The organism is Mesorhizobium sp. WSM4906 (genome assembly GCF_029674625.1).
Lineage (GTDB): Bacteria > Pseudomonadota > Alphaproteobacteria > Rhizobiales > Rhizobiaceae > Mesorhizobium.
Map to the genome: position 1 here is coordinate 1 of NZ_CP121355.1, position 56483 is coordinate 56483.

The window sequence follows — 56483 nt, forward strand, 5'->3', positions numbered from 1 at the left end:
ATGGCGGCATCCAGCGACGCTGAACAGAAGTTCGAGCGGGTCAAGGCCCAATTGAAGGCGCGTCTGGGAGCCGAGGTCTATTCGAGCTGGTTTGGCCGCATGAAGGTTGCCGAGGCGTCACGCGGCATTGTCCGTATCTCCGTGCCCACGGCCTTCCTGCGGTCGTGGATCAACGGCCACTATCTCGACCTCATCGCCGAACTCTGGAGGCATGAGGATTCCGACGTTCTCAAGATCGAGATCGTCGTGCGGACCGCCACGCGGCAGGGCCGCAACAATGTCGAGCCGGAGATCGCGCCGGCGCGCAAGATGACCAAGCAGACGCAGACGGCGCTTGCCGCCGGCACCGCGAGCGCCGGCCGGGTGGAACGGGCGCCAGCGCCTCGCCAAGGCGTGCCGGCGGAGACCGAGTTCCGCCACAACGTGCTGGGGTCGCCGCTCGACCCGCGCTACACTTTCGCTTCCTTCATCGAAGGGCCCTCGAACCGGGTGGCGTTCGCGGCGGCCAAGGCGGTGGCGGAATCGCAGTCGAGCGCGGTGCGCTTCAACCCGCTCTTCCTTCATGCGACCGTCGGATTGGGCAAGACGCACCTGTTGCAGGCGATCGCGGCGGAATCGCTGCGCCACAACCCGAAATCGCGCGTGGTCTATCTGACGGCGGAATATTTCATGTGGCGCTTCGCCACCGCGATCCGCGACAACAATGCACTCACCCTCAAGGAGCAACTGCGCGATATCGATCTTCTGATCATCGACGACATGCAGTTCCTGCAGGGCAAGTCGATCCAGCATGAATTCTGCCATCTCATCAACATGCTGCTCGACAGCGCCAAGCAGGTGGTGGTCGCCGCCGACCGGCCGCCGTCGGAACTGGAATCGCTGGAGCCGCGCGTGCGGTCGCGCCTCAATGGCGGCGTGGCGCTCGAAATGTCGGCGCCGGATTTCGCCATGCGCCTCGGCATGCTGAAGCTGCGCCTTGCCACAGCCAAGATAGACGATGCCTCGCTCGACATCTCGGACGAGATTCTCGATCACGTCGCCCGTACGGTGACCGGCAGCGGACGCGAACTCGAAGGCGCCTTCAACCAACTTCTCTTCCGCCAGTCCTTCGAGCCGCAGATCACCCTCGACCGCATCGACGAGATCCTCGGCCACATCTACCGTTCGGGCGAGCCGAAGCGGGTGCGCATCGAGGACATCCAGCGCATCGTGGCGCGCCACTACAACGTGTCGAAGACGGAGCTGCTCTCCAACCGGCGCACGCGTACCATCGTCAAGCCGCGGCAGGTGGCGATGTACCTGTCGAAGGTGATGACGCCGCGCTCGCTGCCGGAGATCGGACGGCGTTTTGGCGGCCGCGACCACACGACGGTGCTGCATGCCGTGCGCAAGATCGAGGACCTTTCCGGTGCCGACAACACGCTGGCGCAGGAGCTCGAACTGCTCAGAAGGCTGATCAACGAGCAGGCCTGAGCGCTTCACCGGCTTTATCCCCAGAAAGCCCGCGCAACCGGCCGGAACCGGTGCCGCGGGCTTGCGTTTGCAGGGTTTTTACTGTCAGCTTACATAGATTCTGAGCTTTTCGGAGCTTTCGCGGGACGCCGCTCCCTGGTGACCCGCTCATTCATTGAAGCGAGCCTGTTTCGTCATGCGTGTTATCCTGGAACGGTCCAACCTCCTGAAGTCCCTCAATCACGTTCATCGCGTGGTGGAGCGGCGCAACACCATACCGATCCTGTCGAATGTGCTGCTCAGCGCCGAAGGCGCCAGCCTCGAAATGAAAGCGACCGACCTCGACCTCGAAGTGACGGAAGCCACGCCCGCCAAGGTCGAGCGCGGCGGCGCGACGACGGTCCCGGCGCACCTGCTCTACGACATCGTGCGCAAGCTCGCCGACGGCGCCGAGGTGATGCTGAAGACCGACGAGGACGGCAATGCCATGACGGTGACGTCGGGTCGGTCCAGCTTCCGCCTGCAGTGCCTGCCGCAGTCGGACTTCCCGGAGCTTTCGGCCGGTTCCTTCTCGCACATCTTCCGGCTCGATTCGGTGGCGCTCAAGGGCCTGATCGAGAAGACCCAGTTCGCCATTTCGACCGAAGAGACGCGCTACTATCTCAACGGCATCTTCCTGCACACGCATGAAGCGGGCGGCAAGCTGAAGCTGCGCTCGGTCGCGACCGACGGGCACCGCCTGGCGCGCGCCGAGATCGACGCGCCGGCAGGCTCCGAAGGCATGCCCGGCATCATCATCCCGCGCAAGACTGTGAGCGAGCTGCAAAAGCTGGTCGACGATCCGGATGTGGCGGTGACGACGGAGCTGTCGGATACCAAGATCCGCTTCACCATCGGTAGCGTCATCCTGACCTCGAAGCTGATCGACGGCACCTTCCCCGACTATCAGCGTGTCATCCCGACCGGCAACGACAAGAAGCTGATCATCGACCGTCAGAGCTTTGCCGCCGCCGTCGACCGCGTCTCGACCATTTCGTCCGAGCGCGGCCGGGCGGTGAAAATGTCGATCAACGACGGCCAGCTCACGCTTGCCGTCAACAATCCGGATTCGGGCAGCGCCACGGAGGAGCTGGCGGCCGACTATTCGTCGGACCCGATCGAGATCGGCTTCAACGCCAAGTACCTGCTCGATGTCGCGGCCCAGCTCACCGGCTCGGAAGCGAAGTTCATGCTGGCGGATGCCGGGTCCCCGACGCTGATCCACGACATGGCCGACGAGACCGCGCTCTATGTGCTGATGCCTATGCGGGTGTAGCCGCATCCGGTTTTTGCGCCGGCTGGCGATGGAGCGATGATTGCGGCGGCTTGCACGGGCGGTTAGCAGTTGCCGGAACAGAGCCACATAAGTAAGCTTACGCTTACCAATTTTCGCAACTACGCGGGACTTTCGCTCGAGCTCGGCCCCGGCGCCGTGGTGCTGTCGGGCGACAACGGTGCCGGCAAGACCAATCTGCTCGAAGCCATCTCGCTGCTGACGCCGGGACGCGGGCTCCGCCGTGCGCCCTATGCCGACGTGGCGCGCGAAGGTGGCGATGGCGGCTTTGCCTTGCATGCCCGGGTCGAGGGACCGGAAGGCCAGGTCGAAATCGGCACCGGCATTTCCGGCGGCGACGCCGCTGGAGAAGGCGGCAGACGCGTTCGCATCAACGGCGCGCCGGCAAAGTCGGCGGAGGATATGCTGGAATGGCTGAGGGTCATCTGGCTGACACCGGCGATGGACGGGTTGTTTCCAGGACCGGCCGCGGACCGTCGCCGCTTTCTCGACCGGCTTGTGCTGGCGATCGACCCCAGCCACGGCCAGCGGGCGCTGGATTATGAAAAGGCGATGCGCGGCCGTAACCGTTTGCTTACGGAAGGTTCCCGCGACAGCGGTTGGTTCGACGCGATCGAGACGCAGATGGCCGAAACCGGGGTGGCGATCGCGGCGGCGCGGGCGGAACTGGTGCGGCTGCTTGCCGCGATGATCGAAAAGCTGCCCGGCAGCGGCCCGTTTCCGCAGGCCGACATAAGCCTCTCCGGCGACTTGGAGACCGAAATCGCCGTCGCGCCGGCGGTCGACGTCGAGGAGCGGTTCCTGGCGATGCTCGCCAATGGCCGCGAGCGCGACCGCGCCGCCGGCCGTACGCTCGACGGACCGCATCGCTCGGACCTCGTGGTCCGGCACAGACCGAAGTCGATGCCGGCCGAATTGTGCTCGACCGGCGAGCAGAAGGCGCTGCTAGTCGGCATCGTGCTGTCACATGCAAGGCTGACCGGCGAGATGTCGGGACTGACGCCGATTCTGCTGCTCGACGAGATCGCCGCGCATCTCGACGGCGGGCGGCGCGCTGCGCTGTTTTCCATCCTCGAGGAGTTGAACTGTCAGGCCTTCATGACCGGCACCGACGCGGCGCTGTTTTCCAGCCTCGCCGGGCGGGCGCAATTCCTGACGGTCGATCACGGCAGCGTCGGGCCGACCGGACCTTGAAGAACCCAACGGGCGTCGGCGCCGGCCCTTCGGGACAAGGCTTCGCCTTGCCCGTATTTGCACCGCGGGACAAGGCTTCGCCTTGCCCGTATCTGCCCTTCGGGACAAGGCTTCGCCTTGCCCGTATATGCCCTGCAGGACAAGGCTTCGCCTTGCCCGTACATGACAAGGCTTTGCACCAGCTATAAGGTCCGGCCATGACCAATGCCGCCCTGACCGACGAAGAACTCGAACGCTACGCCCGCCACATCGTGCTGCCCGAAATCGGCGGCGCCGGCCAGCAGAAGCTGAAGCGGGCGCGAGTGCTGGTGATCGGCGCCGGCGGACTGGGGGCGCCAGTGCTCGAATATCTTGCCGCAGCCGGTGTCGGCACGCTTGGCATCGTCGACGACGACACGGTCTCGCTTTCCAACCTGCAGCGGCAGGTGATCCATGATACCGACACGATCGGCATGGCAAAGACCGACAGCGCCTCGGCCGCGATCATGCGCATCAACCCCAATGTCGCGGTGGAACCGCATCGCCTCAGGCTGACGGCTGAAAACGCCCCTGCCCTCGTCGCGCGCTACGATGTCGTCGTCGACGGTTCCGACAATTTCGAGACACGCTATGCGCTCGCCGATGCGTGCGCCCTGGAAAAGAAACCGCTGGTCACCGCCGCCGTCGGCCGCTTTGACGGCTCGGTGACGGTGCTGAAGCCGTACGAAACGGGCGCCGACGGCAAGCGCAATCCAAGTTACCGCGACCTTTTCCCGGAAGCGCCACCCGAAGGGCTGGTGCCATCCTGCGCCGTTGCCGGCATCGTCGGCGCGCTGACGGGCGTCGTCGGCACGCTGGAGGCGATGGAAGCGATAAAGCTGATCGCCGGGATCGGCGAACCATTGGTCGGCCGGCTGCTGCTTTACGACGGCCTCACCGCCCGCTTCGACACAGTCCGCTACAAAGCGGCCTGAACCGATGGACCAGCCCGCCGCTCTCCTCGTCACCGAGCTTCCGCCGGATTTTGCGTCGTGGGGCGAATTGCTGGCGCTGATCCTGCGCGCCTTCGCCTATATGGACGGCGTGATCGACCCGCCATCCTCGGCGCATCTGCTGACGCCGGAAGGCCTCAGGCGCAAGGCGGGGCAGGAGACGGCGTTCCTGGCCGTGGAGGACGGCCAGATCGTCGGGTGCGTGTTCGCGCTGGAGCGGGCGAAGGATTTCTATGTCGGCAAGCTTGCCGTCGAGCCCAGCCTTCAAGGGCGGGGCATAGGTGGACGGCTGATGCAGGCCGTGGAGGATCTTGCCCGCCGGCACGGCAAATACGTCATCGAGCTGCAGACCCGCATCGAGTTCATCGCAAACCACGCGGCATTCGCCCGGCTCGGCTTTCGCGAGACCGGGCGCACGGCGCATGCGGGATACGACAGGCCAACCTCGATCACCATGCGCAAGGTGCTGTCTTGAGCCTCGCTCTCAGCCCCGAGGAACAGGCAATAGCCGCCGGCAAGGACGGCGCGGGGACGGCGATGCGCATCGTCGCCGAGAGCGCGCGGCTGCTCGGGGCGCAGCGGCTGATCCCAATCGCTTCGGCGCATATCGACGGGGCGCTCTATCACGGCGATTCCGGCACGCTGTTCGCCGAGCGGCTGGTCGAAGGCGGCGCCAGGGTCGCGGTGCGCTCGACGCTCAATGTCGGAGTGCTCGACCTGATGGGCTGCTCGCGCATTCGCCTGGAGGAGCCGCAGCGCGGCATGGCGCGACGGATGATGGACGCCTATCGCAAGCTCGGCTGCGAGCAGAGCTGGACCTGCGCGCCCTATCAGGCCGGACACAGACCGGCGCAGGGCAGCGATGTCGCATGGGGCGAGTCCAATGCGGTGGCGTTTTGCAACTCGGTGCTGGGCGCCCGCACGAACCGCTACGGCGACTTCCTCGACATTGCCTGCGCCATCACCGGCCGGGCGCCGGACTATGGCCTGCACAGGCCGGAGAACCGCAGGGCGCGGCTGGTGTTCGACGTCTCCGGCCTTTCCCCTTCCTTCCTCGCTTCCGAGATCGCCTGGCCGGTGCTGGGCAGCCTCTACGGCCGCGAGGTCGGCAATGCAATCGGCGTCGTCGCCGGTATCGCCAATCACCCCGGCGAGGACGCGCTGAAAGCCTTCGGCGCCGCGGCCGCGTCATCCGGCGCGGTCGGGCTGTTCCACATTGCGGGCGTCACGCCCGAGGCGCCTGATGTCGGAGCCATTCTGGTCGAACCGAAGCCGGACGCGATTATCCGCGTCACGTCCGAGATGGTGGCGAAGGCGCGCGCCGGCCTGTCGACCGCCGCGGCAGCCAGGACGATCGACGCGGTCGCGATCGGCAGCCCGCACCTGTCGGATGCCGAGTTCGCCATGCTGGAGCGGCTGATCGCCGGAAGACGGCTCGCCGTGCCGATCTACGCCTGCACCGGCCGGCATGTTCTCGCCTCGCTGGAACAGGACGGGCGACGGAAGCGGCTCGAAGCAAGCGGGGTCGTCATCGTCGCCGACACTTGCGTGGTGGTGACGCCGATCATGCCGGAGCTGGCCGGCGGCGTGCTGATGACCAATTCGGGCAAGTTCGCGCACTACGCTCCGGGCAACACCGGCTATGCGGTGCTCTATGCCTCGCTCGCCGATTGCGTCGAAAGCGCGATCGCCGGCATGCCGCGCTTCACGGATATCGCCGCATGAGCGCCGCTGCCGAAATCCTGGTGCCGGGCAAGGCCGGCGAAGGCGAAGCGCTGGTGCTGACGGCGCCGATCAGCTTCTGGGGCGGTGTCGACCCGAAGACCGGCCGCATCGCCGATGTCCGCCACCCGCAGCATGGCGAGGTGATTTCCGGCCGCGTGCTGTTCCTACCGGGCACGATCGGCTCGTCATCCGCTTCGGCGGTGCTGATGGAACTGGTCCACAATGGCCGCGCGCCGGCGGCCCTGGTGCTGCACGAGCCGGACGCCATTCTTCTGCTCGGCCTGATCGTCGCGCGGGAAATGGGCTGGGCGACGCCGATGGCGGTGCGGCTCGGACGTGGTTTGTTCGACACCTATCGCGGAACCACGGTGAAAGTCGCCGGAGACGGCGCCGTTACCGTCGCCGCCTGATCAGCCGCGACGACTTAAAGCACACGTCGCGCTGAAATGGATTTCAGGCGACGCGCATTAAGCCTTTGTCTTCACGCATGTCGTTTTCCCAAAACCGCTGGACACTTTTGGGCAACATGCGTCAGGTCCTTAGCGGCAGCACGCGGTCCGGCGGGCGGTGGCCGTCGAAGAAGGCGCGGATGTTGATGATCACCTTCTCGCCCATGTCTATGCGGCCTTCGAGCGTGGCCGAGCCCATATGCGGCAGAAGAACGACCTTGCCCCTGGTTGCGAGTTTCAGGAGCTTGCTGTTCAGCGCCGGCTCATGCTCGTAGACGTCGAGGCCGGCGCCGGCGATCTTGCCGTCCTGGATCAGCTTGACCAGCGATTCCTCGTCGATGATGTCACCGCGCGCGGTGTTGACGATGTAGGCCGAGGGCTGCATCAGCGCCAGGCGCCGGGCGGACAAGAGATGGAAGGTCGCCGGCGTCGACGGGCAGTTGACCGAGATGATGTCCATGCGGGCGAGCATCTGGTCGAGGCTTTCCCAATAGGTCGCTTCCAGCTCTTCCTCGACCGCAGGCAGCACGCGGTGGCGATTGTGGTAGTGGATGGACAGGCCGAAGGCCTTGGCGCGCCTAGCAACCGCCGTGCCGATGCGGCCCATGCCGACAATGCCGAGGCGTTTGCCCCAGATGCGGCGGCCGAGCATCCAGGTCGGCGACCAGCCGGCCCATTTCTTCTCGCCGGTGAGCACATTGGCGCCTTCGGCCAGTCGCCGCGGCACGGCAAGCATCAGCGCCATGGTCATGTCGGCGGTGTCTTCGGTAAGCACATTCGGCGTGTTGGTGACGGTGATGCCTTTCTTGGCCGCCGCGGCGACATCGATCTTGTCGACGCCGTTGCCGAAATTGGCGATCAGCTTGAGGTTCTCGCCGGCCTGGGCGATCAACGCGGCATCGATATGGTCGGTGATGGTCGGGACCAGCACGTCGGCTTCCTTCACCGCCGCGACCAGTTCCGGCTGGGTCATCGGCCGGTCCTCGACATTGAGGCGCGCGTCGAACAGCTCGCGCATGCGGGTTTCGACCGGATCGGGCAGCTTGCGCGTGATGACGACGAGGGGCCGTTTTTTGCCTGCCATTGTATCCCCGAAGCTTCCTCGAAACCGATCTCGTTGAGACCTCTTTAACCAAGACCGGCGAAACTTGTAGCCGATCGCGGTATCAGCCCACTCCTGTAACAAGCGGTGCCGCCGAAGACAAAGAAAAAGGGGCGCTCATCCCGACGGACGGGCGCCGAAAGGAATGAAAGTGTCTGGTTTCGCGTCGCTTCGCCTGGCTTTCAGCGCAGCTGTTCTCGGCGCCCTGCTTGGTGCTCCGCAGGCATCCGCGCAGAGCGCGGCGGCACCGGCGCAAACGGTGACGCTCGGGCCAAGCGGCCTGCCGCTGCCGCGCTTCGTCAGCCTCAAGCCAGCGCGCGTCAACTCGCGCGTTGGCCCCGGCGCCAACTATTCCGTCAACTGGATGTACATGAAGGCCGGGCTGCCGATGGAAGTCATCCAGGAATTCGACACCTGGCGCCGCGTGCGCGATGCCGACGGCTCGGAGGGCTGGATCAACCAGTCGCTGCTGTCGGGCCGCCGCACGGCGATCGTCGCCCCCTGGCAGCGCGGCAAGGGCGGGCGAATCAATCTGCTCGACGATCCCAACAAGGACGCCAACGTCATCGCCATCATCGAGCCGGGGGTGATAGGCTCGATCAAGAAATGCGACGGTCAATGGTGCGAAATGACCTTTGACGGCCATACCGGCTGGATGGCCCAGTCGCAGGTCTGGGGCGCCTATCCGGGCGAGAAGTTCAAGAATTGACTATTTTGTCTCGACCATGATCTTGTCCGAACCGTAGGTCAGCGCAGCAAAAACCGGTTTCCACTTTTCGCTGATGCGGTCCTTCGGTTCGGGATCATGGTCTAGATCAGGATGACGTTTCGTTGAGTCGCCATCCTGATCTAACTCTTTGTTGGAGCATGGTCTTCTCCGAAAACCGGTTCCCACTTTTCGGGACCATGGTCTAGCGCCCGATGCGGCCGAGATGCGTGTCCTGAAAGCCGGTGGACAGTTTCAGGCCGTAGCCCAGGGCACGGTCGATGGCGATGTGGGCGATCCAGATGAGCGCTACCGCAGTTGCGATGGGACCGGCAAACAGCACGCCCGCAAGCACCAGCACGAGCGGAGCTATCAGGATGTGCAGGGCGTTATAGGCGACGGCGCCGACCCGCGGCCCGGCGAGATAGCCCAGCATCGACAGGTCCGGCGCCAGGATGAGCAGCGCAAACAGCCACCAGGACACGCCCGTCATTGCGTAGACGACGATTGCCGCCACTGCGGCCGCGACCCATTCCAGGCGGATCGCGAGATCGACGGGCCGCATCGCCAGGGATCAATCAACGCGCTTTGGGCGCAGCCTCACGACGATGTCGACATTGGCGATCTCCATGCCTTCCGGAGGCTCCGGCAGGTTGGATACGCTCACCGGGCCGCTGGCGATGTCGAAGATCCGGTTCTCGCCTTCGACATAGAAGTGATGGTGATCCGAGGTGTTGGTGTCGAAATAGGTTTTGGACCCCTCGACCGCGAGGATGCGCAACAGCCCGGCCTCGGTGAACTGGTGCAGCGCATTGTAGACGGTCGCCAGCGAAACCGGCACGCCGGCGGCGATCGCCTCTTCATGCAGTTCCTCGGCCGAGAGATGACGGTCGCCCTTGGCGAAAAGCAGATCGGCCAGCGCAATGCGCTGGCGCGTCGGCCTCAGGCCGGCTTCGCGAACCCGCTTGTCCACAGCGACACTTTCCTTCCGGCAGTCCGAATCCATCTATCCCGTCGAAGCTTGTGGCTCAGCCCCATAGACAGGTCCAGAATGGCAAAAAGACGTCATCGCCAAAAACTGGACACCTCCCGACATATATTCTGTCGTCCAAATGCGATCAATAGCGCGCATTGACCCAGGCAGGCGCACGGGTTAAGCGCAAACGCCGGTTTCCGGCCACAAACAGAGTGTGTTAGGAAACCAACGACCGAGGGCGCCCTGCCGCCCGGAACGAAAACGGGGACGGAAGTTTATGGCGGGTCAAAAGTCCAGCTACGATTACGAGGAACTGCTTGCCTGCGCCCGCGGCGAGCTGTTCGGACCGGGAAACGCCCAGCTGCCCTACCCGCCGATGCTGATGTTCGACCGGATCACCGAGATCAGCGAGACCGGCGGCGCCTTCGACAAGGGTTTCATCCGCGCCGAATTCGACATCAAGCCGGATCTTTGGTTTTTCGCCTGCCATTTCATCGGCAATCCGATCATGCCGGGCTGCCTCGGCCTCGACGCCATGTGGCAATTGACCGGCTTCTATCTCGGCTGGCTCGGCGAGCCCGGCAAGGGCATGGCGCTGTCGACCGGCGAGGTGAAGTTCAAGGGCATGGTGACGCCGTCGGTCAAGAAGGTCGAATATGGCGTCGACTTCAAGCGCGTGATGCGCGGCCGCCTCGTGCTCGGCATCGCCGATGGCTGGCTCAAGGCGGATGGCGAACCCATATACGCGGCAACGGATCTGAAGGTCGGCCTGTCCAAGCAGTCGGCCGCCTGATCGCCATCGCCACGGAGCCTCGCGCGTCCGCCGGATGCGCAAGGACACCGCGGCAGTTTATTTTGCGTATGATCAAAGGCGAAAACCAGCTAGGTTTTTCGCCAAAATACGCCGGAAGGAGTTGCGAATGAGACGTGTCGTAGTGACAGGCCTCGGCATTGTGTCGTCGATCGGCAACAATGCCAATGAGGTGCAGGCCTCGCTTTACGATGCCAAGTCCGGCATCAGCTTTTCCAATTCTTTCGCAGAGCATGGCTTCCGCTGCCAGGTGTGGGGCGCGCCGACGCTCGACCCGTCGGCAATGATCGACCGCCGCGCCATGCGTTTCCTGAGCCAAGGTGCAGCCTGGAACCATGTCGCCATGGATCAGGCGATCGCGGACGCCGGGCTCGGCGAAAGCGACATCACCAACGAGCGGACCGGCATCGTCATGGGCTCGGGCGGACCGTCGACCAGGACCATCGTGGAAGCCGCCGAAACCACGCTCAAGAACGGCAGCCCGAAGCGCATCGGCCCGTTCGCGGTGCCGAAGGCGATGTCGTCGACCGCTTCGGCCACTCTTGCCACCTGGTTCAAGATCCATGGCGTCAACTACTCGATCTCCTCGGCCTGCTCGACCTCGGCGCACTGCATTGGCAATGCGTATGAGCTGATCCAGTGGGGCAAGCAGGACATGATGTTCGCCGGCGGCCACGAGGATCTCGACTGGACGATGTCGGACCTGTTCGACGCCATGGGCGCCATGTCGTCGAAATTCAACGACAAGGCATCGACCGCTTCCCGCGCGTATGACGTCAACCGCGACGGCTTCGTCATCGCCGGCGGCGCGGGCGTGCTGGTGCTGGAAGAGCTGGAGCACGCCAAGGCGCGCGGCGCCAAGATCTATGCCGAGGTCGTCGGCTACGGCGCGACTTCCGACGGCTACGACATGGTTGCTCCTTCGGGAGAAGGCGCGGTGCGCTGCATGCGGCAGGCGCTTGCCACGATCACGACGCCGGTCGACTACATCAACACGCACGGCACCTCGACGCCGGTCGGCGATTCCAAGGAAATGGGCGCCATCCGCGAGGTGTTCGGCGACAAGATGCCTTACATCACCTCGACCAAGTCCCTCACCGGCCATTCGCTCGGTGCCGCCGGTGTCCAGGAATCGATCTACTCGATCCTGATGTTGCAGGGCGGCTTCATCGGCGAGAGCGCCCATATCGAGGAGCTCGATCCGGAATTCGAGGGCATGCCGATCGTGCGCAAGCGCATCGACAACGCCAAGATCGATACCGTTTTGTCCAATTCCTTCGGCTTCGGTGGCACCAACGCAACGCTGATTTTCCAGCGCTATTCCGCATAAGGATTGCCTGACATGGACGGGCTGATGAAGGGCAAGCGCGGGCTTGTCATGGGTGTCGCCAACGATCATTCGATCGCCTGGGGCATCGCCAGGAAATTGTCCGAGCACGGAGCGGAGCTTGCCTTCACCTACCAGGGCGATGCCTTCGGGCGGCGGGTCAAGCCGCTTGCCGAAAAGCTCGGCGCTCCGCTGGTCGTGCCTTGCGACGTCGAGGACAGCGCCTCCGTCACCGCCACCTTCAACACGCTTCGCGAGGCCTGGGGCGGGCTGGATTTCGTCGTCCACGCCATCGGCTTCTCCGACAAGAACGAACTCAAAGGCCTCTACGCCGACACCAGCCGCGACAACTTCGTCCGCACCATGGTGATCTCGTGCTATTCCTTCACCGAGATCGCCCGCAATGCCGCCGCGCTGATGGCGAACGGCGGCTCGATGATCACGCTGACCTATGCCGGGTCGGTGCGGGTCATGCCCAACTACAACGTCATGGGCGTCGCCAAGGCCGGCCTCGAGGCAAGCGTGCGCTATCTCGCCAACGACTACGGCCCGCGCGGCATCCGCGTGAACGGCATCTCGGCAGGACCGGTGCGGACGCTCGCCGGTTCCGGCGTGTCCGACGCGCGCCATATGTTCTCCTATCAGCAGCGCAATTCGCCGCTACGCCGCACGGTGACCATCGACGAGGTCGGCGGCTCGGCGCTCTACCTGCTGTCGGATCTGTCTTCGGGCGTCACCGGCGAAATCCACTATGTCGATTCCGGCTACCACATCGTGTCCATGCCGGCGCTCGCGGAACTGAAGCAGAACGACGGCGGCCGCGAATAATTCGCTAACGCAAAAACTTCCAGTAAAATTGGATGCATTGGCGGAAACCCATTTTAAGGAGGTATCCGCTAAAAGGCCCTGCAGTTCAGGGACCTTGCATGTCTACAGTCAGCAACCCGAAGCGAACACCGCTGTTCCGGCTTATCACCATCGCCAGCTCGGGCATGGGCAGTTTCATCCTCGGGCTCTGGGGACTGCGTTTCGGCTTCGGCGACGGCCTGGCCGGCATGACGGCGGAGACGATGGCGGGTATCATCGCCGCGCTGTGCGCCCTTTCCGCCGGTGGCGCCGCCCTGTCCTTCTTCGCGGGCGTCGATGAATCGGCCGACTACGTCTTCAAGGAAACGCATTTCGACAAGATGACCGGCCTGCTGTCGCGCCCGGCCATCGTCGGCAAGGTCGCCGCGGCCGCGTCGGAAACGATCGAGACCGGCGAACCGGTCTACCTGATCGATATCGACATCGACCGCTTCAAGCAGATCAACGATGCCATCGGCTACAGCCATGGCGACGAGCTGATCCGCGCCTTCACCAAAAGACTGAAGGAGAGCATGCCGGAGGATGCCGTAATCGGGCGGCTCGGCGCCGGCGAATTCGCCGTGCTCTTGCCAGACCGCGAAATCCGTGGATCTCTCGAACGGTTCCTCGAAAAGCTCATCAACCAGATGATGGAGCCCTACCAGCTCCAGACACACCTGCAGTCCGTCAGCATGTCCATCGGTATCGTGGCGATGCCGAAGGACGGTGTCGACCCGGTTCTCATCCTTCGCCGCTCGAACCTGGCGCTGCAGAATGCGCGCGCAAGCGGCGTCGGCAACTGGTCGGTCTTCCACGCCGATATGGGACGGGTGGCGGACCACCGGCAATGGATCGAATCCGAGCTGAAGACCGCCTTCGACCGCGGCGACTTCAGCCTCCACTATCAGCCGCAATTCGACATGCCGACCGGCCGCGTGGTCGGTTACGAGGCGCTGATCCGCTGGAAGCACCCGGAACGCGGCATGATCCCGCCGATGGAGTTCATTCCGATCGCCGAGGAGACCGGCATGATCAATCCGATCGGCGAATGGGTGCTGCGCAAGGCCTGCAGCGACGCTCAATATCTGCCGGAGGATTGCTTCGTCGCCGTCAACATCTCGCCGGTCCAGTTCATGACCAAGGACTTTGTCGGCATCGTGCGCGAGACCATGGCATCGACCGGCATCAAGCCGTCGCGGCTCGAGCTCGAAGTCACCGAGACGGCGATGATGCAGGACCGCGACCGTGCGGCCGTCATCCTGCAGCAGCTCGCCGACATGGGTATCTCGGTGGCCGTCGACGATTTCGGCACCGGTTATTCCAATCTGAGCTACCTGATCGACTTCTCGTTCGGCAAGCTCAAGATCGACCGCTCCTTCGTCAGCCGCATCGACACCGATTCCAGTTCGGGTGCAGTCGTGTCGACCATCGTCGGACTGTCGCGGGCGCTCGGCGTCGGCATCATCGCCGAAGGCGTCGAGACCGAGAACCAGGCAACGCTGCTGAGGGCCGCCGGCTGCGAGGTGGCACAGGGCTTTCTGTACGGCCGGCCGGCGCCGCTCAAGATCGAGCTCGGCCAGGCACGGCCCGTCTTTAGCACGCGCGAGCCGGCACGCATCGTCAGCCTGCAGTAGCGCGCGCATCGCGTTGGAGCCGTCCACCGTTTCACGGAAGCGCTGAACCGCTCCAACTATTTGTTTTTAAGCGATTCCGGACGGAAAACCGCTGCGCACTTTTCCTGGAATTGCTCTTACCGTCGCGCTGAAAACACCTTGAACATGCCATCGCTCGCGACCTCGGCGTGGCTGGAGAAGGTGGCCGCCAGCACCTGCTCGTAAGGAAGCTGGCGATTGGCGACCATGAACAGGCGGCCACCTGGTTTCAGCGCCTTCGACGCCGCACGGATCATGCCGGCGCCGATGCCCGGCTCCGCCGCCCGGCCGGTGTGGAAAGGCGGGTTCATGACGATCGCGTCGTAGCGTCGCTCGACCGTTTCGGTCAGCAGATCGGTCCAGAAGAAACGTGGCTCGACGGCACCGCGGACATTGATTCTTGCCGCTTCCAGGGCTTCGAAATCCGCTTCGTAGAGATCGAGAGCGGAGAGCCCCGTCGAGCGTTCCGCCACTTTCGCCGCCAGGTAGCCCCAGCCAGCGCAGAAATCGGCGGCGTTGCCCGCAAGACCCTGCGGCAGGCTATCCAGCAGAAGCTTCGACCCCGCGTCGACGCGATCGAAGGAGAACATGCCCGGCGCGGTGCGAAAGCGGCCTTCCACAACCAGATCGGGGTTGGAGACGCGAAGCGCCTCGGCCGCCTCCGCGCCGGCCCGGCGGAACCAGAAGGCGACGCCGTGATGTTTCGGCAGGTGCGCTTCGAGCGGGACCAGCCCATCGATGCGTTTGCGCAGGCTGTCGACGCCGTCCTCCTTGCCGCCCGCGACGACGATCAGCCCGCCCGGCGACACGCGCTCGATCGCCTCGGCGATGCGCAGCTCGTTCTGGCCGCGATGCCGGCCGCAGAGCACCAGGGCGGCGTCAAAGGCAGAACCTTCCGCCCGCGGCGTGACCGTGTAGCCTGACGCCTGCAGGGCGCGGAAATGCGGCCGGAAGCCTTGCACGAGATGCAGCGCCGCATCGAAGCCGTCGGGCAGCCGGAAGCCCGGCTCCGCGCCCAGGAACAGGACGCGGGCCTGTTTCTGCGGCAGAGGCAGCGCCTCGGCCTCGAAGGGATGAAACAGGGTCTTCAGCGGCTCGGCGGCCATCGCCTTCAAACTCTCAAACAAAAACGGGCGCGACCTCGCGGCGCGCCCGTCCTGATTGTCAGGTCCAGCCGATCAGGCGGCGTCTTCCTCGCCTTCCGGCTTCTTCTTCTCCTGAACGATTTCCTTGCCGGTCGCCTGGTCGACGACCTTCATCGACAGGCGGACCTTGCCGCGCTCGTCGAAGCCCATCAGCTTGACCCAAACCTTGTCGCCTTCCTTGACGACGTCGGAGGTCTTGGCAACGCGCTCATTGGCGAGCTGCGAGATGTGGACGAGGCCGTCGCGCGGGCCGAAGAAGTTGACGAAGGCGCCGAAGTCGGCCGTCTTGACGACCGTGCCTTCGTAGATCTCGCCGACTTCCGGCTCGGCAACGATGGTGTGGATCCACTTGCGCGCCGCCTCGATCTCCTTGGCGTTCGCCGAAGCGATCTTGACCGTGCCGTCGTCCTCGATGTTGATCTTGGCGCCGGTCTTCTCGACGATCTCGCGGATCACCTTGCCGCCCGAGCCGATGACGTCGCGGATCTTGTCGGTCGGGATGTGCATGACCTCGATGCGCGGCGCGAACTCGCCTAGCTCGGCGCGCGAAGAAGAGATCGCATGCGCCATCTCGCCGAGGATGTGCAGGCGGCCGTCCTTGGCCTGGCCGAGCGCGATGCCCATGATCTCCTCGGTGATGCCATCGATCTTGATGTCCATCTGCAGCGAGGTGACGCCATTGGCGGTGCCGGCGACCTTGAAGTCCATGTCGCCGAGGTGGTCCTCGTCGCCGAGGATGTCGGAGAGCACCGCGAAGCGCTCGCCTTCCTTGATCAGGCCCATGGCGATGCCGGCGACGGGCTTGGCGATCGGCACGCCGGCATCCATCAGCGCCAGCGAGGTGCCGCAGACGGTCGCCATCGAGGACGAGCCGTTGGACTCGGTGATCTCGGAGACGACGCGCAACGTGTAGGGGAACTGGTCGGCGGAGGGCAGCATCGGGCGGATGGCGCGCCACGCCAGCTTGCCGTGGCCGATCTCGCGACGGCCCGGCGAGCCCATGCGGCCCGTTTCACCGACCGAATAGGGCGGGAAGTTGTAGTGGAGGAGGAACTTCTCCTTGTACATGCCGGTGAGCGAGTCGACATACTGCTCGTCCTCGCCGGTGCCGAGCGTGGCCACGACCAGCGCCTGGGTCTCGCCGCGGGTGAACAGCGCCGAACCATGGGTACGCGGCAGGACGCCGACCTCGGAGACGATCTTGCGGACGGTCTTCAGGTCACGGCCGTCGATGCGCGAGCCGGTATCAAGGATGTTCCAGCGCACGACCTTGGCCTGGAGCTCCTTGAAGACGGTGCCGATCTGCTCGGAGGCGTACTTGGCCTCCTCGCCCTCAGCCGGAGCGAACGCCGCCTTGACCTTCGCCTTGACGGCGTCGACGGCGGCGTAACGCGACTGCTTGTCGGTGATCTTGTAAGCCTCGCGCAGCTCGTCGCCGACGATCTTCAGCATCTCGGCTTCGAGCTCGGAATAGTCCGGAGCGGTGAAGTCGCGCGGCTCCTTGGCGGCGACCTCGGCCAGCTTGATGATCGCGTCGATCACCGGCTGGAAGCTCCTGTGGCCGAACATGACGGCGCCGAGCATCAGGTCTTCCGAGAGCTCCTTGGCCTCGGATTCGACCATCAGCACGGCGTCGGCCGTGCCGGCGACGACGAGGTCGAGCTTCGATTCCTCCATCTCGTCGATATGCGGGTTGAGCACGTATTCGCCGTTGATATAGCCGACGCGTGCGCCGCCGATCGGGCCCATGAAGGGGACACCGGAGAGCGTGAGCGCGGCCGAGGTGGCGACGATCGACAGGATGTCCGGATCGTTCTCGAGGTCATGCTGGACGACGGTGACGACGATCTGGGTGTCGTTCTTGTAGCCGTCGGCGAAGAGCGGACGGATCGGGCGGTCGATCAGGCGGGAAACCAGCGTTTCCTTCTCGCTCGGACGGCCCTCGCGCTTGAAATAGCCGCCCGGGATCTTGCCGGCGGCATAGGTCTTTTCCTGGTAGTTGACGGTGAGCGGGAAGAAATCGAGGCCGGGCTTCGGCTCCTTCATCGAAACGACGGTGGCAAGCACCACGGTTTCGCCATAGGTGGCGAGCACCGCGCCGTCAGCCTGGCGGGCGATCTTGCCGGTTTCCAGGATGAGCGGACGGCCGCCCCACTCGATTTCCACTTTGTGCTGATTGAACATATCTTGTCCTTCATATGCGGAAAGGGCCGCGCCGTCTCGACGGTCGCATCCCTTCCCTGGCTTCCTTCGGGCAGCCACGGGCAAGACAACGGGAAGCTCGATAAGTCCGGCCACACGAGCCGAGCGAGCGTCCTGCAATCCTGCCCCATGACCGTCCACGGGCGGTTCCGAATGGCCCTCTGCACTTCCGGAACCGGTCAGGCCGACCGGTCGGCCAGCCTTGCGCGTGACGTCGAAAACCCCTGTTTCCGAGACGCGCCTCGCGCGAATTTCCCGGAGCGTATTCGCTCCATTTCAGCATCGAAACACCGGACCATCCGATGCGCCAATGCGCGACCGGCGGACCCTCCGGAGAGAGCCCGCCGGTCAATTCGTCAACGACGCAGACCGAGCTTGTCGATCAACGTCTGATAGCGCGCGTCGTCCTTGCGCTTGAGGTAGTCAAGCAGGCTGCGGCGCTGGGAAACGAGAGCAAGCAGGCCACGGCGGGAATGGTTATCCTTCTTGTGGTCCTTGAAGTGCTCCGTCAGGTTCTTGATGCGCTCGGAAAGGATGGCAACCTGGACTTCCGGAGATCCGGTATCGCCCTTCGCGGTCGCGAATTCAGTCATCAGTTCCTTCTTGCGCTCGGCAGTAATCGACATCGTGTTTTTCCTTATCTGTTCGAGGAAACGGGACGCCCACAGCCGGGATGTCGTCCAGCAGGGGCCGGTGCAAGCAACGCGTCAGGGCGCGAAGCTGCGGCGCATATAGTGCAATTCCGGGCAAAACACCAGCCCAATTGTCAAGCCGGCTTGTCGCAGGTTCTTGCCGAAAAAACATAGGGTTCAGCCGCTACAGCCACTTCTTCCACTTGAAGAAGACAACGAGCCCGACAGCGACGATCAACATGAACACCAGTGCTGCCGGGTAGCCGTAGTAAGCCTTCAGCTCCGGCATGTTCCAGGGCGAGCTTTCGGGCTCGAAGTTCATGCCCCAGACGCCAACGAGGAAAGTGAGCGGCATGAAGATGACCGACACGATCGTCAGATAGGAAATGACATCGTTGGTGCGCGCCTGGGTCAGCGACAGGTGCATCTCGATCAGGCCGGTCAGCATGTCGCGCTGGTTCTCGACCAGCTCGATCAGCCGCAGCGAATGGTCGAGCGTGTCGTTGAAGAAGATCTTGGTCTCGGCCTTCACGAAGGGCACGTCGTTGCGGATCAGCGTCGCCAGCGCATCGCGCATCGGCCACAGCACGCCCTTCAGCACGTTGGCGTCGCGCCGCAACTCATGCAACTGCCGCATCTGATGCTTGTGCGGCGTGTTCAGCATCTGATCCTCGATGCCGTCGACCAATTCGCTGGCCGTTTCGATCGGCGGGAAATAGCTGTCGACGATGGCATCGATCAGCGCATAGGCAAGGTAGTCGGCGCCGCGCGAGCGCAGGCGATTGGGCATGGCTGCCGCGACACGCTTGCGCACGGGGTCGAACGGATCGCCCTCACGTTCCTGGAAGGTGACGACGAAGTTCCTGCCGAAGAACACCGCGATCTGCTCGTAGCGATGGGCGGTGACATCGTCGATCATGCGCATGACGACGAAGGCGTGATCCTCGAAGAAATCCACCTTGGGCCGCTGGCCGGTGTTGACGACATCCTCCAGCGCCAGCGGGTGCAGATTGAAAATCCGCCCGATCTCCTCGATCAGCTGGATGTTGGCGAGGCCGGTGCAGTCCAGCCAGACGACCGGCCAGCGGTCGCAATGGGTATTGAGCTCGTCGATGCTGGCATTGTCGATGGTCTTGAATTTCTCGGGCGAGATCAGCGTCAGCCGAAGCTCTGCGCCGCGCCGCCGGATCGGCGATGAGCGTGCCCGGCGACGCCCCGACCGGCGGTCGGCGGATGTTCAGCGGCGCCCGTTTCCTGACGGTATCAGCCTTTGCCATGAGCTCCTCGGGCGCGAAATCGAAACCGAAACTACTCTACGCAATTCCAGGCCGAGAACCGTACGCACTTTTCCTGGAATTGATCCAGCCGAGCGCCGTCAACCGGCAAAGACCCGCTTGGGCTTGAACATGCCCTGCTCGATGGCGCCGATGGCGACGAGCTTGCCGCGCGCTGTGGCGCATGCCTCGTCGGCCTCGACCGGCGCATCGCGGCCGCGAATGACGACGGGATTGCCGAGGCGGATCTTGGTCGCCGCGTCGTCGCTGACGGCGACCTGCGGCAGGCAATCGAGCGCGACAGCGGTATCGACCAGCAACGCGTCGATGGCGCTGAAATCGATCGGCGCCCCGGCCTCGTCGTCCTGGCCTTCATCAGTTTTGCCGCCGAAGCGCGCCGCTTCGAGCTCGGCGACGGTGACGAAATCCTCCGCCGTGAACGGCTCGACCTCGACGCGGCGCAATTCGGCTATATGGCCGAAGCAGCCCAGATCGCGGCCCATGTCGCGCGCCAGCGAGCGTACGTAAGTGCCCTTGCCGCATTCGACCTCGAAGACGCTGCGGTCGCCACCATGCTCGACGAGATCGAGACGTCCGATCTCGATCTCGCGCGCAGGGATATCGACCGTCTCGCCGTCTCGGGCCAGGTCGTAGGCGCGTTCGCCGGCGATCTTGATGGCCGAGAATTGCGGCGGCGTCTGCATGATGACACCCGTGTATTTCGGCAGCAGCGCTCTCACCTCGGCCTCGTCCGGGCGCTGGCCGGAACTGTTCGTCACCGGGCCTTCGAGGTCGTCGGTCGAGCGTTCCTCGCCCCAGGCAACGGTGAAGCGGTAGACCTTGGCGCCGTCCTGAACGTAAGGCACGGTCTTCGTCGCTTCGCCGAGCGCGATCGGCAACATGCCGGAGGCCAGCGGATCGAGCGTGCCGGCATGGCCGGCCTTCTCCGCCTGGAACAGCCATTTGATCTTCGAGACCGCCTCGGTCGAGCCCATGCCGACCGGCTTATCCAGCACCACCCAGCCGGAAACCGGCCGGCCTCTCTTCTTGCCGCGACGCGCCACTTAGCCCTCGTCCTCGTCATTGTTCTCATTCTGGTCGTCGAGGTCGCGCGCGATTTCGGGCGACTTCAGCAACTCGTTGATCCTGGCGAAATTGTCGAAGGAAGTATCGAGCCGGAAGCGGATCTCCGGCATGTACTTCATCTGCCGCAGCGCGCCGGTGATGCGGCCGCGGATGAATTTCGCATGCTTGTTGAGGGCGCCCACCACGGAATCGGCGTCGCCGACGCCCAGCGGTGAAACGAAGGCAGTAGCGATTTTGAGGTCGGGCGACATGCGCACCTCGGAGACCGAGACGACGGTGTTCTCGATCACCGGATCGATGATCTCGCCGCGCTGCAAGGTCTCGGAGAGGGCATGGCGCACCTGCTCGCCGACGCGCAGCATGCGCTGGGAGGGGCCTGATGTTGTTGGACGGGACATTTTCTTCAATCCTGAAATCGTGAAGCGCGGGATGGGACCACGCCACATGTCTCAAATACGAATAAGGTCTGGGCGGCAGCCTTTCGGCCGCCGCCCGGGTCATTCCGGCTAGTATATCCGAATTTAGAGCGTCCTGCTCACCATCTCGACGCGGAAGCACTCGATGACGTCGCCGACACGCATGTCCTCGTAGTTCTGGAAGGCCATGCCGCATTCCTGGCCGACCGGCACTTCCGGAACCTCGTCCTTGAAGCGCTTAAGTGTCTTCAACGTGCCTTCGTGGACGACGACGTTGTCGCGGACCAGGCGGACGCCCGCGCCACGCTCGACCTTGCCTTCGGTGACGCGGCAGCCGGCGATCTTGCCGACCTTCGAGATGTCGAAGATCTCGAGGATCTCGGCATTGCCGATGAAGGTCTCGCGCCGCTCCGGCGAGAGCATGCCCGAGAGCGCCGCCTTCACATCGTCGACCAGGTTGTAGATGATCGAGTAGTAGCGGATCTCGATGCCCGCGGCGGTCGCCGCGGCACGCGCCTGCGCATTGGCTCGGACGTTGAAGCCGATGATCGCGGCACCCGAGGTTTCGGCCAGCGACACGTCGCTTTCGGTGATGCCGCCAGCGCCGGCGTGCACGATGCGCGCGCGCACCTCGTCGTTGCCGAGCTTTTCGAGCGCGGCATTGATCGCCTCGATCGAACCCTGCACGTCGCCCTTGATGACCAGCGGGAATTCCTTAAGCCCGCTCGTCTGCAACTGCGACATCATCTGCTCGAGCGAGCCGCGCTGGCCAGCGTGCTTGGCCACCGCCTTCTCGCGCGCCAGGCGCTGACGGTACTCGGTGATTTCACGCGCGCGCGCCTCGTTGTTGACAACGGCGAAGCGGTCGCCCGCCTGCGGCGTGCCCTGCAGGCCGAGCACCTCGACCGGCATCGCCGGCGGCGCCTCCGGTACATGCTCGCCGCGATCGTTGACGAGCGCGCGGACACGGCCCCATTCGTTGCCGGCGACGAGAATATCGCCCGGCATCAGCGTGCCGGTCTGCACCAGAACGGTGGCGACCGGACCACGGCCCTTGTCGAGCTTGGCCTCGATGACCGCGCCTTCTGCGGTGCGGTCGGGGTTGGCCTTGAGGTCGAGGATTTCGGCCTGCAGCAGGATCGCCTCGAGCAGCTTGTCGATGTTGGTGCCCTTGGTCGCCGACACTTCGACGTCCAGCACCTCGCCGCCCATCGATTCGACGAACACTTCATGGCGCAGGAGTTCGGCGCGCACCTTCTGCGGGTCGGCGTCGCGCTTGTCGATCTTGTTGATCGCAACGATGATCGGGACGCCGGCTGCCTTGGCGTGATTGATCGATTCGACCGTCTGCGGCATCACGCTGTCGTCGGCCGCCACCACCAGCACGGCGATGTCGGTGACCTGGGCGCCGCGGGCGCGCATGGCCGTGAAGGCAGCGTGGCCGGGCGTATCGATGAAGGTGATCTTCTGACCGTTCTTCTCGACCTGATAGGCGCCGATGTGCTGGGTGATGCCGCCGGCCTCGCCGGAGACGACATTGGCGTTGCGGATGGCGTCGAGCAACGAGGTTTTGCCGTGGTCGACATGGCCCATGATCGTCACGACGGGCGGACGCGACACCAGGTCTTCCGGACGGTCGGCGATATTGAACAGGCCTTCCTCGATGTCGGACTCGGCAACGCGGCGAACCGTGTGGCCGAATTCCGAAGCGACCAGCTCAGCCGTGTCGGCGTCGATGACGTCGCCCGGCTTCAAGATCTGGCCTTGCTTCATGAAGAACTTGACCACGTCCACAGCGCGCTCGGACATGCGCTGCGCCAGTTCCTGGATGGTGATGGTTTCGGGCAGGATCACTTCACGCATGACTTTCTCGCGCGGCTCGTTGTGCAGCGCGCGTTTGAACTTCTCCTGGCGGCGTCGCATCGACGACAGCGAACGGCCGCGCGCATCCTCGTCGGAAAGCGCCGAATTCAGCGTCAGCTTGCCGCGGCGGCGGTCTTCCTCGCCCTTGGTGGGCTTGGCCGGACGCGCCACCTCGGGCGTGGCGAGACGGCGAGCGGGTGCACCGGCGCCAGCACCGGCACCGGCACGCCTCGGTTTGACCTCCTCGTCGTCGTCGGCCGTGGCGACGTCCGCGGCCTGCGGCGCGCGGCGGCGGGCCTCTTCCTCGGCACGACGGCGGGACTCGGCCTCGGCCTGGAGACGCGCCTCTTCCTCGGCCTGACGGCGCGCGGATTCCTCGCGCTCGCGCTTGCGGCGTTCTTCTTCCTCGGCGCGGCGCTTGCTCTCTTCCTGAGCGCGCTGGCGGTCCTCGATCTCGCGGGCCTTGGAACCTTCGAGCGCCCTGCGGCGCGCTTCCATCTCGCCACGCGACAACTCGTTCAGCACCATGCCCGAGCGTTCCGGCTGCGGCGGCGTCTTCGGCGCTTCCTGCACGGCAGGCGTCGGCGCCGCTGCGGCTGTGGGCTTCGGCGTGAAGACGGACGGCGCCACCGGTTCCGGCTTGTCGCCAGGCAGCGAGAACTTGCGCTTCTTGGTCTCGACCACGACCGACTTGGTGCGGCCGTGCGAGAAATTCTGGCGCACAGTGCCCTGCTCGAGGCCGGGGCGCTTCAGCGTCAAGGTCTTCTTCGGCGTAACGCTCAACGTCTTGTCGTCGCCCGATTTCGTATCACTCATTCCATATCCTCTGCGGCATCATCTTCGTCAGCAACGGCCGCAAGCATTGCCAAATCGTCCGGGGTCCCGCCCCGATACCGGTCGAGCGCAACCATGCGCTTCTCGACCGCTTTTCCTGCGTCCTGCGCGAGGACGGCAGCATGTATCACATTTGTACCCCCCAATGCCAAGCTCAACTCGGCCTCGGGGAAAAGTTTGTAGGCAAGGATGGCGGGGCCGCCGAGATGGACGGTTGCCCGCCGTGCCTGACTGATCTTGCGGACGCCGTCGTCCGAGGCCTCGGCCGCGTGCAGCACCAAAAGCGCCTGCCCGTCGCGCACGGCAGCCTCTACCTTGGCGGCGCCGAGAACGACCGCTCCGGCCTTGCGAGCAAGACCCAGCATGCCCAGAGCGGATCGGGAAAGCAGTCCGTCGACCATTTCGCCGAGATCAGCGGGGACCGCTACCTGCGCCTTGAAGGCGCGGGCAAACAGGTTCTTCGCCGCTGCCTTGTCGATATGTAGGCGATCAGCGGTGACCCAGCAACCGCGGCCAGGCAGATTTCTCTTGATGTCCGGAACGACGGCCGAATCCGGGCCGACGACGAAGCGGATCAGTTCATCCGCTTCGGTCTGCCTGCGCGTGACGATGCAGGTGCGATCGTTCATCTCGTCCACGGGCTTTGCGACTGGTGGTCACCTCACGCACCGACGGTTTCGCCGGCCGATTCTTCCTCAGTGGCCAGTTCTTCCTCGGAAATCCAGCCGGCCTTCTTGCGGGCGGCCAGCACCATCTGCTCGGCATCGGCGCGCGAGATGCCATGATCGGCGAGCACGCCGGGATAGACCTTGGTCTCGCCGTCCTTGCGTTCCTTCCAGCCGATGAGATCATCGGCGGCATAGCCGGCGAAGTCCTCGATCGTCTTCACGCCGTCCTCGCCGAGCGTCACCATCATGGCCGTGGTGATGCCGGGGATCTCGCGCAGCTCGTCCTGGACGCCGAGCGCCTTGCGCTTCTCGTCGTGTTCGGCCTCGATCTTCTCCAGATATTCGCGGGCGCGCGACTGGATTTCCGACGCGGTGTCCTCGTCGAAGCCGTCGATCGAGGAGATCTCGCCTGAGTCGACATAGGCGACTTCCTCGACGCTGGTGAAGCCTTCGGAGGCGAGCACCTGGCCGACCATCTCGTCGACGTCGAGGGCTTCCATGAAGAGCGCCGAGCGCTCGACGAATTCCTTCTGGCGACGCTCGCTCTCTTCCTGCTCGGTCAGGATGTCGATGTCCCAGCCGGTGAGCTGCGAGGCGAGGCGCACGTTCTGACCGCGGCGGCCGATGGCCAGCGACAGCTGGTCGTCCGGCACCACCACCTCGATGCGCTCGGCATCCTCGTCGAGCACCACCTTGGCGACTTCCGCCGGCTGCAGGGCGTTGACGATGAAGGAAGCGGCCGAAGGCGACCACGGAATGATGTCGATCTTCTCGCCCTGCAATTCGCCGACCACCGCCTGGACGCGGCTGCCGCGCATGCCGACGCAGGCGCCGACCGGATCGATCGAGGAATCGCGCGAGATGACTGCGATCTTGGCGCGCGAGCCCGGATCGCGGGCGACCGACTTGATCTCGATGATGCCGTCGTAGATTTCCGGCACTTCCATGGTGAAGAGCTTGGCCATGAACTGCGGATGGGTGCGCGACAGGAAGATCTGCGGACCGCGCTGCTCGCGGCGCACGTCGTAGACATAGGCGCGGACGCGGTCGCCGTACTTGTAGTTCTCGCGCGGGATCAGCTCGTCGCGGCGGATGATCGCCTCGCCGCGGCCAAGGTCGACGATGACGTTGCCGTATTCGACGCGCTTGACGGTGCCGTTGACGATCTCGCCGATGCGGTCCTTGTACTCGTCATACTGACGATCGCGCTCGGCCTCGCGCACCTTCTGGACGATGACCTGCTTGGCCGACTGGGCGGCGATGCGGCCGAAATCCATCGGCGGCAGCTGCTCGGCGATGAAATCGCCGATCTGGGCATCGGGATTGCGCTCGCGCGCCGTGGAAAGGGCGATCTGCGTGGCGTAGTCCTCGACCTTCTCGACCACCTCCATCAGCCGCTGCAGCTTCATCTCGCCCGTATTGGGATTGATGTCGGCGCGGATGTTGGTTTCCTGGCCGTAACGCGAGCGCGCCGCCTTCTGGATCGCATCGGCCATGGCGGCGATGACGATCTGCTTGTCGATCGACTTTTCACGCGCGACCGCATCGGCGATCTGCAGCAGTTCGAGCCTGTTGGCGCTTACAACCATTGTCTTTCTCCCGACTTCGCACCGGGCACAAGGCCCGAAAGCTCAATCAACTTTCCTGTTCTGTTTCGTTTCCTTCACCGGCGGCGGCATCTTCCGCTTCACCCCGGCGTTTCTTTGCTTCCTTGCGGGCCCTGTTGTCCTTCGACAGGGCCTCGCGGATGAGGTCGTCGGTCAGCACGAGCCGCGCCTCGGCAATCGCATCATAGGGCACGCGCACCGTCGGCTCTTCGCCATAGGCCGCCTTATCGCGCTCCAGCAGGATGCCGTCGGCGTCCGCCTCGGCGATCTTGCCCTTGAAGCGCTTGCGGTCGCCAATGAGGACCGAGGTCTCCATCTTGACCAGATGGCCGGTCCAGGTGGCGAAATCCGACTTGCGCACCAGCGGCCGGTCGATGCCGGGCGACGACACTTCGAGATGATACGCCTTTTCGATCGGATCCTCGACATCAAGTGCGGGCGAAACCGCGCGGCTGACCTCTTCGCAATCCTCGACGGTCATGGTGCCGTCCTCGCGCTCGGCCATGATCTGCAGCGTCAGCCCGTTCTGTCCGGTCAGCTGCACCCGCACGAGGCGAAAGCCGATGGCTTTGAGCACCGGCTGCACGATCAGCGCAATGCGCGCATCGATGCCGCTTTCGCGGATGATACGGTCGTCGGCTTCGCTTGCCGCTGCGGTCATCGGATCCCTGTCGCTTTGTCGCTCCGGCCGGGAGGTAATAAAAAAGAGCGGGACCGGGTGGACCCACTCTTCGTCTTACCGACCAAGAATTTGAAGCCGATATAGACGATCCCGGCCGGCGTTTCAAGCCTGACTGTGACAGCAGACAAAGTTGACCGCAGGATCAGCACTGCCTCTGGAGCATGGCGGCCATGCGCCAGCGCCACTGTGATTTCCGTCTGCCAGCACCCATCTATGTTGCAGTGCAAAAAGAAAGGTCGCGCGCTGCGACGCGCGAAAGGTATTTGTCATGGACCGCGGATTGTTTTTCGTAATCGGTGATTTTCTAACCACGTTCGGCAGCGCCGCAGCCGCATCGCGCGCTGTCGAGGCCGGCCGCAAGCCGCGCCGCGGCGATCTGAAGAAGCTCGGCATCGACCCTACCGCCTTCGACAAAATCGGGCGCTTCTAAATTAGTCGGTAGATGACCGGGGTGCTTCGCCCTCTGAGATTTCCGAGGGCTACTTCCGGATAAAGGTCAAATAGGCAGGCCGCCTTCCCTCGCGGATGGCCTTGGCCTCGTAGCGCGTGCCGGGCCAGCCCTGATAGGGGGTGTGCCAGTCGGCGGCCTCGTTCGCCTGCCAGGCGAAGTTGCCATTGGCGCGGCAGGCGAGCAGCGTCCAGTTCACATAGCTGTCGATATCGGAGGCGAAGCGGAACCTGCCGCCCGCTTTCAGCACCCGGACGAACCGCTCGAGATTGGCCGCGCTGACGAAGCGCCGCTTCCAGTGCTTCTTTTTCGGCCAGGGATCGGGATAAAGCAAATCGATGCCGTCGAGCGAGGCCGACGGCAGCCAGTCGAGCAGGCGCGTGGCATCGTCGTCATAGACCCTCAGATTGGCCAGCGGCGTCTTGGCGAGCGCCGTCATCATCTTGGCCATGCCGTTGACGAAGGGCTCGACGCCGATGAAGCCGATCGCCGGCGCCTCCGTCGCGCGATGCAAGAGATGCTCGCCGCCGCCGAAGCCGATCTCGAGTTGAAGAGCCGAAACATCCGCCTTGAACAGCGTCCTGGGATCCGCCGGAGCCTCAGCCATCAGGTCGAGCCTGTAGGCGCGCAGGCCGCTTTCAAGCGCCGCGGCCTGCTGCGGGCGAATAGTCTTGCCGTGCCGGCGGCCGAAAAATCCTTCGGTCGCGCGGCTCGGCCTGTCGTTTGGCACCATGAACAGGCTTGGCGACGCCGTCAGGCGGCAATCGCATCGGCAACCGCGTCCTTGAGGGCCCTGGCGAGGTCCGTCTTCTCCCAGGAGAAGGAACCGTCGCGGCCGGCCTTGCGGCCGAAGTGGCCATAGGACGAGGTTTTCGCGTAGATCGGCTTGTTGAGGTCGAGATGACGGCGGATGCCGGAAGGCGACAGGTCCATCACCTTGCGCAGCGCCTCCTCCAGCCTGGCCTCGTCGACCCTGCCGGTGCCGTGCAGGTCCACATACACCGACAACGGCTGGGCGACGCCGATGGCGTAGGACAGCTGGATGGTGCAGCGGTCGGCGAGCTTGGCTGCCACCACGTTCTTGGCGAGATAGCGTGCCGCATAGGCGGCTGAACGGTCGACCTTGGTAGTGTCCTTGCCCGAGAAGGCGCCGCCGCCATGGGGTGCCGCGCCGCCATAGGTGTCGACGATGATCTTGCGGCCGGTGAGGCCGGCATCGCCGTCGGGACCGCCGATCACGAACTTGCCGGTCGGGTTGATGTACCAGTTGCAGTCGTCGGCGACCTTGAGATCGCCAAGCGCCTCGCGGATATAGGGCTCGACGACCTTGCGGACCTTCTTGGAATCCCAGCTCGAATCGAGATGCTGGGTGGAAAGCACTATCTGCGTCACTTCCGCCGCCTTGCCGTCGGCGTAGCGCACGGTGACCTGGCTCTTGGCGTCCGGGCCGAGCTTGCCGGCCTCGCCATTGCCTTCATGGCGCGCGGCGGCCAGGAGTTCGAGAATCTTGTGGCTGTAATAGATCGGCGCCGGCATCAGGTCCGGCGTCTCGCGGCAGGCATAGCCGAACATGATGCCTTGATCGCCGGCACCTTCCTCGCCCTGGCGGTCGGCGGCATTGTCGACGCCCTGGCCGATATCCGGCGACTGGCCGTGCAGCAGCACTTCGATCTTGGCCGTCTTCCAGTGGAAGCCTGCCTGCTCGTAGCCGATCTCGCGAATTGCCTTGCGGGCGACCGACTTGAACTTGGCCGGATTGACGACAGGGTGGCCCGACGCATCCTTGAGGACGTTGCCGGCCTTGTCCTTCTTCAGCAGGGTCTCGGGAACCCTGACCTCGCCGGCGATGACGACGCGGTTGGTGGTGGCCAGCGTCTCGCAGGCGACGCGCACCTTCCACGGGTCCATGCCCGTCTTCTTGGCTTCGCGATAGACGAGATCGACGATTTCGTCGGAGATACGGTCACAGACTTTGTCGGGATGGCCCTCGGAGACCGATTCCGAGGTGAAGAGATAGTTCTGCCGCGTCACGGGTGTCCCCTCTTGAAAAAAAGATCGGCAGGGCTGCCGATTTTTGGCGCGCCACGTGTTAGCGGTGCCGGGCGCCGCTCGTCAAGCGGCGCGACGGATCTGGCATGAATGTCGGCACAAGTGGCTTGTGCCACCGGCGGCAGGGCACCGCCGGTAGTAAGAGCCTGGAATTACTCGGCGTCATCCGGGGAAAGGGACTTCACAAGATCGATGATCCTGCGCCGCACCTTGACGTCGGGAATCTTGACGAAGGCGCGATTGAGCTGAAGTCCCTCCGGGCTGCCGCAGAATTCGATGGCGAACGCCATCGAAGCATCTTCGGCGAATCCTCGATTGCCGGCCCCGGCCTCCTGACCCGGGGCATCTTCGAAGAAGAACGCGACGGGCACGCTCAGGATCGAGGCGATCGCCTGCAGACGACTGGCCCCCACCCTATTCGTCCCCTTTTCGTACTTCTGGATCTGTTGAAACGTGATACCGAGATTTTCACCCAGCTTTTCCTGGCTCATTCCAAGCATATTGCGACGCAGCCGAATACGACTCCCGACATGGATGTCGATCGGATTCGGCTTCTTCTTGTTCTCTTCTGTCATTTTTTCCTCGCCGAATTTTTCCGGCTTTTTCTATTTTTGCCGCCCAAACGAAGCCGGAGCCACCTGCCCCAACAGACCCCTCCAGCCGACTTCGAGAAAATTTTAGGCGTTACAGTATGAGTTTCTAATGTGCCGACTGTCAATTCACCCGTAGCCGCTGCCTTACATTCAATGTGAAGGCGGCCAGGGCAAACAGCAACATGATCAGCAATCCGTTAATGCGCCGCTGATCGGCGGACAGCAGGGCGCGCCCGGAAATCGGTACGTGCGCATCGATGGCGCCGCGCGCGTCGACCGCCAAGGCATCGACGATGCGTCCCCGCGAATCGACAACGGCGGAGATGCCGTTGTTGGCCGCACGCAACAAAGGCAACCCGTTCTCCACCGTGCGAATCTGCGCCTGCCTGAAGTGCTGGTACGGGCCTGGCGTATCGCCAAACCAGGCATCGTTCGTGACGTTCACAATAAGTTCAGATGACGCTGCGTCAACCGCCACAAGGTCAGGAAAAATGACCTCGTAGCAGATGAAGGGAGCGGCGCTGAGGCCGTTCGGCACCGCGATCGGATGCCGCTCGTTGCCGGCGGCGAAATTCATCGGTCCGGCGACGAGCTGACCTATGCCGAAACGTTCGAACAGCTCGGCAAAAGGCAGATACTCGCCGAACGGCACCAGATGCACCTTGTCGACGGCATCGACGATCTCGCCCTTGTCGCTGATCGCCACCACGGAATTGTAATAGCGGCTGCCGGCGTTCCCTGCGCCGCCCTCCTCGCGCACGACGCCGGCGACCAACATCTGGCCGTCGCCCAGCATGTCGCCCAGCGCCGTCAGCGCGTCCGGATGCTCTGTGAACAGGAACGGCACGGACGTTTCCGGCCACAGGATCAACTGCGGCTTGGCGTGGCCCTGCTCCGGCGCCTTTGCCGATATCCCCATCAGCGTGGCGAAGATGCGGTCGCGCACCGAGGCATCCCATTTCTCGCTGAGGTCGACAGCGGGCTGGACGATGCGAACGTCGATCGAGCGGGTGGCCGGCTCGGTCGGGGCTGCGAGCCTGAAATAGCCGAAGCCGACATCGGCGGCGACAAGGATGACGAACAGGGCAAGGCCCAGCCTCAGATGCCGGCGCGCGGCGACAAGAGCGGGCAGTGAAAAGACGAAGACGGCAAGCGCGTTCATGCCGATCATGCCGGTCACCGACACGCTCTGCATCAGGAGCGGCACCGGCATCGCGGCATAGCCGACGGCGTTCCAGGGAAAGCCGGTGAAGAGGAAGTCGCGCAGCCATTCGGCGAGGCCGAAGCCGAAGGCGAGCGCCGCGATGCGGCCGATATCGCTGCTCCAGAAAAGCCGCGCCACAACCGCCGCAAAACCGTAGAAAAAGGCGAGCGCGAAGGGAATGCCGACTACGGCCAGGGGCAAAGCCCAGGCGAAGGTGTCGGCCTCGATGAGAAGCGCCTGGCCGATCCACCAGAGGCCAGCGAGGAAATAACCGAAACCGAACCACCAGCCGATGGCGAAAGCCGGACGAAGGCGACGCAACCAACCGTCGGAGGCCTCACCCGTCGAGCCGTCGAGCAGCCAGACCAGTACCGGAAACGAGACGAAGCAGACGGCGAAGAAATCGTAAGGCGCCTGGGCGAGGACCGCGAGGGCTCCGGCGGCAAACGCCACCAGCGCCCGCCGCCACCCCCAAAGCAGAATTATCCGGCCGGCAAAGCGCTGCATATAGCTTCCCAAGTCGCGCGAATCAGGGTGCCAGAGATTTAACAGGCCGCGCCGCCTGCTCCAAATGGCGGTGATTTGAGGGACGGCTTTCTAACGCGCGTAGCATCGAAACCGCCGCACACCTTGGGCGACATGCATCAGCGGTGCCAGCCCTCGATCCGCAGACCGCTCAGCCGCTCGGCCTCCTCTTTGGGCACCACCCGCATGGTTTGCGTGAAGCTCCATATATGCCCTTCGGGATCGCGTGCACGGTATTGCCGCTCGCCATAGAAATGGTCGGTGGGTTCTTCGAGAATTTCCGCCCCCGCCGCGCGCGCCTTCTCGCAATGGGCGTCGAGGTCTTCCTGCAAGCGGATGTAAACCGACTGGGTGTTCCTGCCGCCGACCGAAGCCGGGCTGGCAATATGCTCGGCCCATTCGGAATCGACGATGATGTAGCCATCGCCAAACCGCATTTCGGCATGGACGAGCCGTCCATCCGTATCGCTGACCAGCATGCTCGGCTCGAAGCCGAACGCCGCCTGAAGCCAGGCCAGAGCCGTACGTGGATTTTGATAGAAGACACCGGAACCGAGGACGGCGTGCTTGAACGGATCGTCGACCGGCATGACGCGACGAAATCAGGCCTGCTCGGCGCGTGCAGCGCGGCGGCGCTGCCGTTCGCCCTTCGGGCTCTGCACGATGCGCACACGCTTGACGCGACGCGGATCGGCGTCGAGCACGTGGAATTCGAAGCCCGGTATGGCCTGCACCACTTCGCCCCTGGCCGGGACGCGGCCGAGCGTATTGAAGATCATGCCGCCGATGGTGTCGACATATTCGCCATGCTCGCCGGCGGCGAAATCCTCGCCGATCATCTTGGCGACCTCGTCGATCTCGGCCTTGCCGTCGACCACGAAGACGCCGTCGCCGGCCTGGGTGATCATCGGCTCGTCGTCATCGTGCTCGTCCTCGATGTCGCCGACCACCATCTCGACGATGTCCTCCAGCGAGGCGAGGCCGTCGGTGCCGCCATATTCGTCGATGACGAGCGCCATCTGGGTGCGCGTCGTCTGCATGCGCCCCATCAGGTCGGAAGCAAGCATGGAGGGCGGCACGAACAGCACCGGTCGGATCAGGTCGAGATCGCCGATGGTGCGCGCAAGGTCGACCTGGGCGAGATCAAGAACAGTCGGCGCCTGGGTCTTCCTGTTGGCGCGGCCCTTCTTGACGCGGGCGACCTTGGTGATGTGGGCAAGAACGTCGCGGATGTGGACCATGCCGCGCGGATCGTCGAGCGTTTCGGAATAGACCGGCATGCGGGAATGGCCGGATTGCTCGAAGAGGCCGAGCAGATCGCCGAGCGAGGTGGTGATCTCGACCGCCTCGATGTCGGCGCGCGGCACCATCACATCCTCGACGCGCACCTCGCGCAGCCGCAGGATGTTGTTGAGCATGGCGCGTTCGCCGGGCGAGAAGGATTCGGCATCGCTGGCCGTCTCGGCCAGAGCGTCGGCGATCTCTTCGCGCAGATTGGTGCCGTTGCGGTGCCGGAACAGGCCGAGCACGCGATCGAAGAGCGAAGGACCGGCATGCGAAGGCTCAGCGGCCGCGCTGCCGGTCGGAATACTCGGACTGGAGCCTTCTTCCGACTTTTCGGAAGGCTTGGCCGCACTGCCGGCGTCCGGACGGGCGGCAGTCTCTGGTTTGTCGTTCATCGCCATCAAGGTCAATTGGTCTTTTTTGTTACGCGTAGGGATCGGGAATGGCAAGCCTCGCAAGCGCCGCGCGCTCGATCGCTTCCATCTCCTCGGCCTCGGCGTCGGTCTCGTGATCATAGCCCAGAAGATGCAGCAGGCCATGGATGACGAGATGGGTGATATGGTTCGCCAGCGGCTTGTCTTCCAGTGCGGCCTCGCGCGAGACCGTCTCGGAGGCCAGCACGATGTCGCCCAGCATCGGCGGCAGCGGACCGCCTTTCGGGAAGGAAAAAGCCGGGAAAGACAAGACGTTGGTCGGCTTGTCCTTGCCGCGCCACTCGGCGTTGAGGGTCTGGATATGGGCGTCGTCGGAAAAAACGATGCTGAGCTCGGAGGCGCCGCTTGCGCCGGTTTCGGTAAAGGCGGCCGCGACGGCGCGATCGACGAGGCGCGTCAGCTCGGCCTCCGCGGGCCAATCGCCGGCCTCGACGAAAATATCGATGTCGACCGGCGTCCCGCCGCTGGATTCCGGATTTTCAGCCATATGGCTTGATCAGTTCTCGGCGCCGAGGCCCCTGGCCAGCTTGCCGTCGCGGTCATAGGCCTTGACGATCTCGGCAACCAGCGGATGCCGCACGACATCGCCCTCGTTGAAGCGGACCGTGACGATGCCCGGCACGCCGTCGAGGATGCGCAGCGCCTCGACCAGGCCCGACTTGGTGTTGGGCGGCAGGTCGATCTGGGTCGGATCGCCGGTGACGATCATGCGCGAGTTCTCGCCGAGGCGCGTCAGGAACATCTTCATCTGCATCGGCGTGGTGTTCTGCGCTTCGTCGAGGATCACCGCGGCATGCGCCAGCGTGCGGCCGCGCATGAAGGCGAGCGGCGCGATCTCGATGACCTCGGCGGCGATCGCGCGCTCGACCTTGTCGGCCGGCATCATGTCGTAGAGCGCGTCATAGAGGGGCCGCAGATACGGATCGACCTTCTCCTTCATGTCGCCGGGCAGGAAGCCCAGCCGCTCGCCGGCCTCGACGGCCGGGCGCGACAGCACGATGCGCTCGACCATGCCGCGCTCCAGGAGCATAGCCGCATGAGCCACCGCCAGATAGGTCTTGCCGGTGCCGGCCGGGCCGATGCCGAAGACCATTTCGGAGCGCTCCAGCGCGCGCATATAGGCGTCCTGGTTGAGCGAGCGGGCATAGATCGTGCGCTTGCGCGTCGCGATCTGGGCGGCCGAGACCTTGCCCTTGCGCTCCATGGTCGGCAGCGTCAGCTGGTCGTCGGCGGCGATCGCCATGCGCACGGCGCCGTCGACGTCCGACTGGCCGATGTCGGCGCCCTTCTGCAGGATGCCATAGAGCGTATCCAGCGCGCGGCGCGCCTGCTCGGCCGCCGAAGCCGACCCCTTGATCGCAAGCTGGTTGCCGCGCGAGCGGATGTCGACGCCGAGCTTCTGCTCGAGCCGGGCCAGGTTCTCGTCGAACTGGCCGTAAAGGGCGCTGGCAAGCTTGTTGTTGTCGAAGGTCAGTACGATGTGCGCCATGTCGGAGGCCCCGGATGCTTGGTTCTGGGGCGGGTTCTTCAGTTCAGCAGCGCTCAACCGTCTCTCCTCATCTGCCGAGGCTCGTGGCTATGCATGTCGTTGTCCCAAACCGCGAGCACTTTGGGCGACATGCATCAGGCCAACTCGGCGAACAGGCTGTTTTGACCTGTCTTCGTGATTCGTGCGTCAATAATGTCACCGATTCCGCCGGCCTTGTCGTCAACAATAACCGGCTGCAGCCATGGCGATCGGCCAACTTTCTGGTGGGGACGGCGGCCCGGTTTCTCGATCAAGGTGCTGACCGTGCGGCCGACCATGCCGGCGATGAAATCCTTCTGCTGCTCGTTGACCAGCGCCTGCAGGCGCTGCAGCCGCTCGTCCTTCACGGCTTCCGAGACATGGCCGTCCATCTCGGCGCCCGGAGTGCCGGGACGCGGCGAATATTTGAACGTGAAGGCCGAAGCGTAATTCACCTGTCGCACCAGCTCGAGAGTCGCCTCGAAATCCTTGTCCGTCTCGCCGGGGAAGCCGACGATGAAATCGCCGGACATGGCGATATCGCCGCGCGCGGCGCGGATGCGCTCGATGAGGTTCAGATAGTCGCGTGCCGTGTGCCTGCGGTTCATCGCCTTCAGTATCCGGTCGGAGCCCGACTGCACTGGTAAATGCAGATAGGGCATCAATGCCGGCAGGTCACGGTGCGCGGCGATCAATTCATCGTCCATGTCGCGCGGATGGCTGGTGGTGTAGCGCAGCCGCGCCAGGCCGGGGATTTCAGCCAGGCGGAAAAGCAGGCGACCGAGACCCCATTCCTTGCCGCTCCCGCCCTCGCCGTGCCAGGCGTTGACGTTCTGCCCGAGCAGCGTCACCTCGCGCACGCCGGCCTCGGCCAGGCGCTCGGCCTCGGCGACGATCTGGGCAACCGGCCGCGAGACTTCCGAGCCGCGCGTATAGGGCACGACACAGAAGGTGCAGAACTTGTCGCAGCCTTCCTGGACGGTGAGGAAGGCGGTGACGCCGCGCCTGGCCACCTCGGCGCGCTTCGGCTGCGGCAAATGCTCGAACTTGTCCTCGATGGCGTAGTCGGTCTCGACGATCTTCTGCCCGCCCCGGACCCTGGCCAGCACGTCGGGCAGACGGTGATAGGTCTGCGGGCCGATGACGAGATCGACCGCCGGCGCGCGGCGGATGATCTCCGCGCCCTCGGCCTGCGCCACGCAGCCGGCGACGCCGATCAGCAGCTCGCGCCCGGCCTCGGCGCGCTCGGCCTTCATGTCGCGGATGCGGCCAAGCTCGGAATAGACCTTTTCCGCCGCCTTCTCGCGGATATGGCAGGTATTGAGCAGCACCAGATCGGCGTCGTCGACGACATCAGTCGCGACATAGCCGTCGGCGGCCAGCGCATCGGTCATGCGCTGGGAATCGTAGACATTCATCTGGCAGCCGTAAGTCTTGACGAAGACTTTTTTCGGCGCCGGGACAGTGCCGGCCGAGTGCTCGGGCGCCGTGCCGATGTCGTGGCTTTCAATCGTGTTCAATTCCATCGGGCGGCTTCTAACGCCTTTCCGTGACAAAAAACAGACGATTCTGGCGGGTTACGGCGCCGGGCATTCGGTCTTCAGGCTATGCGCTGACGACTGGGACGCGGATCGGCGAGCGCGGCCTGCATCATCTCGCGCACCTTGGCTTCCATCAATCTTGCCGTTTCCTTGCGGTTCGAGCCCTTGGCGAACGGCACCGGATCGCCGAAATGCACCTCGGCATCGACCGCGCCTTCGGCAAGCAGGACCTTCAGATGCGGCATCAGATCCTGGTCGCCGATCCACGAGGCCATCGGACGGTGGCGGCGGCCCATCGGCACGCCGTGCAGGCGCGTGTAGGCGATCGCCACCGGCTGGATGAACACCTGCTCCGCGGCCCCTTCGGAAATCGCCATCGATGCCGCGCCGAACAAAGTGCTCTTGAACGGCAGCACCTGATTGCCGTCACCGGTCGAGCCCTCGGCGAACAGCACCATGGCGTCGCCCTTGGCCATGCGCCTGGCGATCTCGCTCGCCTGGTCGCCGGAGGTGCGCTTGCGCTCGCGCTCGATGTAGACTGTGCGCTGCAGCTTGGACAGCATGCCGATCATCGGCCAGCCTTCCATATCGGCCCGGGCGATGAACTTCACATCGACAAAGGAGCCTAGCACCATGATGTCGGTCCAGGAGATGTGATTGGCCGCGATGAGCAGGGGGCGCTGCTTGGCCAGTGCGCCCTTTACGTGCACGCGCATGCCGAGCGCCTTGAGGATCATACCGTGCCAGATTTTCAGGACGACCGTCTCCGGCCAGAGCCCGGTCTTCATCGACAGGAGCTGCAGCGGCACCATCACCAGCGTGCCGGCGGCGACGAGGCCGAACGACATGAAAATCCGCAATCTCTTGATCATTCGCTCCGGCCCTATCATTACAGCGCCGCGCGCCCTCTCGGGCGCAAACGACGCTGTAACACCCCAATTTGGCGCATGATCCTTTCCGAACCTCCGGTTCGGGGTCATGTGCCGTGTCGCTAGCGAAGATCGCGGCGCATGACAAGCGCGCCCGTCGGGCCGTGCTCGGTCGACCGGTAGTAGTTCGGACGCTGGCCGACCTGGCGGAAGCCGAGCCTGCGGTAGAGCGCGATCGCCGGCTGATTGGTCTCGTCGACTTCGAGGAAAAGCGCCTCGGCGCGCTGCGCATGCAGTTCGCGCAGCACCGCATCCATCAATTGCCAGCCGAGCCCCTGGCGGCGATGCGCGCGGGCCACGGCAACCGTCAGGATCTCGCCCTCGCCCGCCGCCAGACGCGCCAGAACGAAACCGACCGGAGGCTTCGATCCCTGTCCTGTCTCGCGCGCTGCGTAACCGAACACGGTGTCCTGTTCGAGCAGCGCCGCGAATTCGCCGTCCGTCCAGGGCCGGACAAAATCCTCGCGATGCAACACCGAAACGGCGGCGCTGTCGGCAACCGTCAGCGGCTCCAGCGCATAGTCCCTGCGGCGCGGTTGAAGGAAAGGTATGCGCATCAGGACTGTTTTCCCCTCGGACCGCGATCTCTTCGGTCTTGTCTTGGCAATATGAACCCGGCCTGCGGCTTGGCGTCGGCGCCGCGCAGATAGAGCGGCTTCGGCTTTTCGCCTGGCCCCTTGGCGGCGGCCAGCCGGGCATAGGTCGCGATGTCCGCCGTTGCGGAAACCGGCCCGACGTCGAAGCTGCTTCCGGCGGCCGCGGCAATCTGTGGCGCGGCGGTGCCGGCTAGGATCGCGGACGTGTTGACCGCCATTGCGGTCGCTTCGGAAAGCGTGACCACCGCAGGACCGTAAGTCAAGACTAACGCTTTGTCGAAAAGAGCCGCGTGGATCTCCTCGCGGCCGGCGTCGAGCGCGGCAAGTACGGCGCGGCCTGGAAAGGCATTCTCTGCCTCCGCCGCCAGCGCTTCCAGGGTCGTCACGCCGATGGCCGGGATCTTCAAGGCCAAAGCCAGGCCGCGCGCGGTGGAGACGCCGACGCGCAGGCCGGTGAAGGAACCAGGGCCGATCGAGACGGCAACGGCGCCCAGCTCCTGATAGCCGATCCCGCCGGCCTTCAAGGCGGCCTCGACGACGGCCATCAGATGCTCGGCGTGCCCCTTGCCGAGGTCGAGCACCTTGCGGCCAAGCTCAGTGGCCGCACCCGCGTCGTAGACGCAGGCGGCACAGAGACTGGCGGCGCAGTCGATGGCAAGCAATTTCATGCGGGCAACTTCATACGGGCAGCTTCATGTGGCCGGTTGACGAACGCCTTCCCTCTGCCCGGCATGGCCCGCCGCCGCAAGTGCCAGGCCGCATAAATGTTAAGCGGCTTTGCTTCCGTGCGACACCAGGGACAAGGCCCGTCGGCAGTCAGGCAGCGCCCGTGATGCGCAGCATGTGGTTGTCCCAGACGTAGTGGGGCTCGGAGCGCGCGGCACCGGCGCCGCCGACGATCTCACCGGCGCCCGTCGTTGCCATGAAGCCGGCGCGATCGGGAGCCAGGCCGCAAACTTCGACAAGCGATCTGGTCGCGACAACGCGCCCGCTGGCGGCATCAATGATCGCCAGCGAGTTCCCTTCCGGCGAGGTGACGGCTACCGTGCCGGCGACGGGATTGGCGGCTACGGAACCGATATAGTTGCGGAGGCCGGAGAGCACATCCTGCGGCATCTCCAGCAATTCGAGTTCCTTGCCGCGCACGGCGCGCCCGACCAGAGCCGGACTGTCGGTAGCCGGTCCGCGATACTGGCAGCCGAACCAGACGGTGCCGGCCTGGTCGCGGTCCATGTGGCGGATCGAGAGCTGGTGCAGCGCCGGCGGCAGCTCATGCTTTTCGATCAGGTCGCCGGCGACGCGGTCGACCAGTGTGTAGGAAGGCTTCATCGTCGCGATGTTCAGCTCGGCGCGACCATAGTCCGGATGGGTTTCGATGCCGCCATTGGCGATGGCGAGTGTGCGGCCATCGCCAAGCAAAAGCAGTTCATGCGGCCCCATGCCGTAGGTCGGGAACTCGCCGATACGATCGAATTTTGCCCGCGCGTCATAAACGCCGACGACGCCCGCGGCGTTGTCAAAATCGTTCTCGGTCGCATAGAGCAGCGCGCCGTCGGGAGAGAACACGCCGTGGCCGAAGAAATGCCGACCGGCGATGCTGGCGATGGTCAATGGCTTCTCGCGACCGGCGTGGTCGAAGACGACGGCGAAGGTGCCGGGCTGGCGGGCAAAGACGACCGAACGCTTCGACACGGGATCGAAGGTGACGTCATGGCCGCGGTCGGGCAGATCGAGGGTGTGCAGGATCTTGCCGGCCTCGGAGAGCACGGCGGCGCCGAAGCCGCCGTCGCGCCTGACGAAGGCGGTGGCGAAGATCGCGTCCGCTGCCAGCGTGTCCGCCCAGGCGCGCGGCGCCATGGCGGCGGCGAAGCTCGCGCCGGCGGCCTTCAGGAAATCGCGGCGATCGATGAGCGAGGTTTTCAAGAGACGATTCTCCTGAGTATCGGCTCATTGCAGGACACGACAATTTCGACGGACCGGAGCTGACGCTTGGTACCTACCAATTGTTGGGATAGGTCATCGCAGACGTTGGAGATTGGCCGAAGCCTACCAACCTTCGTCATCCTTGGGCGAAGCAGGAGCGAAGCTCCGTCGCGAAGACCCAAGGATCCATGCCGTGACCTTGGCCGAAGGGTGCAGCGGAGCAGAATTCTGCACCGTGGCGGCGCCTCAAAGTCACGGCATGGATCCTCGGGTCTTCGCCGCGTCGCTTCGCTCCTTGCTTCGCCCGTGGATGACGACTGGAGAAGCGTCCCAACCAATCTCAAAATCATGCTTAATCCCCGTCAAGCGACGAAAAGCCGGCGGTCAGGCCGAACTCGGCGGTCATCCTGGTGCCGATCAGGGTCGAGAGGCTGGAGGTGATCAGGGCGAAGTGCTCGAGCTTGGCGCGCAATGCCGGATCGGCGAGCGCCTTGTCGATCGGGCCGGCGACGGACTTCGCCGTCGCCACGCCATTGGTGAGCTGGATATGGATGGACTCTGCCATCCACCGCGCATCGGCGGGCAGCGCATCGCCAAGTTCCGAGGCCTGGAACAACTGGTCGATGCCGGACAGGTTCCCGGCCAGTGAATTCGTCGTGTTCTGCGAGCGCCAATAGATCGCCTGCTTCGGCTTGTCGGCGTCCGGCTTCGCGCCGAGGAAGCCTTTGAGCCGCACGTCGCGGATCGTGTCCAGCTCGTTTATGAAGACGCCGACCAGTTCCGTCACCGCTTCGGTGCCGTCGCGATAGAGCGGGTTCTTCGGCCCCGGATTGGCCCAGAGCGAGGCAAAGCCGTCAGGCTTATCCCAGGCGTCGCGGACCTCGCCGGCGATCGCCTCGATGTTGCCGGCCACCGCCGACCCATACGCGCATCGATAGGGCTCGTCCTTGCCGGCAAGCGTTTCGGCGCCATCGCCGAACAGCACATATTCGAGCGCACCGAGCCCTTGCATGGCGACACTCTTATCGGCAAGCTGCGCCGGATCGGTGGCGGAGGGATCCTTGGCGGCGAGCGTCGCCTGCACCTGCCTCAAGCCGATGCTCTTGCGGTCCGGCCAGTAGAGCATGCGCTCCAGCCGGTTGTTCTCCTTGACCGGTCCGAAGGCAATGATCTCGGCCACCGACCAGGCTTCGACCGTGGCGGAAAAGTCCGCGCGCGCCGCATCCAGATTTTGCCGGGATGGAGCATCGCAAAGCTGGTGCATCGCCTTGGTCAGGCTCGCGGCATGATCGTCAAGCCTGGCATAGGCAGGGCGGACGAAGCCGTCGATCGCGCGCCCGATGACGTCGGAGGCCTTGACCGCGGCCGAGGCCGGCAAGGCAGCGGCAAGAAAGAGCGGAAGGACAAGCGCGGCGGCCAGGCGTTTCGACATCAGAGCGACTCCAGGAATTTGATCAACGCATCGCGATCGGCCGCGGCGGCGCCGGCAAAGCGGTCGCGCGCCTTCCGGCCCTCGCCACCATGCCAGAGGATCGCCTCTTCAAGCGTGCGGGCGCGCCCGTCATGCAGGTAGAAGCTGTTGCCGTTGACCGTCGCGGTCAGGCCAATGCCCCAGAGCGGCGGCGTGCGCCATTCGCTGCCGCTCGCCTCCCCGACATGCTGCCCGTCGGCAAGACCCTCGCCCATGTCGTGCAGCAGAAAGTCGGAATAGGGCCAGATCAATTGGAAGGCCTGCGCCTTGTTGGGCGTGCCGCGCATGGTGACGAATTTCGGCGTGTGGCAGGAAATGCAGTCCATCTCGTAGAATTGCCTCTTGCCGGCAAGGACCTCCGGCTTGTCGAGGTCGCGCCGCGCCGGCACGGCGAGGTTCTGCGAATAGAAGGTGACGAGGTCCATGACCGGGGGCGGCGCTTCCGCACTGCCCAGCCGCTGCTGCACGCCGTTCGGCAGGACTAGGCAATCCTTTTGCGCTTCGGTGCAGTCGCCCCAATGCTTCGGCACGTCGGGCGTGGAAATGCCGATGTCGCCGGCAAAGGCGTCGGCCGCCTGCTGGCGGATCGAGGCGGCCTGCGCCTTCCAGCCGAAACGACCGAGCGTCAGTTCGCCGCTCAGCTCGTCGCGAACGATGTTCGGCCTGCCGGATATGCCATCGCCATCGCGATCGTCCGGATCGGCATGGGCGAGAATGTCGGCCGGAGCGATCTGCTCGATCAGGCCGAGCCCGATCATCGGCGGCGTCAGGCGCGGCGACAAAGTCGTGCGCGGATCGAGCGGGCCATAGCTCAGATCCTCGACCGAGTAGCTGGGCTTGCGCAGCGAAACGACCGTGCCGTCGCCGAGTGTGACCTTCTGCTCGGAATAGTCGACGCGCACGCGGCCCTCGCCCTTGAGGCCTGGAACCGCCAGATCCTGCAGTTGCGAGCCATAGACCGGATCGGGCAAGTTCAGCAGCTTGTGGTCGGCGAGCGCCGCCTTCTCTTCCGCGCTGCTCGCGTCGCGCGCGAGCCGCAAGAACATCGACGTGGAGCCCGTGCCGCCTCCCGGGGGCCGCCCGCGACCGTCCTTCAAATGGCAGTTCTGGCAGGCGCGCTCGTTGAACAGCGGACCTAGCCCGTCGGAGGCCTGCGTGGATGAGGGCGACGACACCCAGTTCTTGCGGAAAAGCGCGTTGCCGAGCTTGAAGGTCGCCTCTTCCTCGAAGGTGATGTTGGCGGAGGATTGCGAGAAGGCATCCCGGTTGATGTCTTTCCTGGACGTTCCGGCGCCGCCCTGCATCAGCTCGAACGGCTCGGGTTTGGTAAAGTCGCCGGTTGGCTTGGTGACGACCAGAACCCGTGCCTGGTCTTTCGGGGTCAGGTCGGTGCGGCTCGTTGGCAGACCGGCCGGCTCGCCAGCCGAGACGGATGCAACGAGCGTGACCGCCAGCGAAAGCCAAGCCCCGCGACTGGTCCGGTACCGCGGGTTCTTCGGAAGCGGCAGGCCAACACCTTTGGCCCGCCACGAGCGGCGCGAAAAATCTATGGGGCGCCGCATTCCCGCATGTCCTTACTCCGCCTCGTTGGCCGAGTCGGCGTTGAGCTGGCCGTATTTTTCCTCGCCGATCGAGGCGAGCAGGTCGAGTTGCGTCTCCAGGAAGTCGATGTGGCTTTCCTCGTCGGCAAGCAGGTCCTCGAAGAGCTTCATCGACACGTAGTCGCCCTCATCCTGACAGATCTCGCGCGAGCGCTTGTAGGACGTGCGCGCGTCATATTCGCCGGCGAGATCGGATTCGAGCACTTCCTTCACGTTCTGGCCGATGCGCAGCGGCGCGACGGATTGCAGGTTCGGATGCCCTTCGAGGAAAATGATGCGGGCCACCAGCCGATCGGCATGATGCATTTCCTCGATCGATTCCGCCCGCTCCTTCTTTGCCAGCCTGGTGTAACCCCAGTCCTCGAGCAGACGATAATGGACCCAGTACTGATTGACAGCTCCGAGCTCCAGAAACAGGGCTTCGTTAAGCCGCTCGATGATCTGCGGTTCGCCTTTCATGGAATCTGCTCCCGTATTGGACGCGCAGGTTTCTCACGCGATCCAGGTGTGAAACGATGTCCGCGCCGCTCCCCTCTGAACGGGCGTGATAGGTCTCGGTGACCCGAATGATCGTTTCCACCACATTTGGGAAGCAGCCGCAACAGCGGCCGCGCTTGCCCATGGCATGATAGACCTTGGCCGGCACGATAAGCTGCCAGGGATCTTCATCCAGCAGACCGACGATCGTCTGCTCGATCTCCTTTTCAGTGATGATGTTACAATGGCAGATCAGCATTTACTTGCTCTGGCTGACGGCGCCGCTCCGGCGCCGTTTGGCTGTTACTGGCCCGACACTCTTACTTGAACACCTTGTCCGGCGCATCGAGGCTGTCGGAGCCTTCGAAGGCGATGGCGTTGAGCTTGAGCGAACCGACGGCGCGCTCGATCGACTTGGTTTGGTCGATCAGCGCGTCGATAGCCGCCTGCACCGTGGCATTGCCCTCCGCATTGCCCTCGGCGATCTGCTGGTCGTAGGCCTCGCCGGCCAGCGCCCGCGCCTTGATCGCCTCCATCTTGGCGACCGTGACGTCGAGCTTGCCGGACAATTCCTTGTCGATCGCCGGATCGGCGGCCTTCACCATATCCGACACCGACGGGCCGGAAACCACGGTGCCGTCGAGACGCGTGTAGCTGGCGTGATAGGCGGCGCGGATGCCGACGGCGTCGTAGAGATGCGAGTTGTAGGTATTGTCGGAGAAGCAGTCGTGCTCCTCCTCGGGGTCGTGCAGCAGGAGACCGAGCTTCATGCGCTCGCCGGCCAGTTCGCCGTAGGAGAGCGAGCCCATGCCGGTGAAGATGGTGGAGATGCCGGCATTCGGCTCGCCCTCGGCAAGGTTCTTGCGCGCCGCGCCGTCTTCCTTCCAGTTGTTGACCATCTCGTGAAGGTCGGACACCAGAAGGTCGCTCGCCGACTTCAGATATTCGGCACGCCGGTCGCAATTGCCGCCGGTGCAGTTCTTGAGATCGTAGTCGGTGTAAGGCCGCTCGCCGGCGCCGGGGCCGGTGCCATGCAGGTCCTGGCCCCAGAGCAGGAATTCGATGGCGTGATAGCCGGTCGCCACATTGGCCTCGACACCGCCGGCCTCCTGCAGCGTGCCGGAGAGGAATTCGGGCGTCAGCTTCGAGGCGTCGACCTTCTTGCCGTTGATCTCGATCTCCTTGTTGGCGATGACGTTCGCCGTATAGAGCGAATTCTCGTCCGACTCCGTGCCATAGCTCTTGGCGACATAGTCGATCAGGCCTTCGTCCAGCGGCCAGGAATTCACCCGGCCTTCCCAGTCGTCGACGATCTTGTTGCCGAAGCGATAGACCTCAGTCTGCTGGTAGGGGACGCGCGCCGCCTTCCAGGCCTCGCGAGCGGCATTGAGCGTCGCCGCCGAGGGTGCGGCGATGAGCGCGTCGACGGCCTTGTCGAGCGCCTGCGCGGTGGTGAGCGAGTCCTCGTACTTGGCCAGCGCGATGTCGGCATAGGTCTTGATCACAGCCTTCGCGTCGGTTTCGGCTTTCGCCGGCAGCACGAACACGGCGGCCGTCAGCGCCGCGGTGGCGCCTATCGCGGCCAGCCTGCTGCCCCAACGTGGCGTAACAACTCGCGCCGTGATTATCGCTTTCATCAATCCCATCTCCTCAGAAATTCAATGACATAGGTGTACGGCCGCAGGCGAGCGGCGCCAGCGCGAGCACGAATGACCGGAAAGGCAAAGTTGCCGCGCAATGGCGCGGCCAATCAGCAAAAGACACCGAAATGCCTCCAATCGAAAGGGTTCAAGGCCCAGACATCAAAGGAACGCGCCAGGAGCGCAGACTCTCCATAAAGCGGCGGAAAGGCCGGAAGTCAACTGGCGAGGCAGAGAAAATTCAATTGAAACAATAGTTTAGAATTATTCTAAACTACAATTATCAACTTTAAGCCGGCGACGCGCCGAACATCCGGATTGACAGGCGGCCATTCTGGGTGCGACCCGGACCAAGGCTCTTGCGGCGGCGGCAGGCAATCGCCACTTGCCGGAAGATACTAGATTTCAAAGAAAAAAGGGCTGCCATGAGGAACGGGGTGGTGATTGTCGGTGCGGGCCATGCCGGCGTGCAGGCGGCGGCGAGCCTGCGCGAGGAAGGCTATGACGGACCGGTCATCCTGATCGGCGACGAGAACGAGCTGCCCTACCACAAGCCGCCGCTGTCCAAGACCTTCATCAAGGATGCGGAAGCCAAACCGCAGCCTTTGCGCGGCGAAGCCTTCTATTCGGGCAACGCCATCGATTTCCGGCCGGGGGTCTGGATCGACAGGATCGATATCGGCGCGCGCAGGCTCGAGGTTTCCGGCGGCGGCGCAATTCGCTTCGACCGGCTGGTGCTTGCGACCGGATCGCGGCCGCGCCTCCTCAAGCTCGATGGCGCGGAGCTCGCCGGCGTGGTGTCGCTGCGCTCGCTGGCCGACGCGCGGCTGATCCGCGAGCTCAGCACGGAGAGCGAGGACGTCGTCATCCTCGGCGGCGGCTTCATCGGGCTGGAGATTGCGGCGACGCTGAAGGCAGCCGGGCGCAAGGTCACGGTCGTCGAGGCTCTCGACAGGCTGCTCGGCCGTGCCGTGGCGCCGGTGATAGCGGCTCATGTGCGACAGCGCCTCGATGCGATGGGCGTGCGCATCCTGACCGGCACCACGGTTGTCCGACTGGAAGGCGAAGGCGGCCGCGTCTCGGCCGCGATCACCTCGAGCGGCGAGCGCCTGGCGGCGCAGATGGTCATCATCGGCATCGGCGTGGTGCCCAGTGCCGAGCTGGCGGAAGCCGCCGGCATCGCCATCGGCAACGGCATCCGCGTCGACCAGCATATGCAAAGCTCGATCCCGGAAATCCTTGCGGTCGGCGATGCGGCTTCCTACCGGCACTGGTTCACCGGCGCCGACGTGCGGTTGGAATCGGTGCAGAACGCCACCGACCAGGCGCGGCTTGCCGCGCGCACCATCCTCGGCCATGCCGAACCCTTCTCCGCCGTGCCGTGGTTCTGGTCGGATATCGGCGACATGAAGCTGCAGATGGTCGGGCTGACGCAAGGCGGCGACAGCCATGTCGTGCTCGGCGAGCCGGCCGAGAACAAGTTCTCGATCTACCATTATGACGGCAACCGGCTGCTCGGCATCGAATCCGTCAATCGTCCGGCCGACCACATGCTCGGCCGCAAGATGCTCGGCGCCGGCTTCTCGCCCACGCCGAGCACGGTCGCGGCAGGGCCGGAGGCGCTGAAGGCGGCGCTCGCCGGTTTTCAAACCATGGAGCCGGCCAAGGCAGATGCGTAGAGTTGCCAATTTTTGCCATACCCCATAAAGTGCCATAATGAGCACGATGAACATTTCGCTGCCTGACAGCCTGAAGCATTATGTCGATCAGCAAGTTGCGAATCGCGGCTATGGCACGAGCAGCGAGTATGTGCGTGAATTGATCCGCCACGATCAGGATCGTCAACGTCTGCGCCGTTTGCTCCTCGAGGGCGCGTCGTCCGCGCCGGGCGCTCCGGTTGACGATGACTATTTCGCAGCGCTGCGAAAACGAGCGCAGGGCCGATAATTAGTGGCCACAAAGGCGATCATTCCTCGAAACCTTGCTTTGCGGGATATCGAGGACGCTATCGATTATTATGCGCGCGAAGTCGGTTCGCACATGGCGTTGGGCTATGTCGAGGATCTTCAAAATACCTACGAACTGATAGCGACCTATCCGGCATCGGGCTCTCCGAGGCACGGCTACGAAGTTGGATTACCCGGTCTGCGCAGCGTGCAATTCAAGCGCTATCCGTACCTGATTTTCTATCTTGAACAGGCTGACCATATCGATGTGTGGCGGGTTCTGCACGCCAAGATGGATATTCCAGCCTGGTTGCAGAACCCGGACTCCTGACGGCACGTTCGCCCGGCTTGGTGAAAGCCGTCAGGAGAAATGCGAGGCCGCCCTTCACGCCGCGCGCGCTTCGCGGATCGAACTCTCCAGGATATCCAGCGCCTCTGTCATCACGCCGTCCTGGATGGTGATCGGCGACAGGAAGCGGATGACGTTGCCGTAGACGCCGCAGGTGAGCAGGATGAGGCCCTTGTCGAGCGCCTTCAGCCGCACCGCATTGGCGAATTCTGCAGAGGGCAAGCCTTTGTTGACGTCGTTGAACTCGACGGCGTTCATGAAGCCCGGGCCGCGGATGTCGACGATCTCCGGCACATCCTCGCGGATCGAAACCAGGCGCTGCTTCAGCCTGGCGCCCAGCGCATTGGCGCGGTCGCAGAGTTTTTCCTCCTCGATGACGTCGAGCACCGCATGGGCGGCGGCGACGCCGATCGGGCTGCCGCCATAGGTGCCGCCAAGGCCGCCGGGACCAGGGGCGTCCATGATCTCGGCGCGGCCGGTGACGGCCGCCAGCGGAAAGCCGCCGGCGAGACTCTTGGCCATGGTGGTGAGATCGGGTGCGACGTCGTGGTGCTCCATGGCGAACATCTTGCCGGTGCGGGCAAAGCCGGTCTGCACCTCGTCGGCGACGAGCAAGATGCCGTGCTGGTCGCAGATCTTGCGCAGCGCCGTCATGAAGTCGCGCGGCGCCTCGTAGAAGCCGCCCTCGCCCTGCACCGGCTCGACGATGATGGCGGCGACCCTGGCCGGATCGACATCGGCCTTGAACAGCTTGTCGAGCGCCGCAAGCGAATCTGCGACCGAGACGCCGTGCAGCGCGACCGGGAACGGGGCATGGAAGACATCGGCCGGCATGGCGCCGAAGCCGACCTTGTAGGGCACGACCTTGCCGGTCAGCGCCATGCCCATGAAGGTGCGGCCGTGGAAGCCGCCGGAAAAGGCGATGACCGCCTGGCGGCCGGTGGCGTTGCGCGCGATCTTGATCGCGTTCTCGACTGCTTCGGCGCCGGTGGTGACGAAAATCGTCTTCTTGTCGAACTTGCCGGGCAGCATGACGTTGAGCCGCTCGGCGAGGCGCACATAGCTCTCATAGGGCACCACCTGATGGCAGGTGTGGGTGAAACGGTCGAGCTGGCCCTTGACCGCCTCGATCACCTTCGGATGGCGGTGACCGGTGTTGACCACGGCGATTCCGGAAGAGAAGTCGATGTAGCGGCGGCCCTCGACGTCCCAGATTTCCGAATTCTCGGCGCGATCGGCGTAGATCTGCGTGGTCATGCCGACGCCGCGCGAGATCGACTGGTTCTTGCGTTCGGAAATAGTTGAATTCTTCATGTCGTCCCTCACCGGGCCATCCCTCATCGAGGGGGGCCTGTCCGTTTGATGGAGCTCTTCTCGCCTTATTTCACGTTTTCCTCAAGTTGGCACCATGGCCCAGTCGATTGGGCCTGCCGCAGGGCCGAAATCATTTTAACCAGCCGGTCGATCACGGAGCAGAAACGGTTTCCTTTTCCTGTCGATCGATTATCCTCATTTCATCCGCGACGTAGCGCCGTCAGGAGCGGCTCCCGCGGCCGAGGGGAACCATGAGCAGGATCGCGACGTCCGCCTTGCCGTCTTCGCCGCCCCGTCTTTCGTCTCGTCCAAACGTCCTGCTGCTCTTCATCTGCGCCGCAGCCCTTTCAGTGGCCGGCTGCCAGAAGCAGCAGGCGGCGGAAAAGAGGCTGCCGGTGATGGTCACCACGCAGACGGTCGCGCTCGCCGACTACGCGCCAAGAACCTCGCTGACCGGCGTGATCGCCGCGCGCACGCTCAACAATCTGTCGTTCCGCGTCGGCGGCCGGGTCGCCGAGCGGCTGGTCGATGTGGGCCAGCATGTCGATCAGGGCGCGGTGCTTGCCCGCATCGATCCGCAGGAACAGGAATCGGACCTGCGCTCGGCGCAGGCCGATCTCGACGCCGCGCAGGCGCAGCTCACCCAGGCCGCAGCCACCTACCAACGGCAAAAGACGCTGCTTTCGCAGGGTTTTACGACCCGGCGCGACTTCGACAGCGCCGACCAGACGCTGAAAGTGGCGCAAGGCAGCGTCGAGGCCGCGCAAAGCGCCCTGGCCAACGCCAAGGAAAACCTGTCCTTCACCGAACTCAAGGCGGGTGCCGCAGGTGTGATCACCGCGCGCCAGGTCGAGGCTGGACAGGTGGTGCAAGCGGCGCAGACCGTCTTCACCATCGCCGAGGATGGCGACCGCGATGCGGTGTTCAACGTGCATGAGACGCTGGTTGCCCAGACGCCTTCGGCGCCGGCCGTGACGATCACGCTGCTCTCCGACCCGCAGGTCAAGGCGACGGGCAAGGTGCGAGAAATCTCGCCGGCAGTCGACACCGCGTCGGGATCGATCCGGGTCAAGGTCGGCATACCCGACACACCTACAGGTATGCCACTGGGTGCGGCCGTCATCGGCACCGTCAGCGCCAAGGCGGTGAAAGCCGTGCTGCTGCCCTGGCAGGCGCTGACGTCCACCGCCGGCAAACCGGCCGTCTGGATCGTCGACCCGTCGAGCAAGGCCGTGACGACGGCGCCGATCGAGGTGCTTGCCTTCGAGTCCGGCGTGGTCGTCGTCGACAAAGGGCTCGAGGCCGGCCAGAGCGTCGTCACCGCCGGCGGGCAATTGCTCAGCCCCGGCCAGACGATCGACATAGCGGGAGCCGGTCAATGAACCCACGGCTTGGCGTTTCCGCTCTTGTTCTGCTCGCGTCGCTCGCCGCCTGCTCGCGCTCGGAAGAGAAGCCGCCCGAGATCATCCGGCCGGTGCTGTCGATGGTCGTCGAACCGAAGTCCGTGGAAACTTTTGGCTTTGCCGGGACTGTCGAGCCGCAATACAGCGCCGACCTTGCTTTCCGTCTGCTCGGCCGCGTCGTCTCGCGCGACGTCAAGGTGGGCGACATCGTCACCAAGGGCACGACGATCGCCGCGCTCGATCCGACGGCGCTCGAGCTCGCCCTCCAGGCGTCGAAAGCGGATTTGTCGAACGCGCAGGCGCAGTTCGCCAATGCGGCGGCGAGCGAGGAGCGGCAGCGCGCCCTGCTTGCCTCCGCCAACACTCCGCAGTCCGTCTTCGACGCCGCGCAGCAGGCCCGGCAAGCGGCGGCGGCCAGCGTCGAGCGGGCCAACGCCGCTTTGGCCAAGTCGCAGGAGCAGCTCGGCTATGCGCGGCTGTTCTCCGACTTCGACGGCGTCGTCACGGCGACAGGCGCGGAAGTCGGCCAGACGGTATCGCCGGGCCAGACGGTCGTCACCGTGGCGCGCACCGATCCGCGCGAGGCGGTGGTCGACATCCCCGACCAGCTGACCGGCGATCTCGCCGTCGGTACCCCGTTCCACATCATCCTGCAGTCACTGCCCTCGATCACCACCGAGGCCAAGCTGCGCGAGATCGCACCACAGGCCGAAGGCTCGACCCGCACCCGCCGGGTGCGGCTGACGCTCACCGATCCGCCGCCAGCGTTCCGGCTGGGCTCGACCATCACCGCAACCCGCATGACGAAGGTGGCGCCCACGATAGAGCTGCCGATGTCGGCGCTGCTCCAGGAGAACGGCGCCGACAAGGTGTGGATCGTCGATCCGCAATCATCGAGCGTGAGCGCACGCGAGATCAAGGTCGCTTCGAAGAACGGCGCCGCCTTCACGGTGGCGCAAGGGCTGGAGGCCGGCATGCGCGTGGTCACCGCCGGCGTCCACAGCCTCGTCGAAGGCCAGAAGGTCAAGGTGCCGGAGGGAGGGGTCTGATGAAAGACTTCAACCTCTCCGACTGGGCCCTCAGCCACCGCTCGCTGGTCCGGTATTTCATGCTGGTCTTCGTCGTGGCCGGCATCTTCTCCTACCTTCACCTCGGCCGCGAGGAAGACCCGGCCTTCACCATCAAGACGATGCTGATCCAGGCGAACTGGCCGGGCGCTTCGGTCAACGAGACCGTGCGCCAGGTGACCGACCGCATCGAAAAGAAGCTCGAGGAGCTCGACAGCCTCGACTACACCAAATCGGTCACGACCGCCGGCAAGACCGTCATCTTCGTCAACCTGAAGCCGACCACCAAGGCGCGCGACGTCGTGCCGACCTGGCTGCAGGTGCGCAACATGGTCAACGACATCTGGGCGCAATTTCCGCAAGGCGTGCAGGGGCCATTCTTCAACGACCGCTTCGGCGACGTCTACGGCAACATCTACGCCTTCACCGCCGACGGACTGACGCCGCGCCAGCTGCGCGACTATGTCGAGGATGTGCGCACCAAGATCCTGACGGTGCCAAATGCCGGCAAGGTCGATCTCGTCGGCGCCCAGGACGAGGCGATCTATCTCGAATTCTCGAGCCGCCAGATCGCGGCGCTCGGCCTCAACCAGCAGCAGATCGTCGCCAGCCTGCAGGCACAGAACGCGATCACGCCGTCGGGCGTCATCCAATCCGGGCCGGAGCGCGTCAGCGTGCGCGTCGGCGGCCAGTTCACCTCTGAGGAAAGCCTTCGCGCCATCAACCTGCGTGTCAACGACCGCTTCTTCCGGCTGAGCGACGTGGCGACGATCACGCGCGGCTATGTCGACCCACCGACGGCCTTGTTCCGGTTCAACGGCCAGGATGCGATCGGGCTCGCCATCGGCATGAAGCCCAACGCCAACCTGCTCGAATTCGGCGAGGCGCTGCACAAGGAGATGGAAAAAGTGCTGGCCGACCTGCCGATCGGCGTCGGCGTGCACCTGGTGGCAGACCAGCCGGTCATCGTCGAGGAGGCGGTCTCCGGTTTCACCCGCGCGCTGTTCGAGGCGGTGGCGATCGTGCTTGCCGTGTCCTTCGTCAGCCTCGGCTTGCGTGCCGGCTTCGTCGTGGCGCTATCGATCCCGCTGGTGCTGGCCATCACCTTCACGGTCATGGCCTATCTCGGCATCTCGTTGCAGCGCATTTCGCTCGGCGCGCTGATCATCGCGCTCGGCCTTTTGGTCGACGACGCGATGATCGCGGTGGAGATGATGGTGGCGCGGCTGGAAGTGGGCGACAACCTGCGCAAGGCGGCGACCTATGTCTACATCTCGACCGCCTTCCCGATGCTGACCGGCACGCTGGTGACGGTCGCCGGCTTCATTCCGATCGGCCTCAACAACAGCGCCGCCGGCGAATACACCTTCACGCTGTTCGTCGTCATCGCCGTGTCGCTGCTCGTGTCATGGATCGTGGCGGTGCTGTTCGCCCCGCTGCTCGGCGTCACCATCCTGCCGGCCAAGATGAAGGCGAAACATCATGACCAGCCTGGACGCTTCACCTCGCTGTTCCGCCGCGTGCTCGTCTTTTCGGTGCGCCGCCATTGGCTGACCATCATCGCGACCGTGCTTTTGTTCGCGGCCTCCATCGCGGGCTTCGGTCTCGTCCAGCAGCAGTTCTTCCCGCCCTCGGATCGGCCGGAGCTGATCGTCGACTGGAACCTGCCGCAGAACTCATCGATCGCCGAGACGCGCGACCAGATGGAGCGCTTCGAGCAGCGCGCACTGGTCGGAAACCCCGACATCGACCATTTCTCATCCTATATAGGCCAGGGCGCGGTGCGTTTCCTGCTCGCTTTCGACGTGCAGCCGGCCAATCCGTATTTCGGCCAGACCGTCATCGTCACCAAGAGCATCGAGGCGCGCAACCGCGTCAAGCCGGCACTGGAAAAGCTGCTGCGCGAGGAATTCGTCGGCACCGATGCCTTCGTCAAGCCGCTCGAGCTCGGGCCACCGGTCGGACGCCCCGTGCAGTACCGCGTCGGCGGCCCGGATATCCAGACCGTGCGCGAACTGGCGCAGCAGTTTGCCGGCGTGATCTCGGCCAATCCGAAGCTCGCGGCACCCACCTTCGACTGGAACGAGCCGCAGCGTATGCTGAGGGTCGACGTGCTGCAGGACAAGGCGCGCCAGCTCGGCATCACCTCGTCCGACATCGCCAGCGCGTTGAACAGCACGGTAGGCGGCGCGACGATCACGCAGGTGCGCGACGCCACTTACCTGATCAATGTCGTGGCGCGCTCGCGCGAGGCGGACCGCAGCTCGATATCGACGCTGCAGAACATGCAACTGCCGACCGGCAATGGCGACGCGATCCCGCTCGCCGCGGTCGCCAACATCCGCTACGACCTGGAGCAGCCGACGGTGTGGCGGCGCAACCGCACGCCGACGATCACCGTGCGCGCCGGCATGGTCGGCGACGTTTTGCCGGCAACCGTCGTCAACGAGCTGAAGCCATCGGTCGACGCCTTCATCGCCAAGCTGCCGCCCGGCTATTCGGTGCAGACCGCCGGGTCGGTCGAGGAGAGCGCCAACAGCCAGGGGCCGATCGCGGCCGTCGTGCCGCTGATGCTGTTCATCATGGCGACCATCCTGATGGTGCAGCTGCAGAGCTTCCAGCGCCTGTTCCTGGTGGTGGCGGTGGCGCCGCTCGGCCTGATCGGCGTGGTGGCGGCGCTGGTGCCGAGCGGCGCGCCGCTCGGCTTCGTCGCCATACTCGGCGTGCTGGCGCTGATCGGCATCCTGATCCGCAACTCGGTCATCCTGATCGTGCAGATCGAGGATCTCGTCGCCGAAGGCAAGGAGCGCTGGGCGGCCGTGATCGAGGCGACCGAGCACCGCATGCGGCCGATCGCGCTGACCGCGGCCGCCGCCAGTCTCGCGCTGATCCCGATCGCGCGCGAAGTGTTCTGGGGGCCGATGGCCTATGCCATGATGGGCGGCATCATCGCGGGCACGGCGATCACGCTGCTCTTCCTGCCGGCGCTCTATGTGACATGGTTCCGGATCAAGGAGCCGCCAAAGCGGGGACCGGAGGACGAGACTGGGCACAACGAAGCGGTATCGGAGGGCGCGACAGCCTGAGGCGGTCGCCCTACACTCTCACAAACCCCTCGCTCGCCCTGAGCAGATTGCGCGTATAGTCCTCGCTGACGCGATGGCCGATAAGCTGGCTGGCGGTCAGCGTCTCGACCGCCTCGCCGTTCTGCATCACCATCAGCCGCTCGCACATATGGGTGATGATGGCGAGGTCGTGGCTGACCATCAGGAAGGTGAGCTTGCGCCGCCGCCGCACCTCTTCGAGCAGGTTCAGCACCTCGGCTTGCACGGAAGCGTCGAGCGCCGAGGTCGGCTCGTCGAGCAAAAGGATCGAGGGTTCGAGGATCAGTGCCCGGGCAATCGCCACGCGCTGGCGTTGGCCGCCGGAAAGCTGGTGCGCGTAGCGGAAGCGGAAGCCCTTGCCGAGGCCGACCTCGTCCAGCGCGCGCTCGATGCGCTTCTCGCCATCGGCAATGCCGTGGATGGCTAAAGGCTCCTGCAGCAGCCGGTCGACCGTCTGGCGCGGATGCAGCGAGCCGTACGGATCCTGGAAGACCATCTGCACATCGCGGTAGAAGGCCTTGTCGCGTGTCTTGCCGAGCGTTTTGCCGTTGACGGTGATAGTGCCGCCGGCGACAGGAGCAAGGCCGGTGATTGCTCTCAGCAGCGTCGACTTGCCGGAGCCGCTTTCGCCGACCAGACCGTAGGATTCGCCTTCCCGCACTTCGAGGTTGACGCCCTTCAGCGCACGAAAACGGTCGAAGACCACCTCCAGCCCTTCGACGGAAAGTGCTGCCGTCATGCCGCCCACTCCGGCTTGCGGTCGAGCACCGGCAGCGGGTGGCGCTCGAAGCCGATCCTCGGCATGCAGTTGAGCAGGCCGCGCGTGTAGGGATGCCGGGCATCGCGCAGCTCGGAGGCCTTGAGCTGCTCGACCACCTTGCCGGCATACATGACGACGACGCGGTCGCAGAATGACGAGACCAGGCGCAGATCGTGCGAGATGAAGATCAGCCCCATGCCGCGCTCGGCGACCAGCCTGTCGAGGATGTTGAGCACATCGAGCTGCACGGTGACGTCGAGCGCCGAGGTCGGCTCGTCGGCGATCATCAATTCCGGTCCGGCGATCAGCATCATGGCGATCATGGCGCGCTGGCCCATGCCGCCCGAGACCTCGTGCGGGTGGAGATCGAAGACACGCGCCGGATCGCGTATCTGCACCGCCCGCAACATCTCCAGGGCACGCTCGCGGGCTTCCGCCTTTCCGACCTTCTCATGCGTGCGCAGCGTCTCGACGATCTGGCGGCCGATGGTCATCACCGGATCGAGCGAATATTTGGGATCCTGCAGTATCATGGCGATGCGGTTTCCGCGCAGCGCCCGACGCTGGCTGGATGACACCGAGAGCAGATCGATGCCTTCGAAGCTGAGCTTCTTCGCCGACACCTCAGCCTGCGGTGGGGTCAACCCCATGATGGCGCGGCCGGTCTGCGACTTGCCGGAGCCGCTCTCGCCAACGATGCCCAGCCGCTCGCGGCCGAGCGAGAAGGAAACGCCGCGCACGGCCTGCACGATGCCGGTGCGGGTCGGGAAGGTGACGCGCAGGTCGTCGACTTCGAGAAGCGCGCCTTTTGCATTGCCGCTCATTGGTCGCCGCTCCGTGGGTCGAGCGCGTCGCGCAGGCCGTCGCCGAGCAGGTTGAAGCCGAGACTGACGATGAGGATGGCAGCACCCGGCGCGGCAGCTACCCACCACTGGTCGAGGATGAAGCGGCGACCCGACGCGATCATCGCGCCCCATTCGGGCAGCGGCGGCTGCGCGCCGAGCCCAAGGAAGCCGAGGCCGGCGGCGGTAAGGATGATGCCGGCCATGTCGAGGGTCACCCGGATGATCAGCGAGGAGATGCAGAGCGGCATGATGTGGCGGAGCACGATGCGGAAGGGCGAAGCGCCCATCAGCTGCACCGCCTTGATGAAATCGGAGTTGCGCACCGTCAGCGTCTCGGCGCGGGCTATGCGCGCATAAGGCGGCCATGACGTGATGGCGATCGCCAGCACCGCGTTCTCGATGCCGGGCCCGAGCGCCGCGACGAAAGCAAGCGCCAGAACCAGCTTCGGGAAGGCGAGGAAGATGTCGGTGATGCGCATCAGGATGGTGTCGGTCCAGCCGCCGGCATAGCCGGCGACAG

53 protein-coding genes and 1 pseudogene (1 of these 54 running past the window's edge) are annotated in these 56483 nt (G+C 64.6%); 19 read left to right on the top strand and 35 right to left on the bottom strand.

Annotation, left to right across the window (positions count from 1 at the left end):
- The 7 genes from dnaA to QAZ22_RS00035 all read left to right on the top strand — a co-directional run bounded on the left by dnaA (position 1) and on the right by QAZ22_RS00035 (position 7085).
- On the top strand, positions 1-1473 hold the full coding sequence (gene dnaA, locus QAZ22_RS00005) for a chromosomal replication initiator protein DnaA (protein WP_278204918.1): 1473 nt from the start codon (positions 1-3) through the stop codon (positions 1471-1473).
- 175 nt (positions 1474-1648) lie between these two features.
- The gene (gene dnaN, locus QAZ22_RS00010) at positions 1649-2767 is read left to right on the top strand and encodes a DNA polymerase III subunit beta (RefSeq protein WP_278076118.1); all 1119 of its coding nucleotides are present in this window, start codon (positions 1649-1651) and stop codon (positions 2765-2767) included.
- 69 nt (positions 2768-2836) lie between these two features.
- Complete coding sequence (gene recF, locus QAZ22_RS00015) at positions 2837-3979, top strand: DNA replication/repair protein RecF (protein WP_278204919.1); 1143 nt, start codon at positions 2837-2839, stop codon at positions 3977-3979.
- A gap of 197 nt (positions 3980-4176) precedes the next feature.
- Positions 4177-4932 (top strand): molybdopterin-synthase adenylyltransferase MoeB, encoded by a 756-nt coding sequence (locus QAZ22_RS00020; RefSeq protein WP_278204920.1) that lies wholly within the window; start codon positions 4177-4179, stop codon positions 4930-4932.
- Positions 4933-4936: 4 nt separating this feature from the next.
- Entirely contained in the window at positions 4937-5425 is a 489-nt protein-coding gene (locus tag QAZ22_RS00025) for a GNAT family N-acetyltransferase (RefSeq protein WP_278204921.1), read from the top strand.
- Positions 5422-6675 (top strand): aconitase X catalytic domain-containing protein, encoded by a 1254-nt coding sequence (locus tag QAZ22_RS00030; RefSeq protein ID WP_278204922.1) that lies wholly within the window; start codon positions 5422-5424, stop codon positions 6673-6675. Before QAZ22_RS00025 ends, QAZ22_RS00030 begins: the two co-directional genes overlap by 4 nt.
- Positions 6672-7085: a DUF126 domain-containing protein gene (locus QAZ22_RS00035; RefSeq protein ID WP_278204923.1), complete on the top strand. Its 414-nt coding sequence runs from the start codon at positions 6672-6674 to the stop codon at positions 7083-7085. Before QAZ22_RS00030 ends, QAZ22_RS00035 begins: the two co-directional genes overlap by 4 nt.
- Positions 7086-7206: 121 nt before the next feature.
- Here the strand turns inward: QAZ22_RS00035 and QAZ22_RS00040 are convergent, their stop codons facing one another.
- On the bottom strand, positions 7207-8208 hold the full coding sequence (locus tag QAZ22_RS00040) for a D-glycerate dehydrogenase (RefSeq protein ID WP_278076112.1): 1002 nt from the start codon (positions 8206-8208) through the stop codon (positions 7207-7209).
- A gap of 169 nt (positions 8209-8377) precedes the next feature.
- Between QAZ22_RS00040 and QAZ22_RS00045 the strand changes: the two genes are divergently transcribed.
- Complete coding sequence (locus QAZ22_RS00045) at positions 8378-8935, top strand: SH3 domain-containing protein (protein ID WP_278076111.1); 558 nt, start codon at positions 8378-8380, stop codon at positions 8933-8935.
- Positions 8936-9137: 202 nt separating this feature from the next.
- On the opposite strand, the gene QAZ22_RS00050 is transcribed toward QAZ22_RS00045, so the two are convergent.
- Both QAZ22_RS00050 and irrA read right to left on the bottom strand, forming a co-directional pair.
- Positions 9138-9497: a DUF4260 domain-containing protein gene (locus tag QAZ22_RS00050; protein ID WP_278204924.1), complete on the bottom strand. Its 360-nt coding sequence runs from the start codon at positions 9495-9497 to the stop codon at positions 9138-9140.
- A 9-nt stretch (positions 9498-9506) separates the two neighbouring features.
- Complete coding sequence (gene irrA, locus QAZ22_RS00055; protein ID WP_278076108.1) at positions 9507-9938, bottom strand: iron response transcriptional regulator IrrA; 432 nt, start codon at positions 9936-9938, stop codon at positions 9507-9509.
- 247 nt (positions 9939-10185) lie between these two features.
- Here irrA and fabA point away from each other — a divergent pair, with 247 nt between their 5' ends.
- The 4 genes from fabA to QAZ22_RS00075 all read left to right on the top strand — a co-directional run bounded on the left by fabA (position 10186) and on the right by QAZ22_RS00075 (position 14526).
- Positions 10186-10701 (top strand): 3-hydroxyacyl-[acyl-carrier-protein] dehydratase FabA, encoded by a 516-nt coding sequence (fabA, locus tag QAZ22_RS00060; protein ID WP_027165888.1) that lies wholly within the window; start codon positions 10186-10188, stop codon positions 10699-10701.
- Between the two features lie 127 nt (positions 10702-10828).
- The gene (gene fabB / locus QAZ22_RS00065; protein ID WP_278204925.1) at positions 10829-12049 is read left to right on the top strand and encodes a beta-ketoacyl-ACP synthase I; all 1221 of its coding nucleotides are present in this window, start codon (positions 10829-10831) and stop codon (positions 12047-12049) included.
- 12 nt (positions 12050-12061) lie between these two features.
- Positions 12062-12874, top strand: coding sequence for an enoyl-ACP reductase FabI (gene fabI / locus QAZ22_RS00070; RefSeq protein WP_278204926.1), 813 nt, complete (start codon positions 12062-12064; stop codon positions 12872-12874).
- Positions 12875-12972: 98 nt separating this feature from the next.
- On the top strand, positions 12973-14526 hold the full coding sequence (locus QAZ22_RS00075; protein WP_278204928.1) for a bifunctional diguanylate cyclase/phosphodiesterase: 1554 nt from the start codon (positions 12973-12975) through the stop codon (positions 14524-14526).
- Between the two features lie 116 nt (positions 14527-14642).
- Here QAZ22_RS00075 and QAZ22_RS00080 read toward each other — a convergent pair whose 3' ends face one another.
- The 10 genes and pseudogenes from QAZ22_RS00080 to rimP form a co-directional block, all read right to left on the bottom strand.
- The gene (locus tag QAZ22_RS00080; RefSeq protein ID WP_278204929.1) at positions 14643-15650 is read right to left on the bottom strand and encodes a class I SAM-dependent methyltransferase; all 1008 of its coding nucleotides are present in this window, start codon (positions 15648-15650) and stop codon (positions 14643-14645) included.
- Positions 15651-15722: 72 nt separating this feature from the next.
- Positions 15723-17873: a polyribonucleotide nucleotidyltransferase gene (gene pnp / locus QAZ22_RS00085; RefSeq protein ID WP_278204930.1), complete on the bottom strand. Its 2151-nt coding sequence runs from the start codon at positions 17871-17873 to the stop codon at positions 15723-15725.
- Between the two features lie 374 nt (positions 17874-18247).
- The gene (gene rpsO, locus QAZ22_RS00090) at positions 18248-18559 is read right to left on the bottom strand and encodes a 30S ribosomal protein S15 (protein WP_347405196.1); all 312 of its coding nucleotides are present in this window, start codon (positions 18557-18559) and stop codon (positions 18248-18250) included.
- Between the two features lie 148 nt (positions 18560-18707).
- Positions 18708-19800, bottom strand: a pseudogene (corA, locus tag QAZ22_RS00095) (magnesium/cobalt transporter CorA).
- A 98-nt stretch (positions 19801-19898) separates the two neighbouring features.
- The gene (truB, locus tag QAZ22_RS00100; RefSeq protein WP_278204931.1) at positions 19899-20861 is read right to left on the bottom strand and encodes a tRNA pseudouridine(55) synthase TruB; all 963 of its coding nucleotides are present in this window, start codon (positions 20859-20861) and stop codon (positions 19899-19901) included.
- Complete coding sequence (rbfA, locus tag QAZ22_RS00105; RefSeq protein ID WP_278204932.1) at positions 20862-21281, bottom strand: 30S ribosome-binding factor RbfA; 420 nt, start codon at positions 21279-21281, stop codon at positions 20862-20864.
- A gap of 123 nt (positions 21282-21404) precedes the next feature.
- Entirely contained in the window at positions 21405-23978 is a 2574-nt protein-coding gene (gene infB / locus QAZ22_RS00110) for a translation initiation factor IF-2 (RefSeq protein WP_278204933.1), read from the bottom strand.
- Complete coding sequence (locus tag QAZ22_RS00115; RefSeq protein ID WP_278208013.1) at positions 23975-24625, bottom strand: RNA-binding protein; 651 nt, start codon at positions 24623-24625, stop codon at positions 23975-23977. Before QAZ22_RS00115 ends, infB begins: the two co-directional genes overlap by 4 nt.
- Positions 24626-24657: 32 nt before the next feature.
- Positions 24658-26253: a transcription termination factor NusA gene (nusA, locus tag QAZ22_RS00120; protein WP_278204934.1), complete on the bottom strand. Its 1596-nt coding sequence runs from the start codon at positions 26251-26253 to the stop codon at positions 24658-24660.
- 46 nt (positions 26254-26299) lie between these two features.
- On the bottom strand, positions 26300-26932 hold the full coding sequence (gene rimP / locus QAZ22_RS00125) for a ribosome maturation factor RimP (RefSeq protein WP_278204935.1): 633 nt from the start codon (positions 26930-26932) through the stop codon (positions 26300-26302).
- Between the two features lie 301 nt (positions 26933-27233).
- Between rimP and QAZ22_RS00130 the strand changes: the two genes are divergently transcribed.
- Complete coding sequence (locus QAZ22_RS00130) at positions 27234-27383, top strand: hypothetical protein (protein ID WP_278208016.1); 150 nt, start codon at positions 27234-27236, stop codon at positions 27381-27383.
- A 49-nt stretch (positions 27384-27432) separates the two neighbouring features.
- Here the strand turns inward: QAZ22_RS00130 and QAZ22_RS00135 are convergent, their stop codons facing one another.
- The 18 genes from QAZ22_RS00135 to QAZ22_RS00220 form a co-directional block, all read right to left on the bottom strand.
- Positions 27433-28134 (bottom strand): tRNA (guanosine(46)-N(7))-methyltransferase TrmB, encoded by a 702-nt coding sequence (locus QAZ22_RS00135; protein ID WP_278204936.1) that lies wholly within the window; start codon positions 28132-28134, stop codon positions 27433-27435.
- Between the two features lie 20 nt (positions 28135-28154).
- On the bottom strand, positions 28155-29432 hold the full coding sequence (gene metK / locus QAZ22_RS00140; protein WP_278204937.1) for a methionine adenosyltransferase: 1278 nt from the start codon (positions 29430-29432) through the stop codon (positions 28155-28157).
- 170 nt (positions 29433-29602) lie between these two features.
- Positions 29603-30025, bottom strand: coding sequence for a helix-turn-helix transcriptional regulator (locus QAZ22_RS00145; RefSeq protein WP_126086026.1), 423 nt, complete (start codon positions 30023-30025; stop codon positions 29603-29605).
- 139 nt (positions 30026-30164) lie between these two features.
- A complete protein-coding gene (gene lnt / locus QAZ22_RS00150) occupies positions 30165-31754 on the bottom strand; it encodes an apolipoprotein N-acyltransferase (RefSeq protein ID WP_278204938.1) in 1590 nt (529 codons plus the stop codon).
- Between the two features lie 137 nt (positions 31755-31891).
- Positions 31892-32362, bottom strand: a complete 471-nt coding sequence (locus tag QAZ22_RS00155) for a VOC family protein (protein WP_278204939.1) — start codon at positions 32360-32362, stop codon at positions 31892-31894.
- 12 nt (positions 32363-32374) lie between these two features.
- Positions 32375-33451: a hemolysin family protein gene (locus QAZ22_RS00160; RefSeq protein WP_278204940.1), complete on the bottom strand. Its 1077-nt coding sequence runs from the start codon at positions 33449-33451 to the stop codon at positions 32375-32377.
- A 28-nt stretch (positions 33452-33479) separates the two neighbouring features.
- Positions 33480-33977, bottom strand: coding sequence for an rRNA maturation RNase YbeY (ybeY, locus tag QAZ22_RS00165; RefSeq protein WP_278204941.1), 498 nt, complete (start codon positions 33975-33977; stop codon positions 33480-33482).
- A gap of 9 nt (positions 33978-33986) precedes the next feature.
- Positions 33987-34979, bottom strand: a complete 993-nt coding sequence (locus QAZ22_RS00170; RefSeq protein WP_278076198.1) for a PhoH family protein — start codon at positions 34977-34979, stop codon at positions 33987-33989.
- A 134-nt stretch (positions 34980-35113) separates the two neighbouring features.
- Complete coding sequence (gene miaB, locus QAZ22_RS00175; RefSeq protein ID WP_278208014.1) at positions 35114-36415, bottom strand: tRNA (N6-isopentenyl adenosine(37)-C2)-methylthiotransferase MiaB; 1302 nt, start codon at positions 36413-36415, stop codon at positions 35114-35116.
- 182 nt (positions 36416-36597) lie between these two features.
- On the bottom strand, positions 36598-37410 hold the full coding sequence (locus tag QAZ22_RS00180; RefSeq protein WP_278204942.1) for a lysophospholipid acyltransferase family protein: 813 nt from the start codon (positions 37408-37410) through the stop codon (positions 36598-36600).
- Positions 37411-37529: 119 nt separating this feature from the next.
- Entirely contained in the window at positions 37530-38024 is a 495-nt protein-coding gene (rimI, locus tag QAZ22_RS00185; protein WP_278204943.1) for a ribosomal protein S18-alanine N-acetyltransferase, read from the bottom strand.
- Positions 38024-38731 carry a tRNA (adenosine(37)-N6)-threonylcarbamoyltransferase complex dimerization subunit type 1 TsaB gene (tsaB, locus tag QAZ22_RS00190; RefSeq protein ID WP_278204944.1) on the bottom strand — a complete coding sequence of 236 codons (708 nt, stop codon included), beginning with the start codon at positions 38729-38731 and terminating at the stop codon, positions 38024-38026. The genes rimI and tsaB overlap by 1 nt, the downstream gene beginning before the upstream one ends.
- A 148-nt stretch (positions 38732-38879) precedes the next feature.
- Positions 38880-39986 carry a DUF1513 domain-containing protein gene (locus tag QAZ22_RS00195; protein ID WP_278204945.1) on the bottom strand — a complete coding sequence of 369 codons (1107 nt, stop codon included), beginning with the start codon at positions 39984-39986 and terminating at the stop codon, positions 38880-38882.
- 352 nt (positions 39987-40338) lie between these two features.
- Positions 40339-41418, bottom strand: a complete 1080-nt coding sequence (locus QAZ22_RS00200; RefSeq protein WP_278204946.1) for an imelysin family protein — start codon at positions 41416-41418, stop codon at positions 40339-40341.
- Positions 41418-43019: a di-heme oxidoredictase family protein gene (locus QAZ22_RS00205; RefSeq protein ID WP_278204947.1), complete on the bottom strand. Its 1602-nt coding sequence runs from the start codon at positions 43017-43019 to the stop codon at positions 41418-41420. The genes QAZ22_RS00200 and QAZ22_RS00205 overlap by 1 nt, the downstream gene beginning before the upstream one ends.
- A gap of 12 nt (positions 43020-43031) precedes the next feature.
- Positions 43032-43517, bottom strand: a complete 486-nt coding sequence (gene bfr / locus QAZ22_RS00210; RefSeq protein WP_278204948.1) for a bacterioferritin — start codon at positions 43515-43517, stop codon at positions 43032-43034.
- Positions 43483-43794: a (2Fe-2S)-binding protein gene (locus tag QAZ22_RS00215; RefSeq protein ID WP_278204949.1), complete on the bottom strand. Its 312-nt coding sequence runs from the start codon at positions 43792-43794 to the stop codon at positions 43483-43485. Before QAZ22_RS00215 ends, bfr begins: the two co-directional genes overlap by 35 nt.
- Positions 43795-43855: 61 nt before the next feature.
- Positions 43856-45172 (bottom strand): imelysin family protein, encoded by a 1317-nt coding sequence (locus QAZ22_RS00220; protein WP_278204950.1) that lies wholly within the window; start codon positions 45170-45172, stop codon positions 43856-43858.
- A 428-nt stretch (positions 45173-45600) separates the two neighbouring features.
- Between QAZ22_RS00220 and QAZ22_RS00225 the strand changes: the two genes are divergently transcribed.
- Genes QAZ22_RS00225 through QAZ22_RS00235 form a run of 3 tightly spaced genes read left to right on the top strand, consistent with a single transcriptional unit; the run spans position 45601 to position 47452 of the window.
- Entirely contained in the window at positions 45601-46854 is a 1254-nt protein-coding gene (locus tag QAZ22_RS00225) for an FAD-dependent oxidoreductase (RefSeq protein WP_278204951.1), read from the top strand.
- A gap of 37 nt (positions 46855-46891) precedes the next feature.
- Positions 46892-47122, top strand: coding sequence for a type II toxin-antitoxin system ParD family antitoxin (locus QAZ22_RS00230; protein WP_278204952.1), 231 nt, complete (start codon positions 46892-46894; stop codon positions 47120-47122).
- A 3-nt stretch (positions 47123-47125) separates the two neighbouring features.
- On the top strand, positions 47126-47452 hold the full coding sequence (locus QAZ22_RS00235; RefSeq protein WP_278204953.1) for a type II toxin-antitoxin system RelE/ParE family toxin: 327 nt from the start codon (positions 47126-47128) through the stop codon (positions 47450-47452).
- Between the two features lie 54 nt (positions 47453-47506).
- On the opposite strand, the gene QAZ22_RS00240 is transcribed toward QAZ22_RS00235, so the two are convergent.
- Positions 47507-48784: a 4-aminobutyrate--2-oxoglutarate transaminase gene (locus QAZ22_RS00240; RefSeq protein ID WP_278204954.1), complete on the bottom strand. Its 1278-nt coding sequence runs from the start codon at positions 48782-48784 to the stop codon at positions 47507-47509.
- 251 nt (positions 48785-49035) lie between these two features.
- Here QAZ22_RS00240 and QAZ22_RS00245 point away from each other — a divergent pair, with 251 nt between their 5' ends.
- From QAZ22_RS00245 to QAZ22_RS00255, 3 genes are read left to right on the top strand one after another with little or no spacing between them, the layout of a single operon-like run.
- Complete coding sequence (locus QAZ22_RS00245; protein WP_278204955.1) at positions 49036-50166, top strand: efflux RND transporter periplasmic adaptor subunit; 1131 nt, start codon at positions 49036-49038, stop codon at positions 50164-50166.
- Positions 50163-51236 (top strand): efflux RND transporter periplasmic adaptor subunit, encoded by a 1074-nt coding sequence (locus QAZ22_RS00250; RefSeq protein ID WP_278204956.1) that lies wholly within the window; start codon positions 50163-50165, stop codon positions 51234-51236. The genes QAZ22_RS00245 and QAZ22_RS00250 overlap by 4 nt, the downstream gene beginning before the upstream one ends.
- On the top strand, positions 51236-54340 hold the full coding sequence (locus tag QAZ22_RS00255) for an efflux RND transporter permease subunit (protein ID WP_278204957.1): 3105 nt from the start codon (positions 51236-51238) through the stop codon (positions 54338-54340). Before QAZ22_RS00250 ends, QAZ22_RS00255 begins: the two co-directional genes overlap by 1 nt.
- A 10-nt stretch (positions 54341-54350) precedes the next feature.
- Here the strand turns inward: QAZ22_RS00255 and QAZ22_RS00260 are convergent, their stop codons facing one another.
- The 3 genes in view from QAZ22_RS00260 to nikC are tightly spaced (each overlapping or abutting the next) and all read right to left on the bottom strand, a layout consistent with a single transcriptional unit that may run on beyond the window.
- On the bottom strand, positions 54351-55097 hold the full coding sequence (locus QAZ22_RS00260) for an ABC transporter ATP-binding protein (protein WP_278204958.1): 747 nt from the start codon (positions 55095-55097) through the stop codon (positions 54351-54353).
- Entirely contained in the window at positions 55094-55942 is an 849-nt protein-coding gene (locus QAZ22_RS00265) for an ABC transporter ATP-binding protein (RefSeq protein WP_278204959.1), read from the bottom strand. Before QAZ22_RS00265 ends, QAZ22_RS00260 begins: the two co-directional genes overlap by 4 nt.
- Positions 55939-56483, bottom strand: the 3' portion of a protein-coding gene (nikC, locus tag QAZ22_RS00270) for a nickel transporter permease (RefSeq protein WP_278204960.1). 382 nt of this gene lie beyond the right edge of the window; the window shows 545 of its 927 coding nt (coding positions 383-927); the start codon falls outside the window, past its right edge — the gene reads right to left on this strand; the stop codon is at positions 55939-55941. Before nikC ends, QAZ22_RS00265 begins: the two co-directional genes overlap by 4 nt.

Coding starts and splice junctions, on each gene's coding strand:
- bfr (WP_278204948.1), bottom strand. CDS start 43,517: ATGAAAGGCGAACCGCAGATCATCGAGCGGCTTAACGAAGCCCTGTTT.
- QAZ22_RS00180 (WP_278204942.1), bottom strand. CDS start 37,410: ATGATCAAGAGATTGCGGATTTTCATGTCGTTCGGCCTCGTCGCCGCC.
- QAZ22_RS00040 (WP_278076112.1), bottom strand. CDS start 8,208: ATGGCAGGCAAAAAACGGCCCCTCGTCGTCATCACGCGCAAGCTGCCC.
- QAZ22_RS00020 (WP_278204920.1), top strand. CDS start 4,177: ATGACCAATGCCGCCCTGACCGACGAAGAACTCGAACGCTACGCCCGC.
- infB (WP_278204933.1), bottom strand. CDS start 23,978: ATGAGTGATACGAAATCGGGCGACGACAAGACGTTGAGCGTTACGCCG.
- ybeY (WP_278204941.1), bottom strand. CDS start 33,977: ATGGCTGAAAATCCGGAATCCAGCGGCGGGACGCCGGTCGACATCGAT.
- QAZ22_RS00200 (WP_278204946.1), bottom strand. CDS start 41,418: ATGTCGAAACGCCTGGCCGCCGCGCTTGTCCTTCCGCTCTTTCTTGCC.
- lnt (WP_278204938.1), bottom strand. CDS start 31,754: ATGCAGCGCTTTGCCGGCCGGATAATTCTGCTTTGGGGGTGGCGGCGG.
- QAZ22_RS00225 (WP_278204951.1), top strand. CDS start 45,601: ATGAGGAACGGGGTGGTGATTGTCGGTGCGGGCCATGCCGGCGTGCAG.
- QAZ22_RS00265 (WP_278204959.1), bottom strand. CDS start 55,942: ATGAGCGGCAATGCAAAAGGCGCGCTTCTCGAAGTCGACGACCTGCGC.
- QAZ22_RS00135 (WP_278204936.1), bottom strand. CDS start 28,134: ATGGTGCCAAACGACAGGCCGAGCCGCGCGACCGAAGGATTTTTCGGC.
- tsaB (WP_278204944.1), bottom strand. CDS start 38,731: ATGAAATTGCTTGCCATCGACTGCGCCGCCAGTCTCTGTGCCGCCTGC.
- QAZ22_RS00155 (WP_278204939.1), bottom strand. CDS start 32,362: ATGCCGGTCGACGATCCGTTCAAGCACGCCGTCCTCGGTTCCGGTGTC.
- QAZ22_RS00220 (WP_278204950.1), bottom strand. CDS start 45,172: ATGAAAGCGATAATCACGGCGCGAGTTGTTACGCCACGTTGGGGCAGC.
- QAZ22_RS00075 (WP_278204928.1), top strand. CDS start 12,973: ATGTCTACAGTCAGCAACCCGAAGCGAACACCGCTGTTCCGGCTTATC.
- QAZ22_RS00050 (WP_278204924.1), bottom strand. CDS start 9,497: ATGCGGCCCGTCGATCTCGCGATCCGCCTGGAATGGGTCGCGGCCGCA.
- QAZ22_RS00205 (WP_278204947.1), bottom strand. CDS start 43,019: ATGCGGCGCCCCATAGATTTTTCGCGCCGCTCGTGGCGGGCCAAAGGT.
- QAZ22_RS00145 (WP_126086026.1), bottom strand. CDS start 30,025: ATGACAGAAGAGAACAAGAAGAAGCCGAATCCGATCGACATCCATGTC.
- QAZ22_RS00035 (WP_278204923.1), top strand. CDS start 6,672: ATGAGCGCCGCTGCCGAAATCCTGGTGCCGGGCAAGGCCGGCGAAGGC.
- fabB (WP_278204925.1), top strand. CDS start 10,829: ATGAGACGTGTCGTAGTGACAGGCCTCGGCATTGTGTCGTCGATCGGC.
- rimP (WP_278204935.1), bottom strand. CDS start 26,932: ATGACCGCAGCGGCAAGCGAAGCCGACGACCGTATCATCCGCGAAAGC.
- irrA (WP_278076108.1), bottom strand. CDS start 9,938: ATGGATTCGGACTGCCGGAAGGAAAGTGTCGCTGTGGACAAGCGGGTT.
- QAZ22_RS00230 (WP_278204952.1), top strand. CDS start 46,892: ATGAGCACGATGAACATTTCGCTGCCTGACAGCCTGAAGCATTATGTC.
- pnp (WP_278204930.1), bottom strand. CDS start 17,873: ATGTTCAATCAGCACAAAGTGGAAATCGAGTGGGGCGGCCGTCCGCTC.
- QAZ22_RS00170 (WP_278076198.1), bottom strand. CDS start 34,979: ATGGCGCACATCGTACTGACCTTCGACAACAACAAGCTTGCCAGCGCC.
- fabA (WP_027165888.1), top strand. CDS start 10,186: ATGGCGGGTCAAAAGTCCAGCTACGATTACGAGGAACTGCTTGCCTGC.
- QAZ22_RS00160 (WP_278204940.1), bottom strand. CDS start 33,451: ATGAACGACAAACCAGAGACTGCCGCCCGTCCGGACGCCGGCAGTGCG.
- rimI (WP_278204943.1), bottom strand. CDS start 38,024: ATGCGCATACCTTTCCTTCAACCGCGCCGCAGGGACTATGCGCTGGAG.
- QAZ22_RS00245 (WP_278204955.1), top strand. CDS start 49,036: ATGAGCAGGATCGCGACGTCCGCCTTGCCGTCTTCGCCGCCCCGTCTT.
- QAZ22_RS00215 (WP_278204949.1), bottom strand. CDS start 43,794: ATGCTGATCTGCCATTGTAACATCATCACTGAAAAGGAGATCGAGCAG.
- QAZ22_RS00115 (WP_278208013.1), bottom strand. CDS start 24,625: ATGAACGATCGCACCTGCATCGTCACGCGCAGGCAGACCGAAGCGGAT.
- rbfA (WP_278204932.1), bottom strand. CDS start 21,281: ATGTCCCGTCCAACAACATCAGGCCCCTCCCAGCGCATGCTGCGCGTC.
- nusA (WP_278204934.1), bottom strand. CDS start 26,253: ATGGTTGTAAGCGCCAACAGGCTCGAACTGCTGCAGATCGCCGATGCG.
- fabI (WP_278204926.1), top strand. CDS start 12,062: ATGGACGGGCTGATGAAGGGCAAGCGCGGGCTTGTCATGGGTGTCGCC.
- QAZ22_RS00240 (WP_278204954.1), bottom strand. CDS start 48,784: ATGAAGAATTCAACTATTTCCGAACGCAAGAACCAGTCGATCTCGCGC.
- dnaA (WP_278204918.1), top strand. CDS start 1: ATGGCGGCATCCAGCGACGCTGAACAGAAGTTCGAGCGGGTCAAGGCC.
- QAZ22_RS00025 (WP_278204921.1), top strand. CDS start 4,937: ATGGACCAGCCCGCCGCTCTCCTCGTCACCGAGCTTCCGCCGGATTTT.
- dnaN (WP_278076118.1), top strand. CDS start 1,649: ATGCGTGTTATCCTGGAACGGTCCAACCTCCTGAAGTCCCTCAATCAC.
- miaB (WP_278208014.1), bottom strand. CDS start 36,415: ATGAATGTCTACGATTCCCAGCGCATGACCGATGCGCTGGCCGCCGAC.
- QAZ22_RS00080 (WP_278204929.1), bottom strand. CDS start 15,650: ATGGCCGCCGAGCCGCTGAAGACCCTGTTTCATCCCTTCGAGGCCGAG.
- QAZ22_RS00250 (WP_278204956.1), top strand. CDS start 50,163: ATGAACCCACGGCTTGGCGTTTCCGCTCTTGTTCTGCTCGCGTCGCTC.
- QAZ22_RS00260 (WP_278204958.1), bottom strand. CDS start 55,097: ATGACGGCAGCACTTTCCGTCGAAGGGCTGGAGGTGGTCTTCGACCGT.
- QAZ22_RS00255 (WP_278204957.1), top strand. CDS start 51,236: ATGAAAGACTTCAACCTCTCCGACTGGGCCCTCAGCCACCGCTCGCTG.